Source organism: Sinomicrobium pectinilyticum (assembly GCF_003725735.1).
Classification (GTDB): Bacteria; Bacteroidota; Bacteroidia; order Flavobacteriales; family Flavobacteriaceae; genus Sinomicrobium; species Sinomicrobium pectinilyticum.
Window position 1 is genome coordinate 230687 of record NZ_RJTM01000002.1, and the last position, 57671, is coordinate 288357.

At 45.1% G+C, this 57671-nt stretch carries 46 protein-coding genes (2 of these 46 running past the window's edge); 24 read left to right on the forward strand and 22 right to left on the reverse strand.

Annotation, left to right across the window (positions count from 1 at the left end; all coding sequences use genetic code 11):
- The 6 genes from ED312_RS00935 to mnmE all read right to left on the reverse strand — a co-directional run.
- A protein-coding gene (locus ED312_RS00935; RefSeq protein ID WP_123214108.1) for a cupin domain-containing protein crosses the window boundary here: on the reverse strand, positions 1-247 show its 5' portion. The gene continues 95 nt to the left of window position 1, outside the view; 247 of the gene's 342 nt are visible here — the first part of the coding sequence; the start codon lies at positions 245-247; its stop codon lies beyond the left edge, outside the window.
- A 313-nt stretch (positions 248-560) separates the two neighbouring features.
- Positions 561-785 (reverse strand): hypothetical protein, encoded by a 225-nt coding sequence (locus ED312_RS00940; RefSeq protein WP_123214109.1) that lies wholly within the window; start codon positions 783-785, stop codon positions 561-563.
- A gap of 97 nt (positions 786-882) precedes the next feature.
- Entirely contained in the window at positions 883-1422 is a 540-nt protein-coding gene (locus tag ED312_RS00945) for a helix-turn-helix domain-containing protein (protein WP_240642972.1), read from the reverse strand.
- Between the two features lie 369 nt (positions 1423-1791).
- Positions 1792-2322, reverse strand: coding sequence for a hypothetical protein (locus ED312_RS00950; RefSeq protein ID WP_148044193.1), 531 nt, complete (start codon positions 2320-2322; stop codon positions 1792-1794).
- 148 nt (positions 2323-2470) lie between these two features.
- Complete coding sequence (locus ED312_RS00955; protein WP_123214112.1) at positions 2471-3598, reverse strand: tyrosine-type recombinase/integrase; 1128 nt, start codon at positions 3596-3598, stop codon at positions 2471-2473.
- A gap of 163 nt (positions 3599-3761) precedes the next feature.
- Positions 3762-5147, reverse strand: a complete 1386-nt coding sequence (gene mnmE, locus ED312_RS00960; RefSeq protein WP_123214198.1) for a tRNA uridine-5-carboxymethylaminomethyl(34) synthesis GTPase MnmE — start codon at positions 5145-5147, stop codon at positions 3762-3764.
- A 145-nt stretch (positions 5148-5292) separates the two neighbouring features.
- On the opposite strand from mnmE, the gene ED312_RS00965 reads away from it, so the two are divergent.
- Positions 5293-6513 (forward strand): MFS transporter, encoded by a 1221-nt coding sequence (locus ED312_RS00965; protein WP_123214113.1) that lies wholly within the window; start codon positions 5293-5295, stop codon positions 6511-6513.
- Positions 6514-6595: 82 nt separating this feature from the next.
- Here ED312_RS00965 and ED312_RS00970 read toward each other — a convergent pair whose 3' ends face one another.
- Both ED312_RS00970 and ED312_RS00975 read right to left on the reverse strand, forming a co-directional pair.
- Positions 6596-7555: a phosphoribosylaminoimidazolesuccinocarboxamide synthase gene (locus ED312_RS00970; protein WP_123214114.1), complete on the reverse strand. Its 960-nt coding sequence runs from the start codon at positions 7553-7555 to the stop codon at positions 6596-6598.
- 445 nt (positions 7556-8000) lie between these two features.
- Positions 8001-9083, reverse strand: a complete 1083-nt coding sequence (locus tag ED312_RS00975) for a terpene synthase family protein (protein ID WP_123214115.1) — start codon at positions 9081-9083, stop codon at positions 8001-8003.
- Between the two features lie 282 nt (positions 9084-9365).
- Between ED312_RS00975 and ED312_RS00980 the strand changes: the two genes are divergently transcribed.
- Positions 9366-9977, forward strand: a complete 612-nt coding sequence (locus tag ED312_RS00980) for a hypothetical protein (protein ID WP_123214116.1) — start codon at positions 9366-9368, stop codon at positions 9975-9977.
- A gap of 65 nt (positions 9978-10042) precedes the next feature.
- Here the strand turns inward: ED312_RS00980 and ED312_RS00985 are convergent, their stop codons facing one another.
- Complete coding sequence (locus ED312_RS00985) at positions 10043-10912, reverse strand: sigma-70 family RNA polymerase sigma factor (protein WP_123214199.1); 870 nt, start codon at positions 10910-10912, stop codon at positions 10043-10045.
- Positions 10913-11360: 448 nt separating this feature from the next.
- On the opposite strand from ED312_RS00985, the gene ED312_RS00990 reads away from it, so the two are divergent.
- On the forward strand, positions 11361-11969 hold the full coding sequence (locus tag ED312_RS00990; RefSeq protein WP_123214117.1) for a DUF2306 domain-containing protein: 609 nt from the start codon (positions 11361-11363) through the stop codon (positions 11967-11969).
- Between the two features lie 31 nt (positions 11970-12000).
- Here ED312_RS00990 and ED312_RS00995 read toward each other — a convergent pair whose 3' ends face one another.
- A complete protein-coding gene (locus ED312_RS00995; RefSeq protein ID WP_123214118.1) occupies positions 12001-12360 on the reverse strand; it encodes a winged helix-turn-helix transcriptional regulator in 360 nt (119 codons plus the stop codon).
- Between the two features lie 55 nt (positions 12361-12415).
- Between ED312_RS00995 and ED312_RS01000 the strand changes: the two genes are divergently transcribed.
- The 4 genes from ED312_RS01000 to ED312_RS01015 all read left to right on the forward strand — a co-directional run bounded on the left by ED312_RS01000 (position 12416) and on the right by ED312_RS01015 (position 16190).
- A complete protein-coding gene (locus tag ED312_RS01000; RefSeq protein WP_240642974.1) occupies positions 12416-13294 on the forward strand; it encodes an SDR family oxidoreductase in 879 nt (292 codons plus the stop codon).
- 30 nt (positions 13295-13324) lie between these two features.
- Positions 13325-13648 carry a nuclear transport factor 2 family protein gene (locus ED312_RS01005; RefSeq protein WP_123214119.1) on the forward strand — a complete coding sequence of 108 codons (324 nt, stop codon included), beginning with the start codon at positions 13325-13327 and terminating at the stop codon, positions 13646-13648.
- A gap of 372 nt (positions 13649-14020) precedes the next feature.
- Entirely contained in the window at positions 14021-15274 is a 1254-nt protein-coding gene (locus tag ED312_RS01010; protein ID WP_123214120.1) for an MFS transporter, read from the forward strand.
- A gap of 139 nt (positions 15275-15413) precedes the next feature.
- Positions 15414-16190 carry an NIPSNAP family protein gene (locus ED312_RS01015; RefSeq protein WP_123214121.1) on the forward strand — a complete coding sequence of 259 codons (777 nt, stop codon included), beginning with the start codon at positions 15414-15416 and terminating at the stop codon, positions 16188-16190.
- 93 nt (positions 16191-16283) lie between these two features.
- On the opposite strand, the gene ED312_RS01020 is transcribed toward ED312_RS01015, so the two are convergent.
- Positions 16284-16814: an NAD(P)H-dependent oxidoreductase gene (locus ED312_RS01020; RefSeq protein ID WP_123214122.1), complete on the reverse strand. Its 531-nt coding sequence runs from the start codon at positions 16812-16814 to the stop codon at positions 16284-16286.
- A gap of 268 nt (positions 16815-17082) precedes the next feature.
- Between ED312_RS01020 and ED312_RS01025 the strand changes: the two genes are divergently transcribed.
- Positions 17083-17442 carry a winged helix-turn-helix transcriptional regulator gene (locus ED312_RS01025; protein ID WP_123214123.1) on the forward strand — a complete coding sequence of 120 codons (360 nt, stop codon included), beginning with the start codon at positions 17083-17085 and terminating at the stop codon, positions 17440-17442.
- A 28-nt stretch (positions 17443-17470) separates the two neighbouring features.
- Here ED312_RS01025 and ED312_RS01030 read toward each other — a convergent pair whose 3' ends face one another.
- From ED312_RS01030 to ED312_RS01070, 9 genes are all read right to left on the reverse strand, one after another.
- Entirely contained in the window at positions 17471-19978 is a 2508-nt protein-coding gene (locus ED312_RS01030; RefSeq protein WP_123214124.1) for a hypothetical protein, read from the reverse strand.
- A gap of 152 nt (positions 19979-20130) precedes the next feature.
- Positions 20131-21120, reverse strand: a complete 990-nt coding sequence (locus ED312_RS01035) for a hypothetical protein (protein WP_148044194.1) — start codon at positions 21118-21120, stop codon at positions 20131-20133.
- Positions 21121-21297: 177 nt separating this feature from the next.
- On the reverse strand, positions 21298-22554 hold the full coding sequence (locus ED312_RS01040; protein ID WP_123214126.1) for a DUF819 family protein: 1257 nt from the start codon (positions 22552-22554) through the stop codon (positions 21298-21300).
- Positions 22547-23917 carry a serine hydrolase domain-containing protein gene (locus tag ED312_RS01045; RefSeq protein ID WP_123214127.1) on the reverse strand — a complete coding sequence of 457 codons (1371 nt, stop codon included), beginning with the start codon at positions 23915-23917 and terminating at the stop codon, positions 22547-22549. The genes ED312_RS01040 and ED312_RS01045 overlap by 8 nt, the downstream gene beginning before the upstream one ends.
- Positions 23907-24950, reverse strand: coding sequence for a dipeptide epimerase (locus ED312_RS01050; RefSeq protein WP_123214128.1), 1044 nt, complete (start codon positions 24948-24950; stop codon positions 23907-23909). Before ED312_RS01050 ends, ED312_RS01045 begins: the two co-directional genes overlap by 11 nt.
- Complete coding sequence (locus ED312_RS01055; RefSeq protein WP_123214129.1) at positions 24950-26365, reverse strand: RagB/SusD family nutrient uptake outer membrane protein; 1416 nt, start codon at positions 26363-26365, stop codon at positions 24950-24952. The genes ED312_RS01050 and ED312_RS01055 overlap by 1 nt, the downstream gene beginning before the upstream one ends.
- Before the next feature lie 12 nt (positions 26366-26377).
- Positions 26378-29764: a TonB-dependent receptor gene (locus tag ED312_RS01060; RefSeq protein ID WP_123214201.1), complete on the reverse strand. Its 3387-nt coding sequence runs from the start codon at positions 29762-29764 to the stop codon at positions 26378-26380.
- A gap of 94 nt (positions 29765-29858) precedes the next feature.
- The gene (locus tag ED312_RS01065; RefSeq protein WP_123214130.1) at positions 29859-30824 is read right to left on the reverse strand and encodes a FecR family protein; all 966 of its coding nucleotides are present in this window, start codon (positions 30822-30824) and stop codon (positions 29859-29861) included.
- Between the two features lie 69 nt (positions 30825-30893).
- Positions 30894-31472, reverse strand: coding sequence for an RNA polymerase sigma-70 factor (locus ED312_RS01070; protein ID WP_123214131.1), 579 nt, complete (start codon positions 31470-31472; stop codon positions 30894-30896).
- Between the two features lie 798 nt (positions 31473-32270).
- Between ED312_RS01070 and ED312_RS01075 the strand changes: the two genes are divergently transcribed.
- From ED312_RS01075 to ED312_RS01110, 8 genes are all read left to right on the forward strand, one after another.
- The gene (locus ED312_RS01075; protein WP_240642975.1) at positions 32271-35513 is read left to right on the forward strand and encodes a SusC/RagA family TonB-linked outer membrane protein; all 3243 of its coding nucleotides are present in this window, start codon (positions 32271-32273) and stop codon (positions 35511-35513) included.
- Positions 35514-35524: 11 nt separating this feature from the next.
- Positions 35525-37402: a RagB/SusD family nutrient uptake outer membrane protein gene (locus ED312_RS01080; RefSeq protein WP_123214132.1), complete on the forward strand. Its 1878-nt coding sequence runs from the start codon at positions 35525-35527 to the stop codon at positions 37400-37402.
- Positions 37403-37623: 221 nt separating this feature from the next.
- Entirely contained in the window at positions 37624-38811 is a 1188-nt protein-coding gene (locus ED312_RS01085; protein ID WP_123214133.1) for a DUF4861 domain-containing protein, read from the forward strand.
- A 454-nt stretch (positions 38812-39265) separates the two neighbouring features.
- Positions 39266-42307, forward strand: a complete 3042-nt coding sequence (locus tag ED312_RS01090; RefSeq protein ID WP_240642976.1) for a SusC/RagA family TonB-linked outer membrane protein — start codon at positions 39266-39268, stop codon at positions 42305-42307.
- 39 nt (positions 42308-42346) lie between these two features.
- On the forward strand, positions 42347-43948 hold the full coding sequence (locus tag ED312_RS01095) for a RagB/SusD family nutrient uptake outer membrane protein (protein ID WP_123214135.1): 1602 nt from the start codon (positions 42347-42349) through the stop codon (positions 43946-43948).
- Between the two features lie 420 nt (positions 43949-44368).
- On the forward strand, positions 44369-46363 hold the full coding sequence (locus tag ED312_RS01100) for a DUF2264 domain-containing protein (protein WP_123214136.1): 1995 nt from the start codon (positions 44369-44371) through the stop codon (positions 46361-46363).
- Positions 46364-46373: 10 nt separating this feature from the next.
- On the forward strand, positions 46374-47750 hold the full coding sequence (locus ED312_RS01105; protein ID WP_206363186.1) for a BNR repeat-containing protein: 1377 nt from the start codon (positions 46374-46376) through the stop codon (positions 47748-47750).
- A gap of 31 nt (positions 47751-47781) precedes the next feature.
- On the forward strand, positions 47782-48975 hold the full coding sequence (locus ED312_RS01110) for a glycoside hydrolase family 88 protein (protein WP_123214204.1): 1194 nt from the start codon (positions 47782-47784) through the stop codon (positions 48973-48975).
- A gap of 12 nt (positions 48976-48987) precedes the next feature.
- Here ED312_RS01110 and apaG read toward each other — a convergent pair whose 3' ends face one another.
- Both apaG and ED312_RS01120 read right to left on the reverse strand, forming a co-directional pair.
- A complete protein-coding gene (gene apaG / locus ED312_RS01115; protein WP_123214137.1) occupies positions 48988-49374 on the reverse strand; it encodes a Co2+/Mg2+ efflux protein ApaG in 387 nt (128 codons plus the stop codon).
- A gap of 149 nt (positions 49375-49523) precedes the next feature.
- On the reverse strand, positions 49524-50789 hold the full coding sequence (locus ED312_RS01120) for a type IX secretion system plug protein (protein ID WP_123214205.1): 1266 nt from the start codon (positions 50787-50789) through the stop codon (positions 49524-49526).
- Positions 50790-50812: 23 nt separating this feature from the next.
- On the opposite strand from ED312_RS01120, the gene ED312_RS23565 reads away from it, so the two are divergent.
- From ED312_RS23565 to ED312_RS01155, 8 genes are all read left to right on the forward strand, one after another.
- Entirely contained in the window at positions 50813-51010 is a 198-nt protein-coding gene (locus tag ED312_RS23565; RefSeq protein WP_148044195.1) for a hypothetical protein, read from the forward strand.
- A gap of 114 nt (positions 51011-51124) precedes the next feature.
- Positions 51125-52465, forward strand: coding sequence for a Na(+)-translocating NADH-quinone reductase subunit A (locus ED312_RS01125; RefSeq protein ID WP_123214138.1), 1341 nt, complete (start codon positions 51125-51127; stop codon positions 52463-52465).
- Positions 52466-52475: 10 nt separating this feature from the next.
- Positions 52476-53639: an NADH:ubiquinone reductase (Na(+)-transporting) subunit B gene (locus ED312_RS01130; protein WP_123214139.1), complete on the forward strand. Its 1164-nt coding sequence runs from the start codon at positions 52476-52478 to the stop codon at positions 53637-53639.
- Between the two features lie 2 nt (positions 53640-53641).
- Positions 53642-54355 carry an NADH:ubiquinone reductase (Na(+)-transporting) subunit C gene (gene nqrC / locus ED312_RS01135; RefSeq protein ID WP_123214140.1) on the forward strand — a complete coding sequence of 238 codons (714 nt, stop codon included), beginning with the start codon at positions 53642-53644 and terminating at the stop codon, positions 54353-54355.
- 5 nt (positions 54356-54360) lie between these two features.
- A complete protein-coding gene (locus ED312_RS01140) occupies positions 54361-55074 on the forward strand; it encodes an NADH:ubiquinone reductase (Na(+)-transporting) subunit D (RefSeq protein WP_123214141.1) in 714 nt (237 codons plus the stop codon).
- Between the two features lie 28 nt (positions 55075-55102).
- Entirely contained in the window at positions 55103-55717 is a 615-nt protein-coding gene (gene nqrE / locus ED312_RS01145) for an NADH:ubiquinone reductase (Na(+)-transporting) subunit E (RefSeq protein WP_123214142.1), read from the forward strand.
- A gap of 19 nt (positions 55718-55736) precedes the next feature.
- Entirely contained in the window at positions 55737-57035 is a 1299-nt protein-coding gene (gene nqrF / locus ED312_RS01150) for an NADH:ubiquinone reductase (Na(+)-transporting) subunit F (protein ID WP_123214143.1), read from the forward strand.
- Between the two features lie 222 nt (positions 57036-57257).
- Positions 57258-57671, forward strand: the beginning of a protein-coding gene (locus ED312_RS01155; RefSeq protein ID WP_123214144.1) for a dipeptidyl-peptidase 3 family protein. 1623 nt of this gene lie beyond the right edge of the window; only the first 414 of its 2037 coding nucleotides appear in the window; it begins with the start codon at positions 57258-57260; its stop codon lies beyond the right edge, outside the window.

Below are 57671 nucleotides of genomic sequence, written 5' to 3' on the forward strand. Positions count from 1 at the left end.
AATCGCCATTTTGTAAATAGATCGATTGTTCATTAATAACAACTTCGGCTTCTCCTTCAATAACCTGTACGAATGTTGAAAAAGGTGTTGTCTTAGGAATATAAACTTTACCATAGTCTATGGCCATGACCATGATATTTCCGGTCTTTTCATTCAGAATATATTTTGTGACTATGGTATTTGATATATAATTGAGCTTGTCCTTAATTCTGAAAGCAATTGATTTTTTGAATTCTGGATTTTCCATGGTCTGGTACTTTTTGTTGCATGTGGCTATTCGTACTATTTAGCTCTTTTTTTCTCCGCCTTGGCCTGTTTTTTTTCTTTTGCTGTTTTCGATGCCGGGGTCTTACTGTTTTTTTGTTTGTCTTTTTTTTCTTTTGACATGATCCTAACTTGTTAAATTGTTAATATATCTTTTCCGGAAAAATTAAGGAAAGTAACATGGCTTGTGTTACAGAACTGCCTATATTATTACAGTTTTGGGAAACAAGAAAAGAACAGCTTCCTCAAGGACTGCTCTTTTCAGGTGAGTCAGATTTTAACTGACCCTGGTACTATTAAGAACAAGCCTGATGGGTTGTTTTTAAAATGCTAATAACCTCATTGCGGTTTTTTTCTAACCGGGTTTCAAGTCTTTTGAACAAATCCGCCTCTTTACCGGTTTCAAACTTTACATCTTCGCTGGTAAGACTAGGATATTTTTCTTGTAAGGCCTTGGATTGTTTTCCCCAATCACCTTGAACTTTAAAAAGTTCACTTGCTTGTTTATTCCTGTTTTCCATGATACTGTAATTTTAGTGAGTACTTCATTGTACTGATACAAAGATGACACTAATACAATATAATATGTTACACAACTAAAACAGAAAGTTATAGATGTCACAGGTTTTCCAGTGTATCCTTTCTTTTTTTTCCCAGTTTTTTATAAAATGAGGGAGAATGTCCGGTAATTTTCTTGAATTGGTTAGACAGGTGGGCAACACTACTGTAATGCAGTCTATACGAGATTTCGGTAAGGTTTAATTCGTCGTAAAGTATAAGTTCTTTTGCTTTTTCTATTTTGTGCTTGATAATAAAATGCTGTATGGTAATGCCTTTGACCTCTGAAAACAGATTGGATAAATAAATGTAATTATAACCGAGTTTTTCACTAATGTAATCAGAATAATTTCCTTTGGGGATTTCTTCGGCGTAGTGTATCATTTCTATAATGACACTCTTTATTTTATCGACCAGAATACTTTTTTTGTCATCCAGCAATTCCAGGCCCGATGCGGCCAGGTTTGATTTCAGTCCCTGTTTTTGCTCTTCGGTGATCTCCTCTTTAATTTCAACCATGCCAAGTTCAATACTGATATGATGTAGGCCTAGTTTTTCCAACTCCTGTCTGACAAGGAGTTTACATCTTAAACTTACCATGTATTTGATGTATAACTTCATGAACAAATGTGGATTGAACTACCGACTTTAACCGGGATTCACCCGGTTGTACATAATTTTAGGATACTACTGTGCTGATTCTTAAAAAACTGTACAATATAAAACTACGATAATTATTGGATTTCGTATAAGGAGGTGTATGAAAGGTCCTGATAATCATAATTATTTGGCGAATTATTTGAGTTGTTATGTTTACTAGCATTAACTGAGAAATTAATTCGTTCATAAAGAACTGCGTATAAGGTATTTTATCCATATTGGCAGCTTGTAGAATTCCTGAAAACAAAATTATAGTATAATATAACATGGAGGATTAAAAACCAAAATAAACAAGTAAAAACAATTAGATCAAAGGGGAGGTCTCTTAATACCTAATATTTTGGGGATATCAATACTATCTTTGATATAGAGCTTTTTCTTCTCTTTTAAGCTGTTTTTGTGATCGTTGAAAGTATTGTCCTTAAAAGCGTTGATGCTCCGGTTATGGGAAATGATACTCTTGCCGTAAATCTTTTTTACATCCTCTTCGTCCCAAATTCCGATATGAGCGATTTGAAAAAGAATCCTTCCAATGTCTATTTTTTTATTGGCCTCGGAGATCAGGCCACCATCTTCTATGTTTGCCAGATTTAATCCCAAAAGATTTTTCAGGTCATTTTCCAGGGCATCAGAACCCTTTGGTGAGCTAAACCATTTTTTCAGGAAGTTTATCAGGATCTCCGTTTGGTTTATATTCAAAACGGAATCGGAGGTATTGGGGAGGTTTATAGCTTCTTTAGTGTGCTTCCTTTTGTATTGTTTATAGCCTAATATGATAAAATAGCTAAAGAGAAAAAGTAGTAAAGCGAGTAACAGAATGGTTCTCCACCAAACAGACATAAAGTCAAGATTAAAAACACTATACCCCAGAAGAATCAGGGTTGATATAATCCAAATAACTATGAACTTTTCAACCCTTTTGCTTGAAACAGAATTAATCCTTTTCTCTATCCGGTGTATTTTTTCATAAAAGGAATTGAACACATTATTAAATTTTAAGTTCAGGTATAATATTAGCCGCCTCTTTCATTTTAGTATCAACAATCTTGGCGTAGATTTCAGTAGTTCTCAATTCCCGGTGACCGAGAATTTTGGATACGGTGTATATGTCCGCACCGTGTTCCAGGAGCAGGACCGCACACGTATGCCGGGCGCTATGGAAAGTAATGTGTTTGGTGATACCGGCTCGCATGCACCATCTTAATATTTCCGCATTAAAATGAGCACCGTATTTAAGTCCTGTAAATACCCGCTCACTTCCATTTCCACGTTTACCAAGCAGGTCTCTTGCCTGGTTGGAGATATAAAGATACTCCAAACCTTCGGTTTTTTTCTGCCTGAACACAATTCGGGAGCTGTCATCTTCATCCCGGATTTCGGACCAGGTTAGTTTATTGATGTCACTCCACCTTAGCCCGGTAAGGCAGCTAAAAATAAATGCTGATTTCAAAACAGGGTATTTACATTTTGCCCTGGTTAAAGCCTGTAATTCGGAATAGGTAAGGTATTCCCTTTGAGATTCCCCCTGCTCGAAACCTTTAACGCTTTTGATGATATTTTTATCGAGATAATCTTCTTCAAAAGCAGTGCGCAGGCAGGCTTTGAATTTATTGAAATAGGTGTATTTTGAGTTTTGCGATAGGGGAGTACCCCCTTTTGTTTTGGCTTTGGTGTTCAAATATTTTTTAAAACCTTTGACGAAATTCTCATCTATATCCGCAAAGGTGATAGCTGGCGGGCAGTATTTTTCGATATGCTTTAGAGCTGCATCCCAATTATCGTAGTTGCCTTTGCTTTCATACCGCTCTTCTTTTAATTTGTCGTAGTATTCCAGAAAGTTAGTTTTAGCTTTTCTGTCATTTTTGATATTGTATTTTCCCTGGATATAATCCGCTTTGCGCAGGGTTAATATCTGTTCGGCCAATTCTAAGGCCTCTTTATTCTCTCTTTTTTCCTCAGCGGTTTTTGGGTCCTGGTGTAAATGTTGTTTCAGGTATTCGAATTCCCGCAAGTGTTTTTTTCTTCCGTCATTGTCAATATACGAGCCTTTATAATATTCAATATAAAGACTGATCTTGCCGCTATTGAGTTTTTTCCTTTTTAAACTTATTTTCATTTCGAGGTGTAATTTGGTACACCTCGTTGTGAGTTTTATGCGATGAGGTGTACTGTAGGTGTAACAAACATAGAAAAATGTATTGAGAAGTGAAAATAAAAATGGAGTTATTTATTTGATAATCAATTAATAATGTAGTAATAAAAACTAAAAGAAAGTAGATTTACTTCCCGATACAAAAATTAGCAAAAATATTTCCCAGCAACTCATCATTGGTTACCTGCCCCGTGATCTCCCCGAAATGATATAACGCCTCGCGGATATCAATAGCCAGAAGATCCCCGGACAGGCCGGACTGTAACCCGTGCTGTACTTTCTGGATATCTCCCAGTGCCTTGAGCAGGGCGTCATAGTGGCGGGAGTTGGTGACGATGGTTTCGTTATTGCGAAGTGCACCTGTATTTACAAATTCCAACAGTTTGTCTTTAAGGCTGTCAATGCCGGTGTTTTCCCGGGCTGAAATGAGCAGCAGGTTTTCGTAGTCGAGGCTGTTTTTTATCTGATCCGCATCGGCCAAATCTATTTTGTTGGCCAGGATAAGGAGGGGCTTTTGCGGAAATTTGTTTTTGATCTTTTCGATCTCCACTATGATGGTCTTGCTGTTTTCAGCAAAATGAGAGGCATCGAAAAGATAAATGACCACCTGTGCCTGGGTGATCTTTTCAAAGGTCTTTTTAATGCCGATGCTTTCCACCACATCTTCGGTTTCCCGGATGCCGGCCGTGTCGATAAAACGGAAACCTATGCCGCTAATGACCATTTCGTCTTCGATGGTATCGCGGGTAGTTCCGGCGATATCGCTTACAATGGCGCGTTCCTCGTTGAGCAGGGCATTGAGCAGGGTAGATTTTCCTACGTTAGGGGCACCTACGATGGCGACGGGAATACCATTCTTGATCACATTTCCTACGGCAAACGAGTCGATCAGCCGTTTCAGGACCAATTCTATACGTTGCAGTAACTCTTCAAACCGGCTACGATCCGCAAACTCTACGTCTTCTTCGGCAAAATCGAGTTCCAGTTCGATGAGGGAAGCGAAGTCCAGGAGTTCCTGTCGGAGTTTTTCGATTTCCCCGGAAAATCCACCGCGCATCTGCTGTATGGCAACCTGGTGTGAGGCTTCGTTGTCCGAAGCGATGAGGTCGGCCACGGCTTCGGCCTGGCTGAGGTCGAGTTTACCGTTGAGGAAGGCACGGAGGGTAAATTCGCCGGCATTGGCCATACGGCAGCCGTTTCGTAAAAAAAGCTGGATGATCTCCCTTTGGATATAAGGCGAACCGTGACAGGAGATCTCCACCACGTTTTCCCCGGTATAGGAGTGGGGGCCTTTGAAAATGCTGACTAATACTTCGTCCAGTACTTTAGGCCCGTCCGTAATATGCCCCAGGTGAATGGTATGACTCTTTTGTCCGGACAGTTTTTTTCCTTTTACTGACCGGAATTTTTCATCCGCGATACGGATGGCATCTTTTCCGGACAGCCGGAGGACCGCAATGGCTCCGGCACCGCTTGGGGTGGCTAAGGCTATGATCGTATCGTTTGGCAGCATGGCTTTTTCTTTGATGCAAAAGTATTTAAAATTAGCCAATCTGCCGTGCTCCCCTTTTTCGATTTGAACATCGTAAAAAAACGAAAAATCGGGTAGGTCATAAAAGAAGGGACTATAAATTTGCTTTTTTAAATCTTAATCTGTTATGTCTAAAAATGCTTCTGTTTATTCCGGTTCGGATGCCGGAGTGGAAAAGACGGTTTTTCCCGTATTGTTCGCCCTGAGTTTTTCGCATATGATGAACGACACATTGCAATCGCTCATTCCTTCCATTTATCCGCTGGTAAAGGAATCTTTTAAACTGAGTTTTGCCCAGGTAGGACTTATTACGCTTACCTTTCAGTTAACCGCTTCACTTTTACAGCCTTTGGTGGGGCTATATACAGACAAATACCCCAAGCCGTATTCCCTGGCTATAGGAATGGGATTTACCCTGATAGGCCTGGTTGTCCTGTCTATGGCACCTAATTTCGGTATGGTTCTGCTTGCCGTAGGACTGATAGGAATGGGATCGTCCGTATTTCACCCGGAGGCTTCGCGCATTGCCCATATGGCATCGGGGGGAAGGCATGGTATGGCCCAGTCCCTTTTCCAGGTAGGAGGAAATGCCGGAAGCTCCATGGGGCCTTTGCTGGCTGCGATGATCATTGTACCGTTCGGGCAGTTTTCAGTGATCTGGTTCTCCCTGGCGGCCCTGTTGGCTATTGTTGTACTGTCCCGCGTAGGGCAATGGTACAAGAACAACCTGCATCGTTCGCCGGCCAAAAAGAAAAAAACATACGATCATGCCCTGGGCCATCGCTTGTCCAGGACCCAGGTAACCTGGTCTATTGTGGTATTGCTGTTCCTTATTTTTTCGAAGTATATTTACATGACCAGCCTTACCAGCTATTATACATTTTACCTGATGGATAAATTTGATGTATCCGTGCAGGCTTCACAAGTGTATTTGTTTGTCTTCCTGTTTGCCATAGCTGCCGGTACATTTTTCGGCGGGCCGCTGGGTGACCGTTTCGGGCGTAAGTATGTCATATGGTTCAGTATACTGGGAATAGCTCCCTTTACACTTATGCTGCCCTATATGAACCTGTTCTGGACCGGAACGCTTACCGTACTTATAGGGCTGATATTGTCTTCGGCATTTTCTGCCATACTGGTCTATGCCCAGGAACTTATTCCGGGGAAAGTAGGGATGGTGTCCGGCCTGTTTTTCGGCTTTGCTTTCGGTATTGCCGGAATAGGATCGGCAGTTTTAGGCGATATTGCCGATGCTACCAGTATCGGATATGTGTTTAAGATGTGCTCCTTCCTGCCATTACTGGGATTACTGACTGTTTTTCTCCCTTCGGAAAGGAAAAAAGCATAACACGCTCACACCTCCCAAACGTGTCATTCTGAGCGAAGCGAAGAATCCCGTTACAGAATGACACATCTTTGGAAGTAAGAACCTACGATTCCGAATTCAGGTAAGCCAGTACGTTTTTCTCAATACGCGCTTGTATATTGCTGATATCGGCACGTCGGAAAGTTTCCCCCGTAATCTGTTCGTACAGCTCTATGTACCGCTCGGACACAGAGTTGATGTATTCGTCCGTCATATCCGGTATTTGTTGCCCTTCCTTACCCTGGAAACCGTTTTCGATCAACCATTGGCGAACGAACTCCTTGGATAGCTGTTTTTGTTTTTCTCCCTTATCCTGGCGTTCCTGGTAACCATCGGCATAAAAGTAACGTGAAGAATCCGGCGTGTGTATTTCGTCGATAAGCACGATTTTACCGTCTGAGGTCTTTCCGAATTCATATTTGGTATCGACGAGAATAAGTCCCTGTTTGGAAGCAATTTCGGTTCCGCGTTGAAAAAGTGCTTTGGTGTAAACTTCCAGTTGGGTGTAATCTTCTTCGGAAACAATATCTTTTTTCAGGATATCCTCACGGGAAATATCTTCGTCATGAGCACCGTTGTCTGCCTTGGTGGAAGGGGTAATAATAGGCTCCGGAAACTTGTCATTTTCCTTCATTCCCTCTGGCATGGGTACACCGCATAAAAGCCGTTTTCCGGCGTGGTATTCCCTGGCAGCATGACCGGAAAGATAACCGCGGATCACCATTTCTACCTTAAACGGGGTACATTTATGGCCTACCGCTACATTCGGGTCGGGAGTGGCAATAAGCCAGTTAGGCACGATGTCTTCTGTAGCCTTCATCATTTTGGTAGCGATCTGGTTCAGTATCTGTCCTTTGTAAGGGATTCCCCTGGGCATTACCACATCAAAGGCCGAAAGCCGGTCGGTGGCGATCATTACCAATAGGTCATTGTTTAAGGTATACACTTCGCGGACCTTGCCTTTATAGACATTTTTCTGTCCCGGAAAATTGTAGTCGGTAGCAGTTATGGTGTTGTTACTCATGTTATGACAATCGGATTTTGTCGCAAATATACGGGAAAAGTTGATAGTCCGGGGATTTTGGAATGCCGGAATTTGTAGTCGGGTAGTCGGTGGCTTCGGTACGGCAGCCTTCGGCTGCCACTCAGCCACCTTGGCTTTGGCTTTATCGGGATAGCATATGCAAATTTTAATAGTCTGAGTGTTCCGGTGATTTCGATACAATAGTCTGCGGCTGCCACTCAGCCACCTTGGCTTTGGCTTTATCGGGGTAGCATATGCAAAATTCAATGTCCTGAATGTTCCGGTGGCTTCGGTACAACAGCCTGCGGTTGCCACTCAGCCACCTTGGCTTTGGTTTTTTCGGTTGAATTTATCAGAAACGGGGGCTGTTTTCTCCCGGTATAAAAATCAACCGTTCTTCTTATGTTTTTGGGATAAGGTAACATACGTTGTTAACCTCATATCCCTATCGATTCCATACACCTTTTCCCTTGTCTTGCCATTCCCATTTTGTACTGTCAAATTCGGAGTCAACGATCGATCCTTGTGTATATCGGTTATTATCACCCTTTGTATGCCATGACCATACGCCTTGCAGCATGATGCCGAAATCCTTTGCGTATTCATAGGCAAGTTCCTGCCACGGACCAAAATCAGGCAGATTTTCCAGTAATATCATAAATTCGTCCAGCGTACTATCGTGGATTTCCATGGCTTTCATATAAGCATCTTCCAGGTTCAGATTGTATTCGTGCATGAGTACGGGCACAATGTTGATTACATCACCTCGTCTGCATAACTCTTTAGGCAGGGAAATAATGTCGTTATGATATCCTATCAAACGGGATATTATGGTGTGAATGGCGAGTATATGAGGGTGGTCCAGCACTATATCCGGTAGCGAACGGTAATTTTTTTGCAGGCAGGCATATTTGGCATAAGGAATACCTCCCGCCGTCAGATCGCGAATAATGGTATAGACAGCGAATGGTGGTGGTGTGTTGGCAAGCACATATTGCTTTTCGTTCTGATAACCGCAGATCAGGGCATCTATCTCTGAGGCAAATTTATTGAACTGCCGTATGGGCATACCGAGCCGGAGACATTCTTTTCTGATCAGGTAGGTTTGGTGGTACACTCCATGATCCTGTGGCTCCGCTTCTTCTTTACCTGTCAGTATATCCGCGATCCTTTCCCGCATTACATAAATTTCTTCCACAGTTGCCCGGCCTAGGTAATCATCGAGCATGGCAAAGGTGCCTGTAAACCTGCCTACGGGGATCTGTTCTTCAAAGGTCAGGAAAGGCATGGCCCTGGCATTAATATCCGTAAAGTAATGCGTTTTATGCTTTTCCCTGGCGGCTTCCGAATGAAAGCCAAAGTCTTCGTCGATCCATTTACAGGATTCTTCCCGCAGTCTCTGAAAATAGGGAGGAGTAATATCCGGGAAAGGGTATCGGGGGCGGGGAAAGCCCCTTAAACGTTCTACTACTTTGTATGCTTCTTCTTCGCTCAAAGTCTGTAAATCCAGGTAGGTTTCTTTTGTCATAAGTAAGGGGCGGGGTAATGCCCATGATTTGGTTAATTACATGATTAATAAGGCTCTTTAAAAATATGAAGTAAAAGGGAGAGTTGCAAATGGATACAGGTAAATTTAGGGCTACGCTCCCGGTGCCTGTTTGATGGCAACAGAAATGAATGCCCATCTACCTTGCCGGGTGTTTGTGATGTCATAGGTTTGGGTGTATTCTTTTCGTGCGGATAAAGCATGCCGGGTAAATGGTTGTGAAGAAAGGGAATTATGTATCTTTGGGTAAAAGTGCGGTAAATAATGAAGGAAGTCAGGTTTCCTGTATTTGAGAGGCAGCGAAAGTTGGTATTATCGGCCAACCAGGTCGTATATACTCTCATTCTGGGGGCTTTACTGCTGCTTCACCTGGCTAAAAATTATGAGGCCGGGGAGAGAGTGGAGAAAGCAGGGAAATATATTTTTTTTGCCGGGTCTGCTTTAGGGGTGTTTTTTATGATAAAACAGTGGTCCGTACGTAAAACATTAATGGGCAGGTTTAACGGGACCATAGTTTTCAGTGAAGGGAGTATTGTGGTTCATGAAAAAGAGTACCCGCTACATCAAATCGAAAAGATGGAATTCTCGGTACGTGATTATGAGGATAAGGTGGAATACTCGTCAAGGGGTGATTTTAACCCGAGACGTTCAAACGGAACGGGCAATTATTGCAAGCTGAAATTAACATCCGGCGAAACTGTAAAAGTATATTTTCAGCTACTCTACGAGGGTGAATTTTCTAAAATGCGGAATGTCCTTACGGCATATTACCTGGACAAGAAAATATCACTTCTGAAACTTACGGAATATCTCGGCATAGAGGAATATGAAGATATCCAGAGGTTTAAAAAGACATTGCCCCCGACTATAGTATGATTCGAGTAGTCCCTCCAGGTTGTTGAGTGACGGCCTCCCGGTCATTATATCAAAACCGCCGGCCATTACCCCAGGTATTTTAACAGAGATGTGGAAATGTCCGATGCTTTTAACTGCCGGATAGCGTGATTTTTTATCTGTCGGACCCGTTCCCTTGTCAGGTTCATCCGGCTGCCGATATTCTCTAACCGCTCGGGTGCTTTTCCCTCGAGCCCGTAAAACTGTATCATAACTTCTCTCTCCCTTGCGGATAATGTTTTGAGTAAATTACCGATATCTGATCGCAGTGATGCATCCATCAGGTCCCCGTCAGGATCAGGGGAATCGGACGATTTTATCACGGCATACAAGTTACCGTTGTCATTTTCTCCTTCGTCGAAAGGAGAATCCAGGGAAACGTTCCTCCCGGAGTTTTCAAGGCAGGTCTCAATTTCGGAAACGGAAATTTCCAGGAATTCGGATATTTCTTCGGAAGAAGGTTTTCGCTCGAAAGCCTGTTCGAGGAATGTGGTAGCCTGGTTGATTTTTCCGATGACCCCTATTTTATTTAACGGGAGCCTTACAATCCGGGAATTCTCGTTAATGGCCTGTATCATGGCCTGCCGGATCCACCACACCGCGTAGGAAATAAATTTGAATCCCCGGGTTTCGTCAAACCGCATGGCGGCTTTAATGAGCCCCAGGTTTCCTTCGTTAATAAGGTCGGAAAGTGGTAATCCCTGGAATTGATATTGTTTGGCGACCGAAACCACAAATCTGAGGTTCGATCGGACCAGGGTATTTAAGGCCTGTTGGTCCCCTTGCCTTACCTTTACGGCCAGTTCCACTTCCTGCTCACTTGTTATCAAAGCTATTTTGCCAATATCCTGCAGGTACTTGTCCAGTGTAGAATCTTTTCTGTTGGTGATTTGGCGGGATATTTTTAATTGTCTCATAGATGTCTCGGAATAGGTGAAAAAATTGTAATAGGTTATCATCCGGATTTTTTCAGGGGCCATTACTGCTTCCGGGGGGATTTATCACTGCAGGTAATGGTCTTTAAAATGCTTTTCTTCTTAAGAGGTAGTATTGCTTTTAAGTGATGATAGAAAAGGTTTCCGAATGGATTTTTTATATCCTTTAAAGGTACTCTTTAAATTCCGTATAAACCTGTTTATTTCCGAATTACCTTTAAAACATTCTGATACGACCAAAGAATGGTCCTAATGTATTTACCCGTTTCAGCCACGGATACACGGATGTGGTGATAAGTTATTGTAGGATCATTAATATACCTATAGCAAACAGGTTAAACTTCGGGATATCTCATCCATAGTATTTTACAGGCTTAAAGCTGTAACATTTCCGGCTGTTTTCTGACTGATGCAGCAAATATCAACAAAGATGAAAAAAGCTGCCTGGGTCCTATTCGGTACATTATCTGTTCTTATAGGGATATACCCCGTTGTTTATTTTATGAATGATAACCACTTCGGATTGTTAGGGTCAAAAGGCGAAGCACTTTTGGGTTCCGCTTTATATATCCTCGGTTTTTATGGTCATATAGCTTTTGGCGGCCTGGCTCTTCTGGTAGGGTGGTTACAGTTTGGAGAGAAATGGCGACTACACAATATGGGATTGCACAGGAATGTGGGGAAGATTTATGTAGTTTCGGTACTGATCAGTGGTATTTGCGGATTTTTCATCGGGTTCCATGCTACAGGAGGTATTATCCCGGTATCCGGGTTTATTTCGCTGAGCGTGGTCTGGTTAACCACCACGGTTCTGGGTTTTGATGCGGCGAGGAAAGGACAGATAGAAAAACACAGGAGGTTTATGGTATACAGTTATGCAAGCTGTTTTGCCGCGGTAACGTTGAGAATATGGCTGCCGTTATTGGAAATGTTGCTGGGCAATTTCCTGGATGCTTACCGTATTGTAGCGTGGCTGGCCTGGGTGCCGAATCTTATTGTGAATAATAAAAGCACGGTAAACGGAATGGGTCGAGGCTGAAGGGAAGGCAAAAAACGGGGGGTGTAGGGGGCTAATTTTCAAAGCGCTTAAGGATCACCCTGCGCAATTTTTCTTCATTGTGATCTCCCCATTGTCCTAAAACGGCGATGACGGGGATGAGGGTTTCCCCGAAACCGGTCAGGCTGTATTCCACTTTTGGAGGTACTACCGGATAGACTTTTTTGCTCACCAGTTCGTGTTCTTCCAGTTCGTTTAGCTGCATATTCAGCACCCTCCGGGAAGCATCAGGTATTTTGCGCTGTAGTTCACTGGGGCGTTTGCAACCTTCGCTGATAAACCAAAGCAATCGTATCTTCCACTTGCCGTAAAGTACTTCAGCGACGAGGTCCAGCCCGCAGTTAAGGTTGGGTGGAATTTTTCTTTCGTACATAAAACAAAATTAGTTTTAGGATGCAAGATAAACAATAGGGGATAAATTTCTCCCTATGCAATTCGTTTTTCCGTACTTGCGGAAAGTACTCGTACTCCGGAACTTTGTGGCATTGAAAAACAGTAAAAATAAACGGATGAAAGACACTTCTCATTTTAATAACGAATTATCCGGAAAGATCGCCCTGGTTACGGGCGGTACGCGGGGAACGGGAAAAGCCATAGCCGAACGCTTGCTCCGGGCAGGGGCAACAGTTATTGTCACAGCCAGGAATGAGCCGGAAGAGAATAAGGAAGAGCTGTATTTTATAGCTGCAGATCTGAGCCGCCCGGAAGGAACACAAAAAGTACTAAACGAGGTGTTCCGGAACTATGGCAGGCTGGATATTCTGATAAACAACCTCGGTGGTTCGGAAACACCCGGCGGAGGATTTGCCGTATTGACCGATGCCGATTGGGAGTCCACTATTCATACCAATTTACTGGCTCCGGTAAGACTGGACAGGGGCTTTCTGCCCCGGATGCTGGAACAAGGGAGCGGGGTTATTATTCACATAGCCTCTATCCAGGCAAGACTGCCCCTATATGATTCCACCTTGCCCTATGCGGCGGCAAAAGCAGGGCTGGTTAATTACAGCAAAAGCCTTTCCAACGAAGTAGCTCCCAAAGGTGTCCGTGTATTGACGGTGTCTCCCGGGTGGATAATGACCGGTTCATCAATCAGGATGATGGAGCGAATTGCGGAAAGTTCCGGGACAACTGTAGAAGAAGCAAAGCAAAGCGTTATGGACGGGCTGGGAGGGATACCCATGGGCCGGCCTGCGCAACCTGCAGAGGTAGCGGAGCTGGTCGGTTTTCTGGTGTCACCGGGAGCAGGCTATCTCACCGGCACGGAATATGTAATTGACGGGGGAACAATTCCTACTGTGGGATAATCTTATTCATTTCAACCTAAAAAAGATAGTATGGATATACCGAACATTTTAAAAAGACTGCTCAAGGCACAACAGGAATCGGATAGTGTTGCCTATGCCGATTGTTTTTCGGAAACGGCCATAGTGTATGATGAGGGACAGGTGCATCGCGGAAAATCTGAAATCCAGACATGGAACAGGAATACGAATGCAAAATACAAAACCGTCCTGGAACCCCTGGACATAACTGCGGAAGATGATGTTTATGTACTGACTTCCAAGGTATCCGGGACCTTCGAAGGGAGCCCGGTAGTACTGAAGTTCCGATTTGGGATCAGGGAGGAACAAATACGGTCTCTGGAGATTACACCGTAAAAAGGGTTTCCGGATTATATTTTTTTATCCCTGTTTAAGGCTGTGAGGGCATAGATTCCCGACCTGAAAAAGAACCGCAGAGTAACAGACACATACTTCCCGGCACCTTTTGAAACGGAGGTGCCTTTCCGGTTTTCTTTAGCCGGGCAAGACAATGGGTGTGATTTGGTGGCGGGTAACCTTGTATTCCGGCAGATATATGTACCTTTGCTATATATTTTATAAACCGGGTGTGGCCTGGTTTATTTCTTTTTCCGGATACTTTTTTCTGATATAATACACCCGGTTTGGAGTGCTACTCCTGAAAAACCGGAAAAGAGGAACATTCCGGAACAGTAATCAACCTTTTCCTTGCAAACAAGATAAGCAGGTATGTCTTTTCCCTTTAAAAGCAGTACATTCAGGGCTTTCGGAAATCGTAACTACGCATTGTTTTTTACGGGGCAATCCATATCCAGGATGGGGATGTGGATGCAGCGCACGGCCGTGATCTGGGTGGTGTACAGCATGACACATTCTCCCTTTATGCTGGGGCTGACCCTGTTTGCCGAGCAGTTCCCGTCGTTTCTCTTTTCGGCCCTTGGCGGTATCGTATCGGACCGTTACAACCGTTACAGGCTGATATTGCTTACGCAGTCTCTTTCCATGGTACAGGCAGTTATTCTTACGGTAGTGACCTATACGGGGCACGATGCGGTATGGGTTCTGCTCGTGCTCAGTGCACTGCTGGGGACTATCAATGCCTTTGACGTTCCCGCACGGCAACCCCTGGTACATGAAATGGTAAACGAACCGGAAGACCTGCCCAATGCACTTGCGCTGAACTCATCACTGACCAATCTCGCAAAAATGGTGGGCCCGGCATTGGCAGGGATTGTGTTGTCCGAATGGGGGGCAGGTACCTGTTTCTTAATAAATGCCGTAAGTTTTATAGCTATTATCGTATGTCTTTTACTGATGAAACTTCCGCCGCAACCGGCACCGCCACCGCAGCAGAAAGTAGGCAAGGAACTGAAAGACGGTTTTCAATACCTCTACAGGACTCCCGAAATAGGTATGCCGTTGCTTATGCTCACGCTGGTAAGCCTGTTTGTATTGCCCTATCGTACTCTGTTGCCTGTATTTGCAAAGGTGGTTTTTGAAGGCGATGCTACCACATACGGGTATATCATGGGTTTTATAGGGTTGGGGGCAATTTCCGGGGCATTTTTTCTGGCTTCGTTGAAAGAGGGGAGCAGGTTAAAAAGAATACTTGCGATAAATACGGTAATTCTGGGCATCTCTTTATTGCTGTTTTCCCGGATACAAAACCTTCCCGTGGTGTTATTGTTTGCGGTACTTATCGGTTTCGGGGCCATGGCACAGACCACTGTGTGCAATATACTGGTGCAGACAAAATCAAAACCGGAGATGCGGGGCAGGGCCATGAGCTACCAGGCCATGGCCGCTTTCGGGATGATGCCGCTCGGAGGGTTGCTCATAGGCGCCGTATCCGAACGGATAGGAGCCCCGGTAAGCCTGTTTGTCCAGGGGATTATCGCACTCTTCATCGCATTTGCCTTTTCCCGCTTTTCATGGAAGAAAGAAGAGGAAGAAGGTGCTTCCCGGGAGGAAGCGGCCAGGTGACATGACATATAATTAATATACCGATTTGCCACAGGCATACCGGGACTTTGTCCGTAACTTATATCTTTGCAGGGAGCTTCGGTTTTCCGGAAAATAAAAACTGTATTAAAGAAAGATATTTGTCAAAAAAACTAAAAAAATGATACGATCACTTACCGCTCTTTTATTCGCCATAATATGTTTCGGGGTATTGCCCGCAGCATTGGCCAGGGACTTTTACCAGCTTACCATTTACGAATATTCGACCAAAGAACAGGAAAAGCAACTAGATGCTTACCTCGAAAACACTTACCTGCCTGCCCTGCACCGTAACGGTATAGCAGATGTAGGAGTCTTTAAGCCCGTGGCTCCCGGAACTGAAAATGACAAAAACAAAATATATGTCTTTGTTCCTTTTAAGACCAGGCAGGAGTTTTTCAATCTGGAAGCACAACTGAATAAAGACGAAGCTTATCTTTCGTCCGGTACCGTGTATCTGAATGCCGCTTTTAACAATCCGCCTTATGACCGTAAGGAAGTTATTCTTTTGGATGCTTTTGAAAAACATCCTCATTATGAACTGCCGAAGCTGAATTCCCCGAAGGAAAGCCGGATATACGAGTTGCGGAGTTATGAGAGCCCCACGGAGAAATTGTACAGGAACAAGGTGAAGATGTTCAATGAGGGGGATGAAGTGGGACTTTTTAAAAAACTCGGCTTTAATGCGGTTTTTTACGGGGAGGTCATTTCCGGAAGCCATATGCCCAACCTGATGTACCTGACTACTTTTGAAAACAAAGCGGCCCGTGACGATCACTGGGAAGCTTTCGGAAATGACCCGTACTGGAAAACACTTTCGGCAAAGCCGGAATACCAGAACAATGTGTCCAAAGCGGATATTCTGTTTTTATATCCGGTATCGTATTCGGATATCTGACAGAGGTACAAAGCAGGAGGAATGACCTGACAGTAACCCTTCAGTATATATGCCGCGACCTCCCGGGGGGAGGCCACGGCCGGCAGTACCATATTATAGATTCCGGAGAAAGTCCATATATTCCAGTGTGCTTTCTTCTATTCTTTCCTGTGTGCCGTTGTGTTCCGTGCCATAGAATGCAAAGAGCGGGCGATAAGTTGCCCGGATATAGCCAAAAGTAATCTCGAACGGGGCAGTAAGCTGTGCCAGGGTATATTTGTACCTTCCTGAAGGCTTGTAATCTTCTTCGTTAATACCGGCAGATATGGCCAGGGCTACCTTTTTCCCGGCCAGTTTATACGGACTGCCTTTGCCGTAAGCCCATCCGTGGGTAAGCACCTCATCCTGCCACTGTTTGAAAAGGGGAGGGGCGCTGAACCAGTAAAAGGGAAACTGGAATACGATGGCGTCGAATCTTTCCAGTAACTGCTGTTCGCTTTCCACGTCGATCTTCCCATCGGGATACCGGGCATAGAGATCGTGTATGGTATAAACCTCCGGGTATTTTTCCAGTTCGTTTACCCAACGTTTGTTCACCGCAGAATGTTCCGGATCGGGATGAATGACAATAACCAGTTTTTTCATGTTGTTTTTCTGAGTTTTTTAATTATACTTTTCTTTTGATTTCCCTGTGATGTTATGCCCGCTTCGGAGGCTTCCGAAGTCAAATAAGGCCGTAACCGGTGACAGGGAAACTACACCGGGGCCTCATGTTTATCTGTGAGCCTGATATGCATGGCATGCACGGATGGAACCCTCTTAAGCCTGGTTTTCCGTGGAAGTAAAAGTATAAATTAAGCTATATATTGCGTATATTAGCAACCTATTGTATGGTACAGACAAAAATGTAAGTATGGGGAAAATAAAGAAAACTTCCACGAATTATGAGAACAGGCAGATACTGGATGCGGAATGTGAGGAGGTTTACGCTGCCAATCTCATAGGCGGGCGATGGACCATAGCCATATGCTGTTACCTGGCGGGAGGAAAACTGCGCTTCAGCGAGCTTCGCCGGCGAATGCCGAATATTACGGAACGCATGCTCACCCTGCATTTAAGGAAAATGGAAGCTAACCGGTTAGTAAAGCGAACCGTATATGCTGAAGTGCCGCCACGGGTGGAATACGAACTTACGGATATCGGAGAGCAGCTCGTACCCATACTGGACATGCTAAAAAAATGGGGGACCAAACACAAGGAAACGATACAATAAACCGTTCCGTAATAAGCACATCCCCCTATCAATAATTTGTACTGTAATAGTCAAAATACTTGCAATGTGTCTTTACTTCTTCATAGAATGCAGTGTGGCTGTATTCTTTGAGTAATTGGAAATAACGGCGGTATGCCGAGGTTTTTATTTCTATCCGGCGTGTTTGCCTGGCTTTGTAATCCAGGTTTTTGAGATTGTTCAGTTCCGGGTCATTTTGGGTACTGTAGAAAATTCCCTGTTCACATTTGGAGGCGGCAAAAAGTATTCTTGCCTTGAGTTCTTCATCACCGGTCTTATCGAGTGCAGTTGTCAGGTAAGCCAGCGGACGGTCAAAATTGTCTTTGAACCAGGGGCTCCATTCATAATCCTTGAAATAAAGCAGGTATTCAGGTGCTTTTTCTTCGAAATGACCGTTCCAGTCGGGATAATTATGGAATTTGGAATTATTGGCGTTGGAGCCACTGAAGGTAAGTATATTCCTGTAGTACCCGAGAAGTGAGGTATTGAAAAAGAAATTTCCCAGAAGGTAATTTGCCTTTGCCGCTTTCTCACCATTTCCTTCTCCTTCTTTTTTCAGCCGGATAAGTATCTCCGCGAGTTGCTTTTTATTTACGGAAGGGGGAATAAAGGTAAAATCATTCATATAATCCGTTTGCATTACCTGTTCTTCCGGGCATTCGAAGCACTCAATGCGGTTGTAACCGAATATACTGCCCGGAATGTCGGAAAAATTTTTATAGGAAGTATTATCCCCATTTGTTATTTTTCTGAACTCGGAGAGGGCTTTTTCAGGTTCTCCTTTCCATAGGTATACATTGCCTTTCATATTGGCGGCATAACTGTCCAGGTCAAACCCGGTTTTCTGTATATACTTCTTGGCCTGGTAATCGTATTCCACCGGGGGAATGCTCTTAACCAGCATCTCTTCAAAAGAATTTTTGTTCTTCTTGTGACAGAGTTCTTCTATGGCAGAGAGAATTTCCAGGTCAGGGTTGTATTCCAGTGCAGTAATGGGGTTTTGAAGTAAAAATGCTTTGGCGTAGTCCTTCTGTAAAAAAAAGCGATTGGCCAGCACATCGGTTATAAAACCACGTGTGCCGTGAGAATCCGGTGAATAGTAGACATTAGCCGGTGTTTTCGTATCCAGTACGTTCCCGTATTTTTTCATTAAGGTCTCTTCAAAACCTTCGGTGATCTCCGGTTGTTGCGTAATGTCGATCAACATAGCGAGTTTATCTTTTTGCCCGAGGATCTTTACATTTTTGCTATTCACTTTTTCCAGGTGATCTTCGGCGGCCTTATAGTTCCCCCGGATAAAATACAGCCAGGCCGTGGTCAGTTGCCAGAATTCCTGCTCGCGGACCTTATTGTTCCCGGCCTGCTGTAATGCACTTTCAAGAGCCTGTTTCAGAAAAGATTCGGCATTGTTGTCCATATTCAGGGGGATACGGTAATCTTCGAGACCTTCCATGCAGGCGGGGTTCCGGTAGGAGCAGTAATAACGGGTAGGGAAAAAATTCCTTTCCAGCTGGTTAACTGCTCTTGCCATAAGTACTTTAGCCTGCGGAGCATTGGGATCGTTCTGTATTATCTTCTCAAAAGGCGATAGCGGATTATTGAAATCCCGGTATCCCAGCAGCATATACAGGTCGTTTTTTGCCGTGATGGTTTCCGCTTCGGACAGAAGCGCTTCAAAATCGAGGTCGCGGGTAACGCGCATGGAAGCGTAAGCCTGTTCTTTCCGGTTTTTGGTATGGGTGAAAAACCGGGAGAAATCGTAATGTGCCTGCATATAATTTCCGAGCCCTCTTTCGGCACCTCCTTTCTGGTCCAGGGCATAATAATATATTACCGGTTTATAGTCCAGGCTTTCCACATGAGTATTGAAATAACCTATGGCTTCCCGGTATCTCCGGGAATAATGGGCAAAACGGACCAATTGATAGCCATAACGGAGTTTGAGTTCTTTGTCGGTTTCTGCCTGCCAGCTTTTTTCCAGGACCTGTATCACCTTGTCGTAATCCAGTTCTTCCACGGTATGCTCGGGCACATTGCCCCAGTAATACCTGCGGTCTCCTTTTACAGCCATATAGGGTTCCAGGTACTTGGCATATGCCAGGTATAATAATGCCTGTTTGTATTTTTTTATGAAGTTCTTATCGATGAAACCCAGTTTTTTGTCGGCTACGGTCTTTTCCTGTGCCAATGCCCGGAGATCCTCCCTTCCTGATTGAAATACCAGGTAAAGGGCTTGTTCGTAAGATATGCCGAGGTACTTCTGCCACTCTTCTATGTTTTCATTGTTTTCCGTACCGTCCGTTTTGTCCGGGGTATAAAAACTGCTGTCGTAAGTGAGCAAAAAAGCCTGGTAACGGGGTTCCTCTATATTTTCCTGTGCAAAGAGGTTATAATACGTATAATCTTCCCCGAAATCACCCGCACAATAAGAAGTGGTATGGTTACCAGGGGTATGTGCCAATACGGAATAAGCGAAAGAGGTTAGTAAAAATGCGGTGTAGAATACTATTTGTTTCATAGGATTGCGGTTCGTTTTTAGCACTTTATTTCCCCGAAGGTTACGGAAACAGGTGTATGTGATATAGAGTTTTTTTTCAGCTTTTGTTTTGTTCCGGAAGTTAAAAGTAACCTATAGGGAACAAACAGAAAATACTCGGATTCCGGTATTTTTTATTGCAGGTCCTCCGGAGAAAACCTCGGAAGGAACAGGCTGTCCAGGTGATAATATATATAGTTATACCGTTTATTGATCTTCTTGCTGAGAAAGTCTTTGGCTTCCTGCAGCAATTCGGGAGATATATGTTCTACACGAATCCGGAACCCCCGGTTGAGATAGATACCCCGTAAAAAGGTATCTTCCTGTAATTCGAAGGAGTGTTCGTCTGTTTTCCGGTAGATTTTATCCGGTAGTTCCTCCTTTGTAACACCGTTGATAAGTTTTGTCCTGCCCAGGTGGTTGGTCACTACGGCCCAGGAATAAAGGGGGAGGGCCACGTCAAAATCCAGGGGGTAATTTCCAATGTCCCCGAGATAATCCTTCAACAGGGTAAGGTCCAGAATGGAATTTTTTCCGTCGTTCTCTACAGGGCTGGAGGTAGCATAGGCCATAAGATACACCTTATCTGCCGGGGGAACTCCGGTTTCGTCCCGGTATTTTACCTGGTGAAGCCGCAGGGTACACGTTGTTTTTTTACCGGAAACGGTTCGAAATGTATCCAGAAAACGGAAAAAACGGTCTTTGGTGGTAGCTGTCCAGTCACAGTCTATTTGTATTTCCTCCGGGTCTCCCAATTGATTGTCCGACATTATTTTCCGGACCAGGGCGAAGACATCTTTTGCCAGTTTATCGGTATCTGTGACGGATATATGCGTAAAGGTACGATTGGTAATAAACACTACCGGAATGTATTCCGCCGGTAATGCTTTCGCATCGAATGAACGGATTGCCGCCTGGGGTTGGGGTATTCCTTTCTGTATGTCTACATCAAAAAGGCGAAGGTATAGCCGGGTAGCTCCCAGCTGTTCGAAAAACTGTTTTTCCGTTTCCCCGATACGGGTCTTGCTTTTCCAGTAATAAAACTGTACCGGATGTGTCTTTCGGTCCTCACATGACGAAAGGAGAAAAATACAGATAAGGATTAATGAAAGAAGATGACGCATGATTGCACATGGTATATGCTTCAATAATACGAAAAAGTATGATGTAAATAAATTTATTTTCAGGAAAGAATATCCGGGGATGAATTTTTCCCGGTTTAAAGTATGTTTTCTAAGATTCCTTAAGGCAGGGTTAAAATAAGGGCACGGGGATCTTACCCCCTGTGCCCTCTGTTTCATTCATAAATAACCAAAAATATTGTATAAAATAACCCCGCATATATAAGCGCCGTATGTACCCACGGCATATCCCAGTACGGCGAGAAGTACGCCGACGGGTGCCAGGTAAGGACTAAAGGAAGCTGCAACTATGGGAGCGGAAGCCGCGCCTCCTATATTGGCCTGGCTTCCCACCGCAATAAAAAAGAAAGGGGCTTTTATAATCCGGGCCACAATGAGCATGGTCGTTATATGTACCAGTATCCATACTATGCCTATGAGAAAGAACTTCGGATTGTTCAGCAGGGCCCCGAGATCCATATGCATGCCTATGGTAGCCACCAGGATATACAGAAATATACTGCCTGTCCTGGAGGCCCCGTACGCTTCTACCTGTCTTGCCCTGGTAAATGACAGGGCGAGCCCGAATGTCGTGGCCAGAACAACGAGCCAGAAAAAACTGCTGGTCAGGGAGTATTTTTCGAGTTGCGGATAATTATCCTGAAAAAAGGGCGCAATACCATCGGCCAGGAAATGGGCCAGGCCGGTAATGCCGAAACCTATGGCAATTAAGACCATCAACCTGTTGGCGGTAACCGGGAGCCATTGGCCTGCCTGTTGTTTTTCCAGCCGGCTTTCCAGTTCGTATATAGGCGTACTGTCTGCCTTTAACCATTTGTCTATAACCTGTGGACGCTGGGACCAGTACAACAGAAATCCCATCCATAAATTGGCTACAAGAACATCTACAGCGATCATTTGGGCAAACAGGTCCGAACTGGCTCCAAACACTTCGTACATGGCGGTCTGGTTGGCCCCTCCGCCAATCCAGCTACCTGCAATGGTAGTAAGGCCGCGCCAGACCTCCTCTCCTCCGGGGTGTAATACGTCCGGGAAAACGGAACCTACGGTATAGAGTGCTATAGGGGCTCCCAGAATGATACCCACTGTACCGGCAAGAAACATGATAATAGCTTTGCTTCCCAGTTTTTTGAGTTCCCGGAAGTTTATACTTATCGTCAGTAATACCAGACTTGCAGGCAGGAGATAACGGGAGGCCACGAAATACAAGCCGGATTTTTCACCATCTATTATATTGAAGGTATTGAACAATGCCGGAATGAAATAACACAGCAGTACCGAAGGAACTATGCGGTAAAAACGCTTCAAGTAAGGATTATTACTGGCCGAAGTAATAAAAATCACTCCCAATGTAACGGCCAGTATTCCGAACACTACAGCATCATTCGTTATCCATGGGGTTGATGTTTCACTCATCGGAGGTCATATTATGTCTGAGGTTATTCAATACTAGGGAAACAATATTTGCTTTCTCTTTTTCTCTGGTCTTGATATAGGTTTTCTCCAGTTTTTCAAGACTTTCCCTGTCCCAGTCCGCATCCCGGTTTTCTGTTTGCCAATCCGTAATATTACTGGCATTCAGCTGGCATATTTCTTTTTGTAACCGGTCGTGGGCCTTGACCCGGGGAAGCCGAAGAGGTTTCCCTTTTACATAGGCATCTACGCTCCTACGAATATCTTTCATATAGGCGGACTCAAAAGTATTATTGAGTATAATGACGAGGCTCCCCGTCTTTGTAAACCTCTTGATGTAAGACAGGTTTCCCGCCCAGCTCCCTGTGTGGTATACGATTTTCCCGAGACTGTCGTCCTGCCGGATGTGCCATCCGAAACCGTAATCAGAATCTTCCGTGGAAGGAGGGTATGCCCTGAAGATTGTTTTTTTACTTTCGGCATTGAGAATTTTATCGGTATACAATATACTGTCCCAGCGAATAAGGTCATCCAGGCTGGAAGAAAGCCGCCCGGGGCCAAGTCTGCCGCTGAGAAAACGATAATAGTATTTCCCGGAGAGGGTTTCCGGCCGGACATAGGTACAGGTGGCGGGATCGATGCGGTAGGCGGGAGCATAATTTTCCATAGACCAGATACTGTCGCGTTCGTAAAAACCGCTGTTTACCATTCCGGCTTTTTCAAAAATGTTTTCCCGGAGGAATACATCCAGGGTTTTACCACTTACGGCACGGACTATTTCCGCGAGGAGTACAAATCCGGAATTGGAATAATGGAACTCCGTGCCGGGACTGCTTAAGAGGGCAGGTTTTTTCTCCTTAAAGTAAGCCAGTATATCAGCGTTGCAGGCAATACGTGTGGTATCCCATTGTTTACGGAAATAATCCTCGTAATCCGGTAACCCGGAAGTATGGGTCAGTAAATTTTTGACTGTGATATTCCTGTAAGGAAAATCCTGTCCGAGATAGTTATATGCGGGAAGGTCCGTCTCGAGCTTTCCCTGCTGTTGAAGGAGTTGAATGGCAGCTGCCGTAAATTGTTTGGAAACGGAAGCTATTTCCATAGCTGTGTGTGGTGTAAAAGGAGTCTTTCTTTCCATATTGGCCTTGCCATATGTTTTTTTGAAAATGAGTACCCCGTCTTTTTTTACGGCTACGGCTCCGTTAAACATTTTCTTCGTGTACAAAGTGTCGAAGAAATTTTCCAGGGCTGTATCATTAATGAACTGCTGTTCCTGCTTTTTTTCTTTTTTTTCACGGGTACATGCCATGGAAAAAAGAAGCAGCAAAGTGGCTGTTATTAAAAAGAGGTATAATTTACTGTACATCGGGTTTAATTTTATCCCAGTTTGGTGTTACCAGTCCCAACCCTGGAAGACCATTGGGTTTAATGATTCCGTTTTCTACTTTATGCCCGGTAAAGGGATCGTTTTTAATTCCGAGATTTCCGTCCAGGTCAATCCAGTCGGCCATGGCTCCCAACTGGGAAGCCGCGGCAATAGCACAGGAGGTTTCGGACATGCACCCCAGCATAATTTTTAAGCCTGTTTTTCTGGCCGCCGATGCCATCCGGTACGCCTCCCGGAGCCCGGTGGATTTCATCAATTTAATATTGATAGCGTGGAAGTACCTTCCGGCAGATATCACACCCGTAAATCTTTGAATGCTTTCGTCGCCTATAAGCGGAAGGGGAGACCGTGCTACAAGCCATTCCATGTCCTTCAGGGCGGTTGTGGGCATGGGCTGTTCTATAAAAATAACATTCTGATCTCTGAGCCATTCGATTTTGTCAAGAGCTTTCTCTTTATCTTTCCATCCCTGGTTGGCATCTATATATAAAGGCTTATCTGTTTCTTGACGGACAGTATCTATAATTTCCCTGTCATTTTCTCCACCCAGCTTAATTTTGAGAAACCTGAAATCATGTGCCTCTCTTACCCTTTCGCGGATGATATCTGCTGTGTCTATCCCTATGGTTTTACTGGTAACGAGTTCTTTTCCGGGAAGACCGAAATAAGAATGCAGGGGGATGTGGAGCAGTTTACCGATAAGGTCGTGCAGGGCGATATCTATGGATGCTTTTACCGCAGGATTTCCCGGGGCAATATGGTCTACATAATCCAGTATTTCTTCCGCATTAAAGGGATCTTTAAAAGGAGCAAGGTCTACACGGGACAAAAAATCAGTTGCGGTAGCGATGCTTTCGCCGTACAAGGGCGGCATGGAAGCTTCACCGAAACCGTCCACACTTTCGAAACGGAGGCGTACCAGGACAACAGGGGTACTTGTCCTGGTACTTCCTGCGATCCGGAAGACATGTTTTTTGTATAGGGTATAGGGCTTGTATGATAAGGAAATCATTAGTAACCTGGGTTTTGTGGTGCTATATCAGGATTGGCATTGAGTTCGTTTAAAGGAATAGGGAGTATAAATTTATCGTTGGGATAAGGTGCCTCTATAATATTTTCGCTTTGAATGATCCTCACATCTTTTTTGTTGCGGTTGAGGTCAAACAGACGATGACCCTCAAATGCCAGTTCTTTTCTTCTTTCCAGGAGAATGCGATCTACCAGTGCATCTCCGCTTTCGCCTGCGGCACTTGCGCCGGGGGTGGCCCTTTCCATAACTTTCAGGAGGTCTGCACGTGCCTCGGCATCTTTCCCGGTTTTGGCATAGGCCTCTGCCCGGATCAGGAACTGTTCGGCAAGGCGGAGGATGCGGACATTATCATCTCTTGATGTTCCCCGGGGAAATTTGTAGACAAAAAGCGCATTTTCTTCCGCCCCTGTCTTGGAACCTTTTTTTATGGCTCCCAGCCTGGCATCATTACTGTCATAGAGGTTAAACAAGTCGGTGGTAACCAGGGCATCTGCATAACCACCCGGATCGAAATAATGCCCAAGTCCGTTGGTTCCCGCATTATCCGCCACGGTATTGACGATCTCAAAAATAGATTCGGAATTGAATTCTTCTGCCCATAAATCAGGATAATTCTCATTGCCCGCCAGGCTGAACCCTCCGTTATCTATAACTTCCGTACTGTATTTTATGGCATTGGTATAATCCTCCTGGTATAGATATGACCTGGCAGCAAGGGCTTTAACGGCATAGGAGGTAAACCTGCCGTTCTTTTTATCGGCGGTAATTTTTTCGAGGGCCTTAGCAAGATCGGTATTTACTTGCTCATATACTTCTTTGACGGTGTTTCGGGCCGGAGAGATCTCATTATCTTCGGAACGGTTAATGACCGGAATGCCCGGATGGTCTGCATCGGGGGTATAATTATAAGGCTGGGCAAAAAGCCTGACCAGGTCAAAATGGGCCAGGGCCCTCAGCGCATAGGCCTCACCCACGAGCTGGTTGATCTGTTCCTGTTGTTCACCGGAAACAATCTCCAGTTTTTCACCGCCTTCTATGGCTTTGGAAGCATTGACGATAACCTCGTACAAGGTGTTCCACAACCCATCTGCAAAAGTATCTTCTTCGCTTACTACAAAACCGTCGTAATCCAGGTATCTTCCCGTATTCCGGATACTCAGGGCCAGGTTATCCGCCATGAGTTCGGGGATAACATACATACTGCGTCCGTAATAATCGGAACTTTGCAGTTTGCTGTACACGCCGTTTATTGCGGTTTGCAGGGTATTGACATCAGTTATTGCCTGTTCTGCGGAAACATTTTGTTCCGGTTCTATGTCGAGAAAATCACTGCTGCAGGAAACCATACAGGTTATAAGAAGCAATGAAGTAATGGTATGTTTTATATTTCGGATCATTGGTTTAAAGTTTTAGAATGAGAGATCTAGGCCGAACATGAACTGTTTGGAAATGGGAATTCTAAGATCGGATTGTCCGTCAATACCCACTTCGGGATCAACTTCTATTTTATTGTCTTTTACCCAGGTAAGTATATTGGTGGTTTTTATATAAAACCGGAGATTGTTTATGGAAAGGGTCTCCGTTACGTTTTTGGGTAAAGAATAAGAGAAAGTTACGTCCCTTAATCTCAGGTAGGTACCGTCATACAAGAAGCGGCTGGAATGTTGCGTAGATCTTCCGGACTGGGTATTGCCCCACACCACTTTAGGCACATCGGTAATATCGCCGGGCTGCCGCCACCTGTTATCATAAATGTTCCGGGTCATGTTCCCACGGTCGTTGAGTCCTGCGCTTCCGTCACTGTTGGTGTACCGGCCCCAGTAGTCATATACCTTATTGCCGTAGTTGAGATATAGCAGGAACGAAAGATTAAAGTTCTTATAGCTAAGACTATTGGTAAGCCCTGCATAGAATTTTGGAAGCGCACTTCCCTGCTTAAAAGGCTGTGCCTGTGAATATTCGTTGGTGGTCTCTGTTCTTGTTCCGTCCGTATACCAGAGGGCATCACCGTTAGCCGGATCTACACCGGCATATCCGGGCATGTAGAACGTATAAAAATCATCGCCGATTTCCCGTATATACTGGCCGTCCACAATAGGAGCGTCATCCTGGAGTTTGGTGATTGTATTGGAATTGGAAGTGAAATTGAGCCCTGTGGTCCAACCGAAACCTTCCGGGTTTTCTATATTGATCGAATTCAGGGAAATTTCCCATCCGGAATTTTTCATCTCCCCGATATTGGCCAGGTAACTGGTGAGCCCGTTTGTTGCCGAAATCGGAACCTGGAAAAGCAGGTCGGTAGTGGTACGGGTGTAATATTCTACGGTACCGTCGATCTTGTTGAACAGGCTGAAATCAACACCGACATTAAAAGGCTTGTTCTTTTCCCAGGTGAGACGGGGATTGGATTGCTGGCTATAGGCATAGCCGGGTTCCCCGTCATAGTCTTCACCGGTACCGTACAGGCCCCGGGAGGCAAAGTCACCTATTTCCTGGTTTCCGTTTATCCCGTAACTGCTTCGCAATTTCAGGCGGTTTACGAAGTTTACGTTCTCCATAAAATCTTCTGAACTGATATTCCAGGCAAAGCCTACAGAACCGAAATTGGCATATCGTACATCGGAGCCAAACCTGGAGGAACCGTCTCTTCGGGCAGTAACATTGAACACGTATTTGTTTTGGTACGTATAATTTACATTAAAGAAGTAAGAAGCTATGGATGAAGCGGTCTTGCTGCTGGACGCTTCCCGGTATACGGAAGCATTTTCCAGGGTTTTCAGTCCCGGGGCACCGTAATTGCTGGCAAAGGCGAAGACGGAACTACGGGTGATCTTCTGGGCTTCCTGGCCAAGTATGAAATTCAGGTTGTGATCCTGGTTAATATGCCATTTGTATTTGAGAAGGTTGGTAATGTTGTAGTTTAGGATTTTATTGTCGTATGCCCGTCCCAGGCCGCCGTCATTCCTGCCTTCACCGAAATAAGGATTATCATACCGGAATTCATCGGCGAGATTGAAGTCTATATTTCCCTTGGTCTCGAAACTGAGGTTTTCCGTAAAATCATAAGTGAGCCCCAGGTTTCCCAGAATACCGTATAATTTGGTTTCCCGGATATTCTCATTGACCAGTCCGACGGGGTTATATGTCAAAAGTATGTCCGTGTTATAGGAGCCGTCATCGTTGTACACGGGTTCCCACGGTACAACCCTGAACAGTGCTCTTACCGGGTTGGCGGCATTTCCCGCATCGCTGTTGGTATGCAGTTTCTGGTTGCTGGCGGAGACCCCGAAATCGATGGTGAGTTTGTCCGTAGCCTTATGTGTTACATTGAGTTTGGCATTCAGTTTCTTGTAATCGATACCGATGATAACCCCCTGCTGATCGAACAGGCCGAGGGAAGCATAGAAACTGGTCTTATCACTTCCACCGCTGGCACTGAGGTTATACTGGTGGTACTGACCGTTACGGGTAATTACGTCTACCCAGTCCGTATCTGTATTTCTGTTTATCCTGCTGAAGATATAATCCTCGGCCTCTTCGCGCGTTTCGCCGGTATTTGTCCGGCCCTCGATCAGAAGTTCGGAGAGTTGCCCGGTATTGAGTGGTCTCAGCCTGTCCGGGAGTATCATACTGCTCACCCCGTATTGCGTACTGAAATCGAACCTGGTTTTTCCGGACTTTCCTTTCTTGGTGGTAATGAGTATGACCCCGTTAGCCCCTCTGGAACCATATATGGCCGTGGCGGATGCGTCTTTCAGTACAGTTATGGAGGCAATATCTTTGGGGTTGATTCCCGCTATGGTGTTGGAACTTGTGGCAATCTGGGCAATATTACCCGATACAACGGGAATCCCGTCTATAACATACAGCGGGTCCGAACCTGCGTTGATAGAGCCTATTCCCCGTATACGGATATTAGGCGCGGCCCCCGGTTGCCCGCTTTGTGTGGACATCTGCACACCTGCAACATTTCCTTGTAAACCTTCCTGAAAAGAAGCCAGGGGTGATTCTTCTATTTTTTTGATGTCTACATCCACGGCAGCCCCGGTATAGGATGCCTTACTCTGCTTATCATAAGCTACTACAATGACCTCATTGAGCTGGTCTGCTTCCGGTTGCAGGGTTATGGTAAAATCAGTTTTACTGCCGTCCAGGGTAATAAGCTGCTTTTTAAAACCGATATAGCTTAATTCCAGTACATCTCCCTTTGCGGCCTGTATACCGAACTTGCCGTCAAAATCAGTTTGTGTACCCGAAGTGGTGCCCTGTACCAGAATATTTACTCCGGGTAGCGGAACACCGGTATCATCGAGGACAGTTCCCGTGATATTCATTTTGTCCTGTAACGGCTTGCCTATGGGAACCGCGCCGACAAAACCCGGTATATCTTCTTCGTTTTCGGGAGGAGTATTATCTGTATTATCTTCTTTGTACAGTACGATACTCTGGCTTAATATCTTAAACCGGATACCGGTATTCTTAAGCAGTGCGTTCAGTACCTCACCGATATTATTACTGGTAAGACTGATATCGATCTTCATTTTTTCGTCTACTATTTTTGTGTTGTAGAAGAAAATATAATCGGTTTGCTCTTCTATGGTCTGTAAAATTTCCTTGAGTTCTGTATCCCGGTAGTTCAGCGCTACGTTCTGACTGTAAACGGAAGTGCTCCATGCGGATATTTTGACAATGGTGATGCAGAGAAGTAGAGAATAGATCTTCATAATACGGTAGAGCCTTCCCGGACAGAAACATCGGTGTGATGCCTGCCGGGCAACTTGTTGCTTTTTTTTCATAACTTTAAACGGTTTTTGATTGTTAAAATGCCCTTTTAGCAATTTCGAATCCCAAACAGAAGGGAAGTGCTGCAACACTTCCCTTTTTACAGGATTAATCACGTTGTTTTAATGTCACGTGTTTTTTTGTTTTATCATAATTATAATGGATTGGTGATGAGGTTCTTAAAATATCGAGAACCTGGGTTATGTTGTATTCTTTTCGGAATTTTCCCGAAAATGTATAGTCTTCAATGGCCGGGTCCTCAATACGGATAGAGATCCCATACCATCTTTCGATGTCCTTGACCACACTGCTCAGCGGGGCATTGTCAAAGGTCAGGATACCTTCTTTCCAGGAGGTTATTGCTTCGGTAGCGACCTGTTCTATACGAATGTCCTGTTCTTCTTTCCGGAAAACGGCCTTTTGCCTGGGTGCCAGCACAGCGGAAGGAGAGGTGTTATCCTCTTCATATATTTCCACTTTACCACTTACCAGAGTGGTTTCTATGGTGTTGTTATCTTTATAGGACCTTATATTGAAACTTGTGCCAAGTACTTTTATTTTTACGCCACTGCGGGTTTCTACGATAAAAGGCACCTGTTCGTTTCGGGCTACATCAAAAAAAGCTTCACCATTTAATTTTACGGTCCGTGTTTCTTTATTGAACCCGGGGGAAATTTCCAGGGTACTTTCGGAATTGAGAAATATTCTGCTCCCGTCTGCAAGGGTAAATTCTTTTTGTTCTGACGCTATGGCAGAAAACAAGGTGTTGTCTTTAGTTTCCCCGGAGCGAAGCATGAAAAAAACAGAAGCAAAGATGGCTATAGCCGCAATGGCTGCAGTAGAAAATATCCCGGAGTAATTTCTTTTTTCGCGGCGGAGACGTTCGGAAAATTCCCGGAATTCCCCGGAAATATTATTTCTTCGGGAGGGGGAGAAAGCCATTACCTGCTCGGCCTTGAGACGATTGAAATATTCCCGGTTTTCCCGGGATGCCTCAATCCAGGAAATTACCCTTTTCTGAAATTCAGAATCTCCCTGGTTGGCGATAAATTGCAAAAGTTCTTTTTTGTCCATACGTATTAAGAACGATTTATATTAAAGTTACCCCTATGTTAAATAGGTGTTTTTTTATCGGGGAAACTGTTAAAAAAATAAAGTGAAGTATTCGCTGAGTTCATTTCTAAGATATCGGAGCGCTTTGGATATCTGATTTTCAACGGTTTTCGGAGAGATATTGAGTTCGTCGGCTATTTCCTTGTACTTGAGGCCCTCGAACCTGCTTTTTATGAAAATTTCCCGGCATCCCGGAGGAAGGTCATTGATAAGCCGGTTTACTTTTTGCAACAATTCGTCTTCTATGAGTTGCAGGCTCGGATCGTCCTGAAGGGAACTTTCCAATATCCTGGCACGGTCTTTCTCTATTTCTTCCCGGTACCTGTATTTCACTTTGAGATGTTTGAAGTAGTCCAGGCAATCATTTTTAACCATGGAAAAGAGGTATGCATTCAGGTTGATGTCTACGGGAAGGGTACCCTTTTTTTTCCAGAGTTTGTAGAAGGTATTTTGGACAATTTCCCGGGCATCTTCGGAATTCTCAATATAACTGGTGGCAAAATGGTGCAGTTTTTCGAAGTAGAGATGAAATAACGCTTCAAACGCTGTTTCTTCTCCTTTTTTCAGCTGATGAATAAGAAAAGAGTTATTTACGCCGTTTGCACTCAAATTTGTAGAAGATTAACGGGTGACAAGGTAAACAATTTTACCGAAATAATTTCCGGCCCTTGTAATACGGAAAAAGAAGGAAAAATCCGTATATATTACAAAGATTAAGCTTTGTATAAAATGACAGTCAGATGTATATAAATGAAAAAACCCCCTTACGGGGGTCGTGCTAAATAAAACCAAAACTAACCTTGTAACACGTTACAAATATATAAATAAATTCTTACATATAATGTAAATTATATTTTAAAAATTATTGACAAATGTTATTTTAACGTAAAATCAGGTGTTTTTATCCTTTCTTCTTGTTATTTAAACTTGTGGAAGATCTTTAAGAAAGCCTTCCGGTGTTCTCAGGCCTTTCCCATAAAAAAAATAAGCATGTAATTTCTGTACAAAAATATAGGTTGTATTTAAATAACATAAGAATTTATTATTGTTAAATATAGGTTATTCTCTTATAACTTGAAGGACATAAATATTAACGAAATCGTTTTCGATGAGAAGCCGGATGGGAATGATACTTTTCGGTGTAAAGATACTTTATATATTTGTGTTATCGTGAACATTGTTATAATATGCTTTTATGTCCCAATATCGTATATACTTATCAATAATTTTTGATTTTTATTTTTAAATATTAATTCGCATATTAGTGTTTTGTTAACACTTATAACGTTCGATCTATTAAAAAAGAGCGTTTTTTCCTGGGTATTCTGTTTCGATTTTTTCTGATTATGTAAGTATTTACAACATTATTGAAAGAATTATTTTTAACACCAATCAAAATTTAATTTTATGAAGAAAACTGGATTTAGTGCCTTGATGGTATTATGGCGGAATACAATTTGTATTTTGTTAATCAGCAGCATGACCGGCCTGCTGTATGCTAGGGATGTTTCCTCTCCGGCAGAAACCGGATTGGAAAGTGCTCCACTTTTTCATTCCGTGACCGGGCAGGTAACTGCCCAGACCGACGGAATGCCTCTTGCAGGAGCAAGTATTATGGAGAAGGGTACAACCAACGGCGTTGTGGCTGATTTTGACGGCAATTATTCTATAGAAGTTTCCGGACCGGATGCGGTACTGGTAATATCTTACGTAGGATTTAAAACCACGGAAGTGGCGGTTGAAGGAAAGGAAGTTGTGAATATAGCGCTTCAGGAAGACCTTGCACAGCTCGATGAAGTTGTCGTAGTGGGGTACGGCGAGCAGAAAAGGGAAACGGTTACCGGTTCTGTTGCCACCATTCAGAGCAAAGAACTGGCAAAATCCCCCACGGTAAACGTTTCCAATGCCATTGCCGGGCGTATGCCCGGGGTGATTGCTACACAGGACAGCGGAGAACCTGGTGCGGATGATTCCAATATCCGTATCCGCGGTAGCAATTCTTTTGGCGATAGCAGTCCCCTGGTGGTTATAGACGGGATTCCCGCACGGGAAGGAGGTTTTTCCCGGCTGAACCCCGCCGATATTGAAAACATCTCCGTTCTGAAAGATGCATCGGCAGCGATTTACGGGGCACGGGCCGCCAACGGGGTGATCCTCGTTACTACAAAAAGGGGAAGCGATGGCAAACCCCGGCTCAGCTATAATTATAACCTCGGGTTTTCACAGCCTACCGTAATTCCCGACCTTGCCAATGCCACACAGTATGCCGAGATGCGAAACGATCTGGAAGTTTATAAACTGCCGGTATCCGAATGGCAGGGTGCTACTACTGCCTTCCGGGAGAGCGGTACCTATACCCGTCCGAACGGAAATACGGTTACCGCACCTTTCATGCCCGATGATTTCCAGAAGTTCCGTGATGGTTCCGATCCCTGGGGACATCCGGATACGGACTGGTTTGATGCTACTTTTAAGAACTGGTCCAAACAGGAAAGGCACAATATTCAACTCACCGGGGGAAATGAGAATATGAAGTTCCTTACCTCCCTGGGGTACCAGAAACAGGATGCGTATTACAAGAATTCCGCAACGAACTATGAACAGTATGACCTGCGTATAAACCTGGACGCAAAGGTAAACGAATACATTACTACCCAGATAGGAGTACTTGGAAGGCAGGAAGACAGAAATTACCCGACAAAAGCGGCAAGTGCCATATTCCGTATGCTGATGCGGGGTAACCCCACACAGCCTGCTTTCTGGCCCAACGGAATGCCGGGGCCGGATATCGAATACGGGGAAAACCCGGTGGTTATTACCACAAGTCAGACCGGGTATGACCGCGACCGGAGGTATTACTTTCAAACCAATGGAAAAATAGAGATCAAAATCCCGTGGGTGGAAGGATTGAAGTTTACCGGGACTGCAGCTGTGGATAAATACATTCAGCAGAAAAAACGCTGGGAGACTCCCTGGTATCTCTATACCTGGCAGGGAGAATACGAAGAGGACGGGGAAACTCCGAAACTGGTTGCCGGTAAACGCGGACCTGCCGAGCCGAACCTGCGGCAGGAAAACCAGGACCAGCTGAACATATTGCTGGGAGGTGTACTTACTTACGATCGTAAGTTCGGGGACCATGAACTCAATTTTCTTGCCGGGGTAAACCGGGAGACTATAAGGAATGACAATTTCTTCGCTTTCCGTCGCTACTTTATTTCCGCCGTTATTGACCAGATGTTTGCGGGTGGAGCAGCGGAAAGAAATAACGGGGGAGATGCCTGGGAACGGGCACGTCTCAATTACTTCGGAAGGGTTGGCTATAACTATAAGGAAAAATACCTTGCCGAATTTTTATGGCGATACGATGGCTCCTACATGTTCCCCCAGGACAGCCGGTACGGTTTCTTTCCCGGGGTTATGCTGGGATGGCGTATCTCCGAAGAGAATTTCTGGAAAGACAATGTAGAGTTCGTAAACTACCTGAAACTCCGGGCTTCCTGGGGGCAAATGGGTAATGATAATATCTATTTCGATGCCAATGGAGATGGCGAACAAACACTACAGGAATACCAGTATTATTCTACTTATGGCTTCGGTTCTTATATAGTAGATGGAAATGTGACAAGTAGCCTGTTCGAAAGCCGGGTGCCTAATACGATGATCACCTGGGAAGAGGCGAATAACTACAACATAGGACTGGACGGACAATTGTTTAACGGAAGGGTGAACTTCGAACTGGATATGTTCCTGAACAAGCGGAGCAGTATTCTCTGGAGGAGAAATGCTTCCGTACCGCAAACCACCGGGATGACGCTTCCGGCGGAAAACATCGGTAAGCTGGAGAACCGCGGATGGGAATTCAACGTCGGGTATAACGGTACCGCCGGAGAAGTACAGTACAATGTAAGTGTAAACGGGGGATATGCCAAGAACAAGATCAAATTCTGGGACGAAGCGCCCGGTGCCCCGGAATGGCAACGGTCTACCGGAAGTGCCATAGATGCCGGACTCTACTATATCTACGACGGTGTATTCCGCGACGAAGAAGAAATAGCCAATAATTCACTGGACTACAGTGATATTACCAACACCCTGCGGCCCGGGGATATGAAGTATAAGGATTATGACGGCGACGGAAGAATAACACCGGATGACCGGGTGCGCCGCGACAGGAATAATCAGCCGACATTTCAGGGAGGCCTTAACCTGGGTGCGCAGTATAAAGATTTCGATCTTTCCATCCTCTTCCAGGGAGCAGCCGGAGGAGAGCTACGGGTAGGTACGGACGAATCCGGGGCTATAGGAAACTATCTGCTGGATTTCTATGAAAACCGCTGGACGGTAGACAACCCCAGCAGTGTACATCCCAGGATTACCGATCGCAGCGATCAATATTATTCGTTCGACAATACCTACTGGTTGAGGAGCACAAACTATATCCGCCTGAAAAACGTGGAACTGGGCTATAACCTTCCTGCCGAAGTAGGAGATAAAATAGGGGTGAGCAGCCTTCGGGTATACCTGAGCGGGCTCAACCTGGCTACGTGGAGCAAAATAAAAGTACTGGATCCGGAATCCGTGAACTCCATCGGACATTATTATCCGCAGTCCCGTATCGTGAACATGGGAGTATCCGTAACCTTTTAAAATCTTTTGTAATGAACACATCAAGAATAAAACAAATATATATGTACGTGTTTGTCGCATTTTTTGCGACAGCATCATGTAGCGATGATTTTGTAGATACAAAACCGTTGAATGAAGTAGAGGCTTCCGAAGTATGGGCGGATGAGGGCTTGTCCGAGGCGTTCGTTATTGATATATACAACGGTTTCGGACAGGGTGGCTTTGACGAGGAAATGCTGGCTTCCGCGTCTGATGAAGCACTGTTTACCCATTCCGGCCGGGGGTATAAAGAGTTCAATGGCGCCAATTCCAATCCCGCCAGCCAGGGATGGATAAGTGATAATTATGAATGGGGGAACATGTACAAGCGTATCCGTGCCACTAATATAGCCCTTAAAAACCTCGAAGATCCCCTGTTTGACAATCCGGAACTCGTGGAAAGGCTCAAAGGAGAGGCCCGTTTTCTGCGCGCCTTCTTTTACCAGCAGTTGTTACGGTATTACGGGGCAGTTCCCCTGATAGAGAAGGTATATGAATTGCGGGAGGAAGACTATACTGTTCCTAGAAATACCTATGAAGAATGTATCAATTTTATTGTGGCAGACTGTGATGCGGCAATAGAATTGCTGGACGGACAGCCTACTGCGCTCGGAAGAGCGACGAATATTTCGGCAATGGCCCTGAAGGCTCGCGTATTATTGTACGCGGCAAGCGACCTGCACGATATCCCGACTGCTTCGTCCAATTCTTCCTTAATTGCAGGATACTCCAATCCCGAATATCTCGGTTATACCTCCGGAAGCAGAACCGAACGATGGGAAAAAGCCAAAGCGGCCGCCAAAGCAGTTGTGGACATGAACAAGGGATATCAACTAAACCTGTCCGAACCCGTAACTCCCGAAGAAGGAGAAGAAAATTATATAGCCGTTTCTTTAGGAGGCGGAAGCTCCGTGGCCGATGCGTCTGCAGGTATAGAATTGCTCCTGGGGCGGTATTTTGTAGATGAAAAAGACGAAGGAGGGGCTTATGTGGGAAGAAACAACGGCCCCAATGGTTACCATAACTGGTCCGGTAACACTCCCACCCAGAACCTGGTGGACGATTATGAAATGATTGACGGCAGTCGTTTTGACTGGAATAATCCCGTACACGCCGGGGCCCCGTATAATAATCGCGATCCCCGCCTGTATGCCAGTATCCTGCACGATGGTGCGGACTGGAAACCCAGGACAGATGATGTTACCGAGAGAGACACGGTAAACCAGATACAGACAGGGCGCTATGAAGTTATTAATAGCCAGGGAGAGAAAGAAGTATTTTATGGTCTGGATACCAGAAACAGTCCTATTGAAGACTGGAACGGTAGTTATACGGGGTATACCATGCGCAAATTCATAGATCCCAACCCGGCTATCGTAGATCAGAACACCAGGCAGCAGATCCCGTGGCCGGTACTGAAGTATACCGAAGCGGTCCTGAATTATGTGGAAGCCTGTATAGAACTCGGGGAAGACGAGGAAGCGCGGAACTGGCTCAATAAAATACGTTACCGTGTAGGGATGCCTGAAATTACCGAATCCGGAGATGCCCTGATGGAAAGGTACAGGAACGAACGCCGCGTGGAACTGGCATATGAAGAACACCGTTTTCACGATGTCAGGAGATGGATGATAGCCGAGGAGACCGTCGGGCAGCAGGTACGCACCATCAGTATATTCGGTGCTTTAAAACCGGGTGCTGATGTAAGTGTATATCACTATGATCCGGAGAGCTATGATTATACCTATACTCCGCAAACTCTTGATCCCGGAATTGAAAACAGGACCTGGCTGGATAAGATGTATTTTATTTCTATTCACCGGGATGAGATGAACCGGAACGATAAACTGGTTCAGAACCCGGGCTACTAACGGATAGGAAAAAGCGGATGTAATTCCGATATCAACAGGCCCTCCCGGCGTTATTTCCGGGGCAGGGTCTGTATGTTTTTGTAAAAATATGATCATTTTTTAACCAACGAGCACCATAATTGTATTTTACAACCCCCTGAGCAGATAAGGCTTTTTGCTCATTTGTTTATCTTTGAAGGAACAGACAGATCGATCAAGTTTAATTTTAAAAAAATCAATTTATGAAAAAACTGACCGCGGGGATTTTATTACTGGGGGCATTGATGGGTTGTGAACAGCCTTCCCCGGTATTGGAATTCTCGGTTAAAAACCCCCTCGATACAGATCGCTCTTCGGAAACGGTAAGTATAGCCGCGGAAAAATTTGCCGCATTGACCGCTACTGCCGGCCCGGAAAGACTTTTTATTACGGATAAAGTCTCCGGAGATACCCTGGTGACCCAATTGCTGGACAGTGATTCGGACGGGACCCCGGACGAACTTCTTTTTCAGGTAGACCTCAAGGATGGGGAAATCAGGAAACTAACGGCCGGTATAGCCGAAAGCGGCTTTCGCGGACCACAGACTGAATTATCTACCTTTTCGCGTTTTGTTCCCGAGAGGACCGATGACTATGCCTGGGAGAACGATAGGGTAGCCTTTCGTACTTACGGACCGGATGCCCAGCGAAGGGCAGAGGAAAACCTGCCCGACGGAACATTGTCTAGCGGAATGGATGCCTGGCTGAAGAGAGTGCCGTACCCTATTATAAACAAATGGTACAAGAACAACGATGAGAAAAAAGGTGCTTACCACATCGATTCCGGGGAAGGCTACGATCCGTATCATGTAGGGTCCAGCCGCGGAGTAGGAGGTACGGGTATATGGATTAAAGATTCACTGTATACCTCCAGGAACTTTACGGACTATAAGACCATTGCAACAGGTCCCATACGTACTGTGTTTGAACTGCAATACGCTTCCTGGAATGCGGACAGTATACAGGTAAAGGAAACAAAACGCATAAGTCTTGACCTGGGATCCAATCTCAGTCATTTTGAATCTTCTTTCGAAAGTAATGAGCCGCTACCCAATATAACCATAGGACTCACACTCCATGAAAAAGAAGGAAAGGTCAGGACGAATAAGGAAGAAGGGTGGTTCAGCTACTGGGAACCGATGGATGGTTCGGAGCTTGGTGTAGGCGTGGTTATAGACCCCGCGCTGATATTGGATTATAAAGATCACCGCACGGATTATAAAGACGGGAGCCAGTTGTTGATCATGGCCGGTGCGGAGGATAAAAAAGTGTCCTATTACGCAGGTTTCGGATGGGATAAAAGTAAGCAGTTTGCCAACGCAGGGGAATGGAACACTTACCTGAAAAATTTTGCTGTGAGACTCGCCAATCCCGTGGAAGTACAGTTTTAAGACCTATTTTGACCCCGGGACCGAAATTAACGATCCCGGTTCTGGTCAGCCGGTCCGGAAACTGTTACGGGTACAGTCATCGGCCGGGAGAACGGACCATGCTTAAGAAGAAAAAATGCTTGCTTGCTGAGTTTTAAGAGGTTGTAGATAAGGTGATTACTAGTATAGAAGAAATGCCAATGCTCAATAGTGTTGGCTTTTTTTATAGATATATTAATTATTCAATACTTTTTTTGTGTACTGTTCACATTTAATTTTGTTTTAGTCTTAAATTCTTCTAAATTTATCCCTTATTACTTACGGTTTTGTATTCTCTGGAAAAATTTCCGCTAAAATACAATCGATTGTATTTTTAGAGATGTTTAGCTGAGACTAATATCAAAAGGATGATAGATCTGCCGGAGAGTAAGGGAAGGAATGAAACAAATTAACCAATTAACCAAATTTTTAAAGTATGAAATGGACCCGAAAAACAGTATTGGGCATTTGGTGCGTACTGTCAGTAAACATGGTTTCGATAGTGAGACTGTATGCCGATGATACAAGACATGACGGAAAAATTGTGAGAGATGTTGTGCAGGGAATAACCGGACAGGTAACCTCTGCTGCAGATGGCCAGCCTCTTCCCGGGACTTCAGTGATGGTCAAGGGCACCACAAAAGGGGTGGTCACTGATTTTGACGGACACTATGAATTGGAGGTCGGTAACCCGGATGCCGTGCTCGTATTTTCTTATGTAGGATTTAAAAATCAGGAAATAACGGTAAACGGAAAGGAGGTTATCCACGTTGCATTGGAAGAAGATCTTGCCCAGTTGGACGAGGTCGTGGTAATAGGGTATGGTACGCAGAAGCGATCGGATGTAACCGGGGCAGTGGTTTCTGTACCTAAAGAACGCCTGTCCAATCTCCCTGTGACCAATCTTTCCCAGGCCATACAGGGAACTACGGCAGGTCTTAATATCAGCCAGAATTCGTCTGTACCCGGAAGCACGGGCCAGATACAGATACGCGGGGTAAATTCCATCAATGCCAATACCAGTCCGTTTATCGTGGTTGACGGCTCTCCTTTTTTTGGTACTACCAATGATATTAACCCCGGAGATATCGAGTCCATAGAAATTTTGAAAGATGCTTCTGCCGTAGCCATATACGGTACACGGGGCTCCAACGGAGTGATATTGATTACCACTAAAAGAGGGCTCTCCGGCAAACCCAGGATCAGCTATAACGGCTATGCGGGGCTCGAAAGCCTTGCGCACAGGCTGGAACCGCGAGGCCCGGAGGCTTATGTACAAAAATATGCCGATTACATGCGGGCAAGGGGGCTGGAGCAGACCGATGTGCTTCCGAATACCTTTGAGATAAATAATTATAATGCCGGGATTACTACCGACTGGCTGGATGCCGTAACCCGGGCCGGGACCATACAGGAACACAATATAAGCGTGTCCGGAGGTACGGAAAAAGTAAAATATTATGTGTCCGGGGGCTATCTGGACCAGGAAGGCGTAATAAAAGGATACCAGTTCAACCGGACGAGTTTCCGTTCTAACCTGGATATTCAAATTACCGATTATTTAAAAGTAGGGACTTCTGCCTTTTTTACGGCCAACAACTACGACGGTGGCAGGGCGAATTTCCTTTTTGCCGCAGCAATGAGCCCGTATTCACAGGTATACAACGATGAAGGCAATTATGAAATATATCCGATGTCACCCGAACAGTTGTTTGAAAATCCTATGTTGGGCCTTGCCACCGACAGGCTGGAAAGGGATAAGAACCTTACCGGAAGTGGTTATGCCGAACTTACCCCGGGTTTTATAGATGGTCTGAAATACCGGTTGAACGTTTCTTACGTACACAGGCCGGGCCGCCTGGCCACTTACGAAGGACGTGCGGCGAATGACAATAACGGTACCGCTTATATCCGGAATACCGAAGAGAACAACTGGGTCGTTGAGAATATCCTTACCTGGAATAAGGATTTTGGTAAACATCATATAGATATCACCGCCCTGTACAGTGCCCAGGAAAATGAATATTTTGCCACGGCTGTAGATGCGGTTGGCTTTGTTAATGATGAATTATCTTTCAATAATATAAATGCAGCGGCTAATATAAGTGCCGGATTTATTGCCGATAATGTACCCAGGGGCTCCTATAGCTGGCAATCCACACTGGTTTCGCAGATGGGGAGGATCAATTATTCCTATGACAGCCGCTATTTGCTGACGCTGACCGCGAGAAGGGACGGATACTCCGCATTTGGTTCAAATACCGATAAATATGGAGTGTTCCCCTCACTGGCATTGGGGTGGAATATTCACAATGAGAAGTTCCTGTCCGGGTCGGAGAAGGTCAATCAGTTAAAATTGCGCTTTTCATACGGGGAAACGGGCAACCAGGCAGTCGGGGTCAACCAGAGTATTACCACGGCAAATACCGTCCTCTATCCGTTTGGCGGGTCAACGGCAGTAGGTGCCCTGGCTGGAAGAATCGGAAATCCCAATCTCAACTGGGAAACCACCGCTTCCGGGAATATAGGACTCGATTTCGGATTTTTCGGGAACAGGATTCGCGGAAGTATAGAAGCTTACAAAAACAAGACCAGGGATATATTACTGGAGCGCAATATTCCCAGTGTCGGCGGTTACGAATCGGTATGGGATAATCTCGGAGAAATGCAGAATACCGGTCTGGAGGTTACGCTGAGTACGGTAAATGTACAAACTGATGATTTCAGTTGGGAAACCGATGTCAACTTTTCCACAAACAAGAACAAAATACTGGAAATATATGGTGATGGTGAAAATGATATCGCCAACCGATGGTTCATAGGTAAGTCGTTGCAGGCTATCTACGATTATAAAATGGTGGGGATATGGCAGGAAAATGAAATTGCCAATGAAGATCATTTGGGGCATGACCCTACGGCACGGCCGGGGGACATAAAATTTGCCGACCTCAATAATGATGGTATCATAGACCCGGAAAACGACAGGACCTATCTTGGAACCTCTCTTCCCAAATGGTACGGCGGACTTACCAATACGTTCCGCTACAAGAATTTCTACCTCAGTGTATTTGTACAGACCGCACAGGGAGGATTAAAGAATAATTCCGATATAAGCTATGGGGATGAAGCGGGCCGTAGAAATACTCCTGCGGAAGTGGGGTATTGGACACCTGAAAACCAGAGCGATAAATGGCCTTCTTTGCGGTACACCAATACAAGGGGCTATGGCTATCCGCGGGATAACAGCTATGTACGTATAAAAGATGTAAGGCTTAGTTATTCCGTCCCATCATCCTTTCTGGAAGCTTACGGAGTGAACAGTTTAACGTTCTATATAGCTGCAAGAAACCTGTATACCTTTACTGACTGGATAGGCTGGGACCCGGAAAATAACCATGATCCGAGAGGTTCCCGGGAATGGGAGAATAATTACCCAATCACACGGACCATTTCATTCGGGCTGAACTTATCATTATAAGCAGCCAGGTTTTATCTAATAACCAAAAAGTTTGAGAAAATGAAAACATACATAAAAATAATAAGCTGCTTTTGCATGGCATTGCTCCTGTGTATATCCTGCAGCAAGTCCTTTCTTGATGAAGATTCCCGATCCAACTATACCCCGGAAGCTCTGACCAATGCTCTTGGGTTTGAGGCTTCCCTGGTCGGTTTGTATAATCATTTGAGTAACTGGTATTCCAAGAGTGACCGCCAGGGCTGGGTAAGCGTATGGCAATCCGGTACCGATATTGTATGGCCTACACAGCCCGAAGGGATTGAAGTGCCTTACTACGAATACGATCTGCTCACCGCAGATGACGCGGCGGCATATTTTACCTGGCGCTGGGCCTATCAGATGATTAACAACGCCAATATTATCATTGCCAATATCGAAAACCCTGAACTGGAGATCACCGGGATGACCGAAGAAGACAAGGACAAGGTCAATGCTGAAGCCCGTTTTTTCCGTGCCCTGGCCTATAACATCCTGGCCACATGTTACGGCGGGGTGCCCTTAACCACAGAACCTTTGTCCGAACCTAAAACTGATTATGTAAGAGCTTCCCTGGGTGAGGTAAACACATTGATAGAGGAGGACCTTCTTTATGCGGTGAACAATCTCCCCGAAGTAGGGGAAGCCCCGGCCGAAGCCAGGGCAAATAAGTACGTTGCGGCACAATTGCTTGCCGTTGCCTACCTGCGTATGGACCAACCTGCTAAAGCAGAAGAACAGTGCGATTTCATTATAGACAGTGAAAAATACAGCCTTATAACCAGCCGGTACGGTGTAAATGCTTCCGGAGCGGGAGATCCTTTTTCGGATATGTTTATTTACGGCAATCAGCGCAGGTCACAGGGCAATACGGAAGCCATCTGGGTGCTGGAAGCAGAAAACCCCAGTGACGTACCGGGAGGAATGACCGGAAACCCACAGCAACGAAGAGTATGGGGAGGTGCATATCACAATCGAAAAGGCATGCTCCCTGCCGATTCTCTCGGTGGCAGGGGATTGTCCAGGATGCGGCTGAATAATTGGGTTTTATATGATCTCTACGAAGATGGGGATATGCGGAATTCCCAACACAATATCCGCAGGGAGTTCTGGTATAATGACCCCCAGGATGAAAACTACGGACAAAAAGTGGCCTATCAGGGCCCGGATACGCTCTTTATCATTAATCCTTACACGATGAAGTGGAGACATTTCGATCCGAGGGATACTTTTGGTTTTGGAATGTGGAAAGATTTTATTCTCATGCGACTGGGAGAGACCTACCTGCTTAGGGCAGAAGCACAGCTCATGCAGGGAAAAACAGCAGAAGCTGCCCTATCCGTCAATGCCATCCGCAAAAGAGCCAATACCTCAGAGGTTTCTGCCGGGGATATCGATATGGATTTTATACTCGATGAAAGGGTACGCGAACTCATTGGGGAAGAAAACCGCCGGATGACCCTCATGCGCACCGGGACACTGGTAGAACGGGCAGCGCTGAATACCGGGGCTCCCACGGGAATGCAGATACGGGGATTGACCCCGACTCACCTGTTGCTGCCTATCCCCCTCAGAGAGATACAACTGAACAAAGATGCTACCCTGGAGCAAAATCCGGGATATTAAAGTAAGTTTGATTCGAATACTATACCAATTATCGATTATCAACTTGATTAAGAACATATAACCGCCTCAATCCGGCATATGGTAATTAAGTGATAGTATTTCTATGAAGTATAAACTGATTCTCATGTGAGCGTAATTTTTTATATTCGGAAGAGATAAAGACGGAATATTTTTCCCCTTGCTCTACGTGACAGCTAATGTATTCGGAAACTAAACCACTCCTATGGACATGAAGTTCACAGGTTTGTGACAGACTGAAAGTCTGTTTGGCCATGAATTCGCCAATATTTTTATAAGTACAAGCCCATATTCATTCGTGAATTGGTGGCATAAATAACTTTTTAGAACCTGAAAGGAAGATACACTAAAGTGCATAGTTTTAAACTTTTTTTAAGACCAATAAAATTTCAAGGACAAGATATGCGTAAACATTTTGTAGCCCTACTGTTGTTATTTTTCATTTCCGTTCCTTCGGGATTCGCACAAGGACAGGACGAAGGAATTCCGGATGGTAAGAAATCCCGGGAATATTTTATCGCCAGTCTTGTAAAAATAGCATCCCCGGTGCTGGAAGCGATAAGCAGGGACGAGTTAAAAAAAACAATGCCCGTAGAGACCACTGCCAATCCCTGGGGAGACCGGAAACAGGTGACCTACCTGGAGGCGTTTGGCAGGACACTTTCGGGGATGGCCCCCTGGCTGGAACTCGGACCGGACAATACCGCAGAAGGGAAGCTCAGGGAAAAATATATCCGGTTAGCGTTGAAAGGTATACAGCATGCCACTGATCCGGATGCTGCCGACTTTATGAACTTTACGGAGGGCGGGCAGCCCCTGGTCGATGCCGCTTTTTTTGCCCAGGGTTTGCTGCGTGCCCCTACACAATTATGGGAAAGACTGGACAAAGAAACACAGGCCAATGTGTTAACGGCTCTCAAAGCTACCCGCGACATTTCCCCGGCATACAGCAACTGGCTGTTGTTTACTGCCATGGTGGAGGCTGCTCTGTTGAAATTTGAAGGGAAAGCAGACCTGGTCCGTATAGAGTATGCCCTGAACAAACATAAAGAATGGTATCTGGGAGATGGTGTTTACGGAGACGGGCCGGACTTTCACTGGGATTATTACAACAGTTATGTCATACAGCCCATGTTGCTCGATATAGGTGCTGTTCTCAGGGAAAAAAGGGATACCTCGGGAGACGATAAATACAACCGGTTTCTGCATGATTACCGCCTGTTGACAGAGCGGGCCCAACGCTATGCCGCAATACAGGAAAGGCTGATATCTCCGGAGGGAACCTATCCTCCCATCGGCCGGTCCCTGCCATACAGGTACGGTGCTTTCCAGGCTTTATCACAGATGGCCTTACTGGAGAAATTACCGGAAGGGATTGCTCCTGCACAGGTGCGCTCGGCCCTTCATGCGGTAATACAAAGGCATCAGCAGGCCCCGGATATGTTTGATGAGAACGGATGGCTCACCCTCGGGTTTTACGGTCGTGATCCGGAGATTGCCGAAGGATACCTTTCTACCGGCAGCCTGTATTTGTGCACGGAAGTGTTTCTGGTACTCGGACTGCCTGCAGATGCCCCTTTCTGGACAGATGCCCCGGCCAGCTGGACGCAGAAGAAAATATGGAGCGGAAGAAAAATTTCGCGCGATCATGCATATTATCCGCAAAAAGATAAAGAACCGGACTGGGAAACAGTCATAGACGGTACTTCCTTCAGCGATTACAACAATCTGGAGATGCACTGGAATTACTTGTATCCCTGGGGCAGCGATCACAATGGTTCGGCCAGGATGTATGCAGGCCCGGAAAACCGGGAACAGTTAATGCTAAACGATAATGTTCTTCAGATCAAGGCAACCCCCGTGGAGAAAGATGAAGGAAAGAGCAGTAGTCCACCGTATCAGAAAATACGATACCATTCCGCAGCCATACATGCCAAACATCATATTACCGTAAGCAAGGAATACCCCGTATACAAGGTTTCCGGAGAGTTCCGTGCCCCGACAGCCAGGGGGACATGGCCCGCTTTCTGGCTAACGGCGGTAGACGGATGGCCGCCGGAAAGTGATATACTGGAATTCAAAGGAGATCCCTATAACTGGCAAAATACCTTTATAACCCCGGAGGAGGTTTCTACGATCAAGAAAAATATTCCTTCAGCTATGGAAACCTGGCATACTTACACGGCCATACTGAAACGGGTAAATGATGAAAATATAACAATAGAATATTTTATAGACGGGAAAAGAACGGGTACCCACCGGGCGGATTTTACAGGAAAACCGCTCTGGCTGATCATCAACCTGCAGATGGAAGGCTCTTCCGGTTCACCCGGACCCGGAACGGAGACTTACTATTATGCGAAAAATGTAACGGTACAAAGATCACGCTCCTTATAAAAAAGAAAAAATGACAGTAATGCGTAACCGTTACAGGAGGAAACAGCGGGGCAGAAAGAAAATGATCAGTACAATCTGTACCCTCTTTTTTCTTTCCGTGTCCATTGCCCAGGACGTGCGGGAGACCGTCGTGGGACGGGGATGGGCTAACAATTCGGTAAATACGGTAGTATTCCGGAAAAACTCCCTGGTCAGTCATAAGGGGAGGCAGTTTACAGCTTACTATGATGAAGATACTTTTCTGGTTCTCGGCACGCGGCAACTTACGGATACAGTATGGACAGTGCGGAAAACCCGGTTTAAGGGCAACATATCCGATGCTCACAATTCCATAAGTATGGCCATAGACGGAGACGGGTACCTGCATGTGGCATGGGACCACCACAATACGCCGTTGCGGTATGCGCAGAGCAGGGAGCCCTTGGCCCTGGAGCTGGGAGAAGAACGAATGATGACCGGCGTGGAAGAAGACATGGTGACCTACCCGGAGTTTTATGCATTACCCGGTGGTAACCTGTTGTTTTTCTACAGGTCCGGAGGGTCGGGACGCGGGAATATGGTGGTCAGTACTTATGATGTTTCCCGGAAACAGTGGAAGCTTCTGCACCGTAATCTCATAGACGGAGAAGAACAACGAAGTGCTTACTGGCAGGCCTGTGTGGATGATAGAGGGACCATACATCTTTCCTGGGTATGGAGAGAGACATGGGATGTGGCGTCCAATCACGATTTATGCTATGCCAGATCACGTGACGGCGGAATCAGCTGGGAAAAATCTACGGGCGAAAAGTATGTATTACCCATTACAGAATCTACGGCAGAATATGCCTGGCAGGTTCCCGAAGGGAGCGGTCTTATAAACCAGACATCAATGGCGGCCGATGCCCGTGGAGTACCCTATATAGCAACTTACTGGGAACAGGACGGGGTACCGCAATACCAGGTAGTATATAAAGAAAGCAAAGACTGGAAAAGACGTGTGACCGGATTCCGGCAGACACCTTTTGAACTGGGAGGCAGCGGGACCAAGAGAATACCGCTTTCCCGTCCCCAGTTATTACTGACCGAAGAAAACGAAAATATATCGCTCCATTTGCTTTTCCGGGATGAAGAAAGAGAAAATAAAATTTCCCTGGTAAGTACAGGTATCAATGATAGTGCCGGGTGGAGGGTGTACGACCTCACATCGTCATCCGTGGGACAGTGGGAGCCATCTTATGATACGGAGCTATGGAAAAGCAGGAAGCAATTGCACCTTTTTGTTCAGGAAGTAGAACAAACAGATCATGAAGGCATAGCAATAAGGCCGGCAACTCCCGTGCGTGTTCTGGAAATACCCCGGGCATGGTTTAAACGTGACAGCTACGTAGAAGACCGGAAAAAATAAGTTGAACCTAACAAACCAAACAAAAGAAAAAATGAAAAAAGTGATCTTTTTAATCCTGGTACTGACTTTTGCAGTTCCGGCAGCCGCCCAGAAAAATAATAACGATCTGTATACGGCGGCAGACCGGGTACTGCAAAGAGCGGTTGTTCAGTATAAGCATATGATGACACTGTTGCCCGATGACAGATTCCCGAAAACGTATTATGCGGAATCAGATAAACTGGAAACTAGTGATTCCGGATGGTGGTGCAGTGGTTTCTATCCCGGTGTTTTGTTGTATTTATACGAAAATACGGGAGATGGTACTCTGAAAAAGGAAGCCGACCGTATTATGGAGATACTCGCTAAAGAACAATTCAATACCGGGACGCACGACCTGGGTTTTATGATGTTCTGCAGTTTCGGTAATACCGAGAGAATGGCTCCTTCACCGGCCTATGAAGAAATATTGATGAACAGTGCAAAGTCGCTTGCCTCCAGGTTCGATGAAACCGTCGGGTGTATACGTTCCTGGGATTCGAATAATGACGATTTCCTGGTTATTATAGATAATATGATGAACCTGGAACTTCTTTTCTGGGCGACTGAACACAGCGGGGATTCAACCTATTATGATATAGCGGTAAGGCATGCGGACACTACCATGAAAAACCATTTCCGTAAAGACAACAGTTCTTATCACGTACTTAATTATGATGTGAATACCGGAAAGGTCAAAGAAAAGAAAACGGCTCAGGGCTTCTCCGATGCATCTGCGTGGGCGAGGGGACAGGCCTGGGGGCTCTATGGGTATACGGTAATGTACCGGGCAACAGGTAAGCGTAAATACCTGGACCAGGCGGTAAAGATCGCCGAATTTATACTGAACCATCCTAATCTGCCGGAAGATAAAGTTCCTTACTGGGATTTCGACGCACCTGATATTCCGGATGCTTTGAGAGATTCTTCGGCAGGTGCCATTATAGCGTCAGCTTTACTGGAACTTAAAAATTATGTAAAAAGGGATAAAGCTGAAAAATACGCGGTAAATGCCCAAAAAATACTTCATACCCTCGCTACGGAAAATTATGTAGCTTCCGAAGGGACTAACGGGGGATTCCTTTTAAAACACGGGGTAGGGCATATACCTCAGAAATCCGAAGTGGATGTACCGCTTACCTATGGCGATTATTATTTTATAGAGGCATTACTCCGGTACCAGAAGGAGTATGATAAGAAAGATTAGAAAAGATCTTATTTAATTAAGTGCAAAGGGGGCGCATAATTTAAATGTGGGAATATACACCCGGAACTTTCGGGTAGAAGTAAAATTCACCATATTATAATGCCCCCGCATGGCCCCGATAGGGGATGTCAGCAGGCACCCGGAACTGTAAGAGTGAGATTCTCCCGGTTTTAACACCGGTTTTTTGCCTATTACTCCCTCCCCGTCTACAAATTCGGGGTGGTTGAGTGAATCGTAAATCTGCCAGTGCCTTGAAGTGAGCTGTACGGAATCCTTGCTCTGGTTCTCTATGGTGATCTTGTAACCGAAAGCAAAATGCATCCTGTAGTTCTTGAAGAAGGTACCTTCAAAACTGGTGATTACCGAGATTTTTATGCCTTTGGTTATTTGTGTGATCATATGAAAAGCTTAAAGTAGTATAACCACAATGCCGGGTTGTTTACAGGTACGGATATAGTATCCCTCCAAACAAAAATACAAATTTTAGTTTTATCTGATTCAATTTGCGAATAAATTTTTTTATCCGGGACCCCGTAAGGGCAGCCTGCTTAATTGGAGATGTTTACCGAAGTACCGCTTCCGATACCGATGAGACTGTCATACATATCGCCGAAATTCCGGTAATATACCAGGACAAGATAGTTGTTCTCCGTTTCAAAATGATTGCCGTTTATGGTGGTATAATCTGTTCCGTCCGTCCCGGCCATGACAAACTTGTAGTTGTAGAACCCTTGTTTAAGGCGGATCTTAACCTGCAGCCTTTCACCGCTTTCGTCCAGGGTCATTCTGTTTTGTTCGGTAAGCTGGTAGTTGTTGAACTTGCCGTATACATAAACCTCATTGAGTCCCAGTTCCTGGTCATACTTCAAGCTGAAATGGACGTCGGCATAGTCCGCTTCCGTAGCATTGTCCCTGTCATTTCCGTCCAGTGTACGTATTTCAAAATCCCCGTTGATGTCCGGGTAATAGGTGTAGGGTTTGCCGGTATCGACCGTATTGGTAAACAAATAGGTATTGTATACATCGAGCAGTTCCGTGCCGGAAATCGTATTGGTGGAAGCCCGTATTTCTTTGTTGTCGAAATACAGGTATTCGTTACCCCCGTCAAACGAGGTCTCTTTATCGTATTTGTAAATTAACTGGTTACCGGAGTAGAACTGCGGCTTGATCCCGGTGATCGCCGTATTCCAGTTGTGGTTTTGCAGTATAACGACCTTCACTTCCTGCTGCGGGTTTACCAGGGGCTGGCCATTGGTGTTTATGGTGAGTTGTACAACCTGTTTTTCAGCGATCACAGCCATTTCCCGGGCTCTTTTCAGCACCACGCCTACCGAAACCATGTCTTTAAAAACGACAAAACGCCTGGAGAACATCAGTTTGTTGTTGCTGTCATATATTTTAAGGATATAATTACCCGAGAGTTTCAGCCGGGTTCGCGAATTGGGTAATGTAAGGTCATAATGTGAGTAGGGCTGCAGGGTGGTGACCGAATTCCGGTAATCCTGTATCCTCTGATTGTCCACACCATCCAGGAATTGCGATTTTAGCAGGTCCGAAGGGGTCCAGTCCGCATTGCAGTGGAGAATACGGTAATAGTAGTCCGATTCCCTTGCCCGCAGGTCATCAAAAGACAAGGTGAAAGTTTCTCCCAGTGTTATAATGGGAAACTGGTCGTCCTTGTTCTCCCCGTCGCTTTTAAAAACGATGGATTTTATATATTCCGGCGGTTCTACCTCGTATTCTGCCTGTGCAAAGAGACCGGACAGGGTTAAGGGTATGAGTGCCAGGAGGAGGAAATACTTTTTTCTGTGCATCATGCGGTAAAGATACACAAAAAATGAGATGGAAGACAGGTATGCCCGTTGCTGCACTTTTCCGGTCTGCCGGGGAGAATACGCCGGAATTGTGGTGTTACGGACTATATGTGGTTTGCGGGGGACAGTTTTTTTATAACGCGACTTCGGTCAATATGCTTCGGTCTTTTCTGACGGTGTTGTTTGTGGGGTTTGGAATCAAAAACAAAGCATTTGTTTAGAATAAATATAAATAACGAAAACAGTGCTTTCCCTTAGATAATAAATACTCTATAAATTTATAAATTTGCATGAATTTTTGAATAACCTATTTTTCAAAACAATCCAATTGTAACATGTCCAATGACATTCGTATCAGAAAAGGTTTAAACATCAATTTGAAAGGGGAGGCGGAAAAAGTAGTTTCAGAGGCCCCGAGAGTTAAAACCTTCGCACTAAAACCCACTGATTTTCACAACACTACTCCTAAAATGGTTGTGAAAGAGGGAGAAAAAGTAAAAGCAGGTGATGTTATTTTCTATTCCAAGTACAACGAAAAAATAAAATTCGTAGCTCCGGTAAGCGGGACACTCGCGGAAATCAGAAGAGGCGCTAAGCGTAGAATACTCGAAGTAGTAATTGAAGCCGATGACCAGGATGTTTACAACGAGTTTGATGCCAAGGACCCGGCACACCTTTCTTCTGAAGAAGTAAAGGCGTTTTTACTGGAAAGCGGATGCTGGCCTTTTATCCGGCAGCGTCCCTATGACGTAATTGCCAATCCGGATGACACTCCCAAAGCTATTTTTATTTCAGCTTACACAAGTGCTCCGCTGGCGGCCGATACGGAGTTTGTACTTCAGGGCAGGGAAGAGGATTTCCAAGCAGGAATCAATGCCGTGGCCAAACTGACAGCAGGGAAGACCCATTTGTCTGTTGGTAAAGGCTCTTCTTTTTTCAATAATATAAAAGGAGTGGAAATTCACCGGGTTTCCGGTCCGCACCCTGCCGGAAATGTGGGCGTGCAGATACATCATATCGATCCTGTAAATGCAGGAGAACGGGTTTGGGTTATCAACCCCGAAGATGTGGCCATAATAGGTAAACTGTTCCGCACCGGTAAATTCGATGCTACGCGTACGGTTGCCCTGGCAGGTTCCGAAGCGGATAAGCCTCAGTATTACAGGGTGAAGATAGGATCTGCCGTAAAAGCCCTTGTGGATAATGATTCTGCCGATGTAAGGATTATCAGCGGTGATGTACTTACGGGAGACAAGATATCCGCAGACGGTTTTATCGGGTTCTATCACAATACGGTTACCCTCATTCCCGAAGGCAATGAATACAGGATGTTCGGATGGTTACCTTTCAAAGATAACAACATACCGAGTACGCACCATACTTCTTTTGCATGGTTGTTCCCCAATAAGAAATATAAGGTAAATACCAACCTGAACGGTGAAGAGAGGGCACTGGTAGTCACCGGTGAGATGGAAAAGGTAATGCCGATGGATGTTTACCCCATGCAGTTGTTGAAAGCCTGTATGGTAAACAATATCGAGAAAATGGAAAACCTGGGGATTTACGAAGTAGCTCCCGAAGACTTTGCACTGGTGGATTATACCTGTACTTCCAAGATCGAAGCACAGGAAATTATCAGACAGGGACTGGATTTAATGATTAAAGAAGTTGGCTAATATATAAGCTATGAAGTTTTTAAGAAATAAAATAGATCAACTGAAGAAACCCTTCGGAAAAGGGGAAAAATGGGAGAAGTTCGCACCTGCGATCAATGCGTTGGACACGTTCCTTTACGTGCCCAACCATACCACGAAAAAAGGTGCGCATATCCGTGATGCGGTAGACCTGAAACGTACCATGATCACTGTGGTAATTGCACTTCTGCCGGCTCTGATTTACGGTATTTATAATACGGGGTACCAATACCTGCACCAGCTCAACGGCGGAGACGTGGCTTTTATGGATGCATTCACTCACGGTCTGTGGAAGGTGCTTCCTCTTATAATAGTGTCTTACGGAGTAGGTCTTACCATAGAATTTATCTTTGCGATATACAGGGGGCATGAAGTAAACGAAGGGTATCTGGTAACAGGAATGCTGATTCCTATGATCATGCCTGTGGATATCCCTTTATGGATGGTAGGTCTTTCCGTTGCATTTGCCGTGTTGATCGGAAAAGAAGCCTTTGGCGGTACGGGTATGAATATTCTGAACCCCGCTTTGGTTGCCAGGGCTTTTGCCTTTTTTGCATACCCTACATTTATGTCGGGAAACAAGGTATGGGTTTCCGAAGCTACCAATGTTGATGCGATTTCAGGAGAGACCATCCTGGGAAGCCTGGCAGCCGGACACGAGGTTCATTTCAGTATGTTTGATATGTTTAGCGGAGCTATTCCGGGATCTATAGGCGAGACATCCACCCTGTTTATCCTGGTGGGAGCGGCACTATTAATCTTTACCGGAGTAGGAAGCTGGAGAATTATGCTAGGCGGAGTAATTGGAGGCTCCATAATGGGGCTGCTGTTCAACCTTTGGGACGCTAATGCATTGATGGCTTTCCCGTGGTATCAGCATCTTATTGTAGGCGGTTTTGCTTTCGGTATCGTGTTTATGGCCACGGATCCCGTATCTGCGGCTCAAACAACCAAGGGGAAATGGATATACGGTATACTGGTAGGGTTCTTCTGTATTATGATCCGTGTGTTCAACCCCGCATACCCGGAAGGGGTAATGCTGGGAATACTGTTGATGAATGTCTTTGCGCCGACCATTGATCATTATGTTTTGGAAGCTAACATTAAAAGGAGAAAGAAGAGACTGGCCGCGTCTAAACAACTTAAAACTGCTTAGTGATGAACCGAGAAAGTAATACATATACATTTATCTTTGCTATAGGGATGGTGGTAATCGTTGCGTTTCTGCTTGCTTTCGCAGCGACTTCCCTCAAACCGAAGCAGAGTGAGAATGTAAGGAAAGAAAAAATGCAGAATATCCTGAAATCTATCGGAATAGACGTGGAGCGGGAAGCTGCCGAAGGAAAATATAAAGACTATATTAAGGAAGAATTGTCATTGGTAGCTGATGGTTCCGTAGATGAAAGTTCCGATGCTTTTGATGTAGACCTGAACAAGGAATTGAAGCTTCCGGTTGACGAACAGCATTTTCCTCTTTACGTAGCGGATGTTGAAGGAGAAAAGTATTATATCGTACCTTTGAGGGGAGCGGGATTATGGAATGCCATATGGGGGTATGTTTCTCTGAAAGATGATCTGAATACCATAGTAGGGGTTACCTTTGACCATGCCGGTGAAACCCCTGGTCTGGGGGCGGAAATTACTCAGCCGTGGTTCCAGGCACAGTTTGAAGGTAAAAAGATATTTGACGAAAGTGACGAGCTTGTTGGTGTGCGTGTTTCCAAAAGCAGCGGTGCCAAAGGAGAAAATGAGGTAGATGCCATTTCCGGAGCAACAATTACCGGTAATGGGGTAACAGCAATGATAAAAGAACGTCTGTCACACTATCTGCCTTACTTTAAGAAACAAAAAACTCAATTAGCACTAAATTAATTGCCATGAGTAAAAAAGAAAAAAAATCACCCATAGTTCTGTTTGTTTCCGAAGAAAAAGAACCGCTTTTTTCCAAAAAGAACAGACAGCTGATATCCGATCCGTTAAATGATAACAACCCGATTACCGTACAGGTACTGGGTATATGTTCTGCGCTTGCGATCACTGTTCAGTTGAAACCTGCAGTGGTAATGAGCCTTGCGGTATTGGCGGTACTTGCCTGTAGTAACGTTGTGGTATCGTTGCTCCGCAGCATGATCCCCAGCCGTATCCGTATTATCGTGCAGCTTGTTATTGTTGCTTCCCTGGTAATTCTGGTAGACCAGGTGCTGAAAGCTTTTGCCTATGATGTAAGTAAACAGCTTTCCGTATTCGTAGGTTTGATTATTACCAACTGTATCCTGATGGGGCGCCTGGAAGCTTTTGCCCTAGGTAATGGCCCGTGGAAGTCTTTCCTGGATGCCATAGGTAACGCGGCCGGTTATGGCCTTATCCTTATCGTAGTGGCTTTCTTCAGGGAGTTGTTCGGTTCTGGTAAATTATTCGGTATAGAGGTATTGGGGCATAAAGGGGTTACCATGGCAGAATCTACCGGTTTGTATGCACTGGGATATGAGAATAACGGGTTTATGCTGTTCCCGCCTATGGCGTTGATAACCGTTGGTATCTTCATCTGGATGCAACGTTCCAGGAACAGAAAATTAATAGAAAAAGAATAGAGGCAACACCCTTGTAAAAATCAGAAACATGGATTACGTAAATCTTTTTGTAAGGAGTATTTTCATAGAGAACATGATTTTTGCCTACTTCCTGGGCATGTGTTCTTACCTTGCGGTATCCAAAACCGTAAAAACAGCAGTTGGTCTCGGAGCCGCCGTTATTTTTGTACTGGCGATTACGGTTCCTATCAACTATTTGCTGGATAACTATCTTTTGAAACCCGGAGCTTTGTCGTGGATGGGTGAGAGTTATGCAAATGTGGATTTAAGCTTTCTCAGCTACATCATGTTTATTGCGGTGATCGCGTCAATGGTGCAGCTTGTGGAGATGGTTGTAGAAAAATTTGCTCCCGCGCTATACGGAGCACTCGGTATATTCCTCCCTCTTATTGCGGTAAACTGTGCTATCCTCGGGGGATCGCTGTTCATGCAGCAAAAGGACTTCGGAGGTGTAGGAGAGTCCGCTATATACGGAGTTGGCTCCGGTATAGGTTGGTTCCTTGCCATATTGGCCATTGCCGCTATCCGTGAAAAAATCACCTATTCCAATGTTCCCGCACCCCTGCGTGGACTGGGGATAACTTTTATCATTACCGGGTTGATGGCGATAGGCTTTATGAGTTTTATGGGAATTTCATTATAAATTGTTTTATATTTAAGATATGGATTATTCAGTAATCTTAGTGAGTATTGTAGCATGTGTGTTATTGATCCTGGTATTGGTTATTATCCTCCTTGGGGCTAAGGCCAAATTAGTACCGTCAGGACCGGTATCCCTGCATATCAATGGCGAAAAGGATGTTGAGGTTTCTTCCGGGGGCACGCTGCTGTCAACCCTGGGGAACAACAAAATATTTCTGCCGTCTGCCTGTGGTGGCGGTGGCACCTGTATTCAGTGTAAGTGCCGGGTACTGGAAGGAGGAGGGAATATCCTTCCTACGGAAGAACCGCACTTTACCAGGAAAGAGATTGCCGAAGGATGGCGGTTGGGTTGCCAGGTAAAAGTGAAGCAGGACATGACCATAGAAGTTCCGGAAGAAGTATTCGGGATCAAGAAATGGGAAGCGGTTGTGGTCAGGAATTATAACGTGGCTTCTTTTATTAAGGAATTCGTTGTGGAGATCCCCGAGGATATGGATTATCAGCCGGGAGGTTACATCCAGATCGAAATCCCCAAATGTGTGGTGGAATTTAAGGATATCGATATTACCGCACACCCTAAGGAACACCCGGGAGAACCCGAAAAGTTCAAAATGGAGTGGGATAAATTCAATCTGTGGCCGTTGGTAATGAAAAACGACGAGACGGTTGAGCGTGCTTACTCCATGGCTTCTTACCCTGCGGAAGGAAGAGAGATCATGCTTAATGTCCGGGTTGCAACACCGCCTTGGGACCGCGCCAAAAATAACTGGATGGATGTAAATCCGGGTATAGCGTCTTCTTATATTTTCTCCAGGAAAAAAGGCGATAAAGTGGTTATTTCCGGACCTTACGGAGAATTCTTTATCAATCCTTCGGAGGCAGAAATGCTTTACGTAGGTGGAGGGGCAGGTATGGCCCCCATGCGTTCGCACCTGTATCACCTGTTCAAAACCCTGAGAACCGGTAGAAAAGTGAGTTACTGGTATGGAGGACGTTCCAAAAGGGAATTGTTCTACCTTGATCACTTTAAAGAACTGGAAGATGAATTCCCTAACTTCAAGTTCTATGTAGTGTTGTCCGAGCCGCTGCCGGAAGATAACTGGAAAGAAAAGAAAAATGTAGATGATGCCGAAGGGGACGGATTCCTTGGATTCGTACACCAGGCGGTTATAGATCAGTACCTGAATCATCACGAGGCGCCCGAAGATATAGAGTTTTATTTCTGCGGACCTCCGTTGATGAACAAAGCGGTGGAAAAAATGTGCGATGACTTCGGCGTACCACCTGAGAATGTAAGATTCGACGACTTCGGAGGATAATCCGGTCCGGAGAGAATATTATTATACAAAAGACCGATGCAATTGCTGCATCGGTCTTTTTGTTTTTTCAGATTTCTCTGCATCAATACCAACAACAGGTTGTAATCCGCAACCCGAAGTTTTGCTTCCCTGCCGGTCCCTGGAATTCAAAAAATAACATTTAGGTTAATTGTAGTTGTATAATTGTTATTTTTGTGTCATTCTATTCAAAAATCACTAAACATGAATACAAAAATAGGGGTTAGCTTTTTGTTGGCATGCGGATTATTATTTTCCTGTGGCGATGAAAAAAAGGAGAACCGGGAGAAAAAACCGGAAGTTTCGGAAAAAAAGTTTGATTATGTCGTAGAGCAGTTTGCGGACCTTCGTGTTCTCCGTTATCAGATACCGGGCTGGGATAACCTGAGCCTTAAAGAACAAAAACTGGTTTATTACCTTACGCAGGCAGGTCTTTCAGGAAGAGATATCATGTGGGACCAGAATTACAAACACAACCTGACAATACGAAAGGCCCTGGAAAATATTTATAAAAGCTATCAGGGAGATAAAGAGTCGGACAACTGGAAGGCATTTGAAGTTTACCTCAAGCGTGTATGGTTTTCCAATGGTATCCATCACCATTATTCCAATGATAAA

What these genes read in the sequence shown, in the direction of transcription:
- ED312_RS00940 (WP_123214109.1), bottom strand. Translation starts at nt 785, where the DNA reads ATGGAAAACAGGAATAAACAAGCAAGTGAACTTTTTAAAGTTCAAGGT.
- ED312_RS00945 (WP_240642972.1), bottom strand. Translation starts at nt 1,422, where the DNA reads ATGGTAAGTTTAAGATGTAAACTCCTTGTCAGACAGGAGTTGGAAAAA.
- ED312_RS00950 (WP_148044193.1), bottom strand. Translation starts at nt 2,322, where the DNA reads ATGTCTGTTTGGTGGAGAACCATTCTGTTACTCGCTTTACTACTTTTT.
- ED312_RS00955 (WP_123214112.1), bottom strand. Translation starts at nt 3,598, where the DNA reads ATGAAAATAAGTTTAAAAAGGAAAAAACTCAATAGCGGCAAGATCAGT.
- mnmE (WP_123214198.1), bottom strand. Translation starts at nt 5,147, where the DNA reads ATGCTGCCAAACGATACGATCATAGCCTTAGCCACCCCAAGCGGTGCC.
- ED312_RS00965 (WP_123214113.1), top strand. Translation starts at nt 5,293, where the DNA reads ATGTCTAAAAATGCTTCTGTTTATTCCGGTTCGGATGCCGGAGTGGAA.
- ED312_RS00970 (WP_123214114.1), bottom strand. Translation starts at nt 7,555, where the DNA reads ATGAGTAACAACACCATAACTGCTACCGACTACAATTTTCCGGGACAG.
- ED312_RS00975 (WP_123214115.1), bottom strand. Translation starts at nt 9,083, where the DNA reads ATGACAAAAGAAACCTACCTGGATTTACAGACTTTGAGCGAAGAAGAA.
- ED312_RS00980 (WP_123214116.1), top strand. Translation starts at nt 9,366, where the DNA reads ATGAAGGAAGTCAGGTTTCCTGTATTTGAGAGGCAGCGAAAGTTGGTA.
- ED312_RS00985 (WP_123214199.1), bottom strand. Translation starts at nt 10,912, where the DNA reads ATGAGACAATTAAAAATATCCCGCCAAATCACCAACAGAAAAGATTCT.
- ED312_RS00990 (WP_123214117.1), top strand. Translation starts at nt 11,361, where the DNA reads ATGAAAAAAGCTGCCTGGGTCCTATTCGGTACATTATCTGTTCTTATA.
- ED312_RS00995 (WP_123214118.1), bottom strand. Translation starts at nt 12,360, where the DNA reads ATGTACGAAAGAAAAATTCCACCCAACCTTAACTGCGGGCTGGACCTC.
- ED312_RS01000 (WP_240642974.1), top strand. Translation starts at nt 12,416, where the DNA reads ATGCAATTCGTTTTTCCGTACTTGCGGAAAGTACTCGTACTCCGGAAC.
- ED312_RS01005 (WP_123214119.1), top strand. Translation starts at nt 13,325, where the DNA reads ATGGATATACCGAACATTTTAAAAAGACTGCTCAAGGCACAACAGGAA.
- ED312_RS01010 (WP_123214120.1), top strand. Translation starts at nt 14,021, where the DNA reads ATGTCTTTTCCCTTTAAAAGCAGTACATTCAGGGCTTTCGGAAATCGT.
- ED312_RS01015 (WP_123214121.1), top strand. Translation starts at nt 15,414, where the DNA reads ATGATACGATCACTTACCGCTCTTTTATTCGCCATAATATGTTTCGGG.
- ED312_RS01020 (WP_123214122.1), bottom strand. Translation starts at nt 16,814, where the DNA reads ATGAAAAAACTGGTTATTGTCATTCATCCCGATCCGGAACATTCTGCG.
- ED312_RS01025 (WP_123214123.1), top strand. Translation starts at nt 17,083, where the DNA reads ATGGGGAAAATAAAGAAAACTTCCACGAATTATGAGAACAGGCAGATA.
- ED312_RS01030 (WP_123214124.1), bottom strand. Translation starts at nt 19,978, where the DNA reads ATGAAACAAATAGTATTCTACACCGCATTTTTACTAACCTCTTTCGCT.
- ED312_RS01035 (WP_148044194.1), bottom strand. Translation starts at nt 21,120, where the DNA reads ATGCGTCATCTTCTTTCATTAATCCTTATCTGTATTTTTCTCCTTTCG.
- ED312_RS01040 (WP_123214126.1), bottom strand. Translation starts at nt 22,554, where the DNA reads ATGAGTGAAACATCAACCCCATGGATAACGAATGATGCTGTAGTGTTC.
- ED312_RS01045 (WP_123214127.1), bottom strand. Translation starts at nt 23,917, where the DNA reads ATGTACAGTAAATTATACCTCTTTTTAATAACAGCCACTTTGCTGCTT.
- ED312_RS01050 (WP_123214128.1), bottom strand. Translation starts at nt 24,950, where the DNA reads ATGATTTCCTTATCATACAAGCCCTATACCCTATACAAAAAACATGTC.
- ED312_RS01055 (WP_123214129.1), bottom strand. Translation starts at nt 26,365, where the DNA reads ATGATCCGAAATATAAAACATACCATTACTTCATTGCTTCTTATAACC.
- ED312_RS01060 (WP_123214201.1), bottom strand. Translation starts at nt 29,764, where the DNA reads ATGAAAAAAAAGCAACAAGTTGCCCGGCAGGCATCACACCGATGTTTC.
- ED312_RS01065 (WP_123214130.1), bottom strand. Translation starts at nt 30,824, where the DNA reads ATGGACAAAAAAGAACTTTTGCAATTTATCGCCAACCAGGGAGATTCT.
- ED312_RS01075 (WP_240642975.1), top strand. Translation starts at nt 32,271, where the DNA reads ATGAAGAAAACTGGATTTAGTGCCTTGATGGTATTATGGCGGAATACA.
- ED312_RS01080 (WP_123214132.1), top strand. Translation starts at nt 35,525, where the DNA reads ATGAACACATCAAGAATAAAACAAATATATATGTACGTGTTTGTCGCA.
- ED312_RS01085 (WP_123214133.1), top strand. Translation starts at nt 37,624, where the DNA reads ATGAAAAAACTGACCGCGGGGATTTTATTACTGGGGGCATTGATGGGT.
- ED312_RS01090 (WP_240642976.1), top strand. Translation starts at nt 39,266, where the DNA reads ATGAAATGGACCCGAAAAACAGTATTGGGCATTTGGTGCGTACTGTCA.
- ED312_RS01095 (WP_123214135.1), top strand. Translation starts at nt 42,347, where the DNA reads ATGAAAACATACATAAAAATAATAAGCTGCTTTTGCATGGCATTGCTC.
- ED312_RS01100 (WP_123214136.1), top strand. Translation starts at nt 44,369, where the DNA reads ATGCGTAAACATTTTGTAGCCCTACTGTTGTTATTTTTCATTTCCGTT.
- ED312_RS01105 (WP_206363186.1), top strand. Translation starts at nt 46,374, where the DNA reads ATGACAGTAATGCGTAACCGTTACAGGAGGAAACAGCGGGGCAGAAAG.
- ED312_RS01110 (WP_123214204.1), top strand. Translation starts at nt 47,782, where the DNA reads ATGAAAAAAGTGATCTTTTTAATCCTGGTACTGACTTTTGCAGTTCCG.
- apaG (WP_123214137.1), bottom strand. Translation starts at nt 49,374, where the DNA reads ATGATCACACAAATAACCAAAGGCATAAAAATCTCGGTAATCACCAGT.
- ED312_RS01120 (WP_123214205.1), bottom strand. Translation starts at nt 50,789, where the DNA reads ATGCACAGAAAAAAGTATTTCCTCCTCCTGGCACTCATACCCTTAACC.
- ED312_RS23565 (WP_148044195.1), top strand. Translation starts at nt 50,813, where the DNA reads ATGAGATGGAAGACAGGTATGCCCGTTGCTGCACTTTTCCGGTCTGCC.
- ED312_RS01125 (WP_123214138.1), top strand. Translation starts at nt 51,125, where the DNA reads ATGTCCAATGACATTCGTATCAGAAAAGGTTTAAACATCAATTTGAAA.
- ED312_RS01130 (WP_123214139.1), top strand. Translation starts at nt 52,476, where the DNA reads ATGAAGTTTTTAAGAAATAAAATAGATCAACTGAAGAAACCCTTCGGA.
- nqrC (WP_123214140.1), top strand. Translation starts at nt 53,642, where the DNA reads ATGAACCGAGAAAGTAATACATATACATTTATCTTTGCTATAGGGATG.
- ED312_RS01140 (WP_123214141.1), top strand. Translation starts at nt 54,361, where the DNA reads ATGAGTAAAAAAGAAAAAAAATCACCCATAGTTCTGTTTGTTTCCGAA.
- nqrE (WP_123214142.1), top strand. Translation starts at nt 55,103, where the DNA reads ATGGATTACGTAAATCTTTTTGTAAGGAGTATTTTCATAGAGAACATG.
- nqrF (WP_123214143.1), top strand. Translation starts at nt 55,737, where the DNA reads ATGGATTATTCAGTAATCTTAGTGAGTATTGTAGCATGTGTGTTATTG.